The sequence below is a fragment of the Streptomyces sp. NPDC051018 genome (assembly GCF_044456085.1).
In the GTDB taxonomy this organism is placed as follows: domain Bacteria; phylum Actinomycetota; class Actinomycetes; order Streptomycetales; family Streptomycetaceae; genus Streptomyces.
The window spans coordinates 1-57,256 of sequence record NZ_JBITFN010000015.1 but is presented as its reverse complement, the minus strand read 5'-3'; the positions used below and the strand labels follow the sequence as shown (position 1 = coordinate 57,256).

Genomic DNA, 57,256 nt, shown 5'->3' with positions numbered 1-57,256 from the left:
CGTCGCCGGGTCGTGAAGACAATTCTCCGCGTCCGGCAGCCGGCCGCACGTCCGCCGGGGCCGTGCGGGTGCTGCGCACATTCATTCCTGAAGTGATCGCCGAGTATCTACTCTCGTTCCACGAGGTGCGGCACAAGGCATGGGGCGGGGCGTTGTGGCGGTATTCATCGAAGGGTCTCGGGGAGTCGCCGTACGCACGGACGAACCGTCCGGGTCCTATACGGCGACGGGAGCGCTTCGCCATCGCCGTCCGGCACCGTTCCCCACGGGCGGAACTCCTCTTCGTATGACGGTGGAAATCCGCCGCAATATGGGCGGAATGGTAGCGAGGGGGCTTCTGGGAGGGGGATTTGTCTCTGCCGTGGCCCCCGCAGCCCCCGCAGACCCCAGGGAGGCGGTCACCGTTCTTGAGGTCCCTCACCAAGGCTCCCTGCTGGAATTCCCGTCGTGTCCGAGCTGCCACAGCGAGTTGGGCCGGCCGCTGATCGCGGGGCTGCCGGATGATTTCGCGGGGGCTGTGCTCACCGGACTGGCGGATGAATCCGCGGGCGCCCTGTCCGCCGGAACCCTCAGGATCGACCGCGCCGGTTTCGACCCGGCAGGGTCGTCCGGGAACGTCTTCAGCGCTCTGGGCCGTCTGCTGCGCGGCGCGATCAGCGCTTCGCAGAACGGCCGCGAACCGGAGGAAGCCGTACAGGGGGCCATGCGGCGCTGGTGACCGGCTCATGGACTCGTGGACCGAGCGGGGCGGTGTTCCGGGGCGCCCCGGTGCCGGGGCGAGCGGTGTCCGGGGCGCCCCGTGCCGGAGAGTCTCCCGGCCGCCGGGTGCCCGGCCGGCAGTGGCCACCGATCCGGGCGTCGTGCCGCACGTATCCGTGTGTCTCCCGCGCCGGGCGCCCGCGGCGGACCGTTTCCGGGTCCCGCCGGACCTGGCCGGCAGGCGGGCATTCGTGCGGGTACGGGGGCAAGACAGCGATCGTCGTGGCACTCGGAGGTGCCGTGCTACTCTTACCCGAGTTGCAGTTGTGGTTCCCATACGCTTCAAGTGCCTGTGACGGATTCTCCGCCAGGCATTTTTTGTTGTTTTCGGTGCTTTTTCCGGACGGGGCAATCATCGCGGCGACACCGGGAATTTCGCATAGTGTGATCCCGGCTTACTGCCCCGAAGGAGAATAGATATGGCTACTGGCACCGTGAAGTGGTTCAACTCGGAAAAGGGTTTCGGCTTCATCGAGCAGGAGGGTGGCGGACCCGACGTCTTCGCCCACTACTCGAACATCGCCACCCAGGGCTTCCGTGAGCTTCAGGAGGGTCAGAAGGTGACCTTCGACGTCACTCAGGGCCAGAAGGGCCCGCAGGCCGAGAACATCGTTCCTGCCTGACGCTGAAGCACACGGCGTAGCACGACGTAGCCGGGACCGGCACCCTGGGGTGCCGGTCCCGGCTCGTTGACGTTCTCCGGTGGATTCCCGGCAGGCACTGCTGCCGGTGTCCCTTTTCCACCGCACCGGCGAGGCCGGTTCCGCTCAGTCTTTTTCGGCTCGTTTCTGCGATTCATCGGCTCTTCGCCGCCGAGAATTCCTCGATACGCGCCACACCGAGGAAGGGTTCTCCATGAGCCGCTCAGCACGCAGGAACAGCCGGTCCGCCGAGGTCCGTCAGGGCGCTTCCGCCGGGTCCGGCCGGGGCCGTACGAGGAGTCAGGGACGCCAGGGCGGCAGGCCCGGCGGCTCCGCGCGGCGTTCCTCCGCGCCCCAGGGCGAGTTCGCGCTGCCCGTCACCACCACGCCCGCCCTCCCACCGGTCGCGGCCTTCGGTGAACTGGATCTGCCCGCCCCGCTGCTCGACACGCTCACGGGCCTCGGAGTGACGGAGCCCTTCCCCATCCAGGCCGCCACGCTCCCGAACTCCCTCATCGGCCGCGACGTGCTCGGGCGGGCGCGCACCGGTTCGGGCAAGACGCTCGCCTTCGGCCTCCCGCTGCTCGCGCGCACCGCCGGGCGGCGTGCCGAGCCCCGGCAGCCGCTCGCCCTCGTCCTCGTCCCCACCCGGGAACTGGCACAGCAGGTCACCGACGCTCTCACGCCGTACGCCCGCGCCCTGAAGGTGCGGCTGGCGACCGTGGTCGGCGGTATGTCGATCGGCCGGCAGGCGGGGGCGCTCCGGGCCGGAGCCGAGGTCGTGATCGCGACCCCGGGCCGCCTCAAGGACCTTCTGGAGCGCAAGGACTGCCGTCTGGACCGCGTCGCCATCACGGTGCTGGACGAGGCCGACCAGATGGCGGACATGGGCTTTATGCCCCAGGTCACCGAACTGCTCGACCAGGTCCGCCCCGACGGTCAGCGGATGCTGTTCTCGGCGACTCTGGACCGCAATGTCGACCTGCTGGTCCGCCGCTATCTCACCGACCCGGTGGTCCACTCCGTGGACCCGTCGGCCGGGGCGGTCACCACGATGGAACACCACATCCTGCATGTGCAGGGGGCCGACAAGTACGCCACGACGACCGAGATCGCGGCCCGCGACGGCCGGGTGATCATGTTCCTCGACACCAAGCACGCCGTCGACAAGCTCACCAAGCACCTGCTCAACAGCGGGGTGGCCGCCGCCGCGCTGCACGGCGGCAAGTCGCAGCCCCGGCGGACGCGTACGCTCGACCAGTTCAAGACCGGACAGGTCACCGTGCTGGTGGCCACCAATGTCGCCGCCCGGGGGATCCATGTCGACGACCTCGATCTGGTGGTGAACGTCGACCCGCCCGGCGACTACAAGGACTATCTGCACCGCGGCGGCCGTACGGCCCGCGCCGGTGAGTCCGGCAAGGTCGTGACCCTGATCCTGCCCGAGCAGCGCCGGGAGATGGAGCGTCTCATGGCGCACGCGGGCATCACCCCGCAGGTCACCCGGGTCCGCTCCGGGGAGGAGGAGCTGAGCCGTATCACCGGGGCACGGACCCCCTCCGGCGTTCCGGTCGTCATCAGCACACCGGTCAGCGAGCCCGCCGCGCGCGGTGGGGCGCCCTTCCGCGGCCGGGGCACCCGGCGCGGCCGTCCCGGCCGCTCCGGCGATGCCCGCCGCACCGCCGAGAACCGTCAGATGACCGAGGCGCGCAAGTCCGCGCGGGTCCGTCGCAGCGGGCAGACCGAGCGGGGCTCCACGGCCTCGCGGTGAGCGGTGCTCCCGGGCGGCGCGCCGAGCGCCGCGCGGCCGGACGGCCCGCCCGCGTCATACGCCGGGCGGGCCCCCGTCGGAACCAGTGGCTCCACCCCGCCCGGCAGCAGCCGTGATCCGGGGCCGGGTGCTGACCCGGTCCCCGCCACCGGATCCTCGGAACCGTGCTTCAGCCCTGGTCGGCCGCAGCCGTGTCCGGCCCCGGAGCGGGTCCTCGGCAACAGACCACCGGGCGGCAGGGCCGCAGCCCGGTGCCGGAGCCCACGGGCGCCGGGGCGGCGGCCGTTCCCTGCGTACGGGAAGGGGCGGCGGCTCTGCGGACGCGGGGGCCGGTCACTCAGTCCAGGATCGTCACCGTGCCGCGTGAGCCGTCCAGTCTGATGCGCTGACCGGTTCTGATGAGGGCGGAAGCCGTGCCGGTGCCGGTGACGGCGGGCAGACTGTACTCCCGGCAGACCACCGCGGCGTGCGACATCATGCCGCCGATGTCGGTGACCACCCCGCGGATCTTCCCGAAGACCGGGCCCCAGCCCCGGGGCCGCGACCGGAGCGACGAGGATCTCGCCCGCCCGTACGCTCCCGAGCCGCTCGGCACCGGTGACCACCCGGGCGATGCCCTCGGCGACCCCGGGCGAGGCGGCCATCCCGGTCAGCGCCCCGGCGTTGCCCCGGGGACCGAGCCAGTCGGCGATCCGTTCCGGGGTGATGCCCCACAGCATGACGGTGAACGGCTCGGTGATCACCCGCGGCGGCTCATCGAGCGCCGGTTCGGGACGGACGGCTGCCAGCGCGTCGACCACGGCCCTGCGCCGGGCGACCTCCCGGGGCCAGTACGCCCTGCCCGCGGGCGGGGCGCCGACGGCCCAGCCGTTGACGTAGTCGAACAGCACCTGCCGTACCTCGTCACGGCCGAGGTAGAGCAGATCGTCCGGGCCGTCCCAGAACCCGGCGTCGCGGAGCATGCCGGACAGCTCGCGGACCTTGCGCCAGAACACCCCCATCGTCCAGTGCTCGATATAGAAGTTGTGGTTCTCCACATACGGGTACACCGTGCGCGCGAGAGCGGGCTTGGCGGTGAACTGCCGCTCCGCCTCCGGGGCGAGAAGCGCGCGGTACTCGTCCGTGACCCGGTCCCTCTCGGCGAGCAGCTCCGGCACCCGGCGGTCGATGTTCTCACCGCGCTCCAGCCGTGCGATGTAGTCGGCGATATGACCGAGAGGGATCGAGGGCCGGTCCAGCCAGTACTCGTCCGAGCCGTACAGACCGTTGCCCGGGGTGAAGTTGAACCAGGGCCGCCGCGCCGTCTCCCACGCCGTGAGCCACCGGTCGCCGCCCGGTGCGGCCGCGACCGCCGCCAGCCGCTGCTCCGGATCCCCCGGTCCGCACAGAGCCCCGTCGACACCGAGGACGCGGGCGAGCCTCGCCAGGGACTTGAGTTCCTCGTCGGGCCGGAACAGCTCCATGTCGACGCCCTGGACCACGGCGGCGATCCCCTGGTCGGGGATGCCCGGGAACTGCCCCCGGCAGAACTCGTAGAAGTCGAGAAAGGCCGAGTACCCGAGGTTGAGGAACTCCATGTGGTGCTGCCAGCCGCGCTGGCACAGCCGGATCAGCCTGTCGTAGGCATCGAACAGGGCCAGGCCCGGGTCCTGGCCGAGACCGGACTCCACCTCCGTGAACGGCACCCGCTCGGGCAATGCGGTGAAGTGGAGTTCCTCGATCTCGTCAATGGTGGCGAGGACCTTCCGTTTCCACTGCTCCAGCAACTCGTCCCAGTGGGCGTAGTAGTGGCCGGCGCGGCGCCGGAACTCCGGTACGCGGGCGGGGATCTCGTCGTCCGCGACCGGGAGCGGGCTCATATAGACGTAACCGTTGTGGATGCGGTACTCGATCCCGGCGGCGGTCGGGACGATGAAGTGCCTGCTGTTGCACTGGCCCAGACAGCGCATCGCGAACTCGACCAGGGAGACCTCGAACGGCTTGAGGACGTGGGGCCAGTGCTGGGTGTCGCAGAACCAGAACTTGCGCTCCTCGCTGTCCCGCAGTTCCGGGCGGAACACCAGGTAGTACGGGTAGAGCCGTTCCCAGCCCAGCCCTCCGCTCCGGGCGGCGCGGTCAGCTCGTACGGGCTGGGGAACCGCGTCCGTCGCGGTGCGGACGGCTCCGCCGGGCGGCCCGGCGGCCGCCGTCCCCGTATCGGCGGAGGCCCTTCCTCCGGTCCGCTGCCGCCGACGGCCCCGGCCCCGGCCCGGGAGTCGGGAGCAGGGCGAGGGACAGGCGCGGGTCCGGTGAGCGGCGGCTGTTCCAGCAGGGTCCGCACCACGGCGTCCGGACCGGCCGCCGGACCCGTGTCCCGGTCCGGTGCCCGCTCCGACATCCGGCCCGCCGGCGCCTTCCCGCCCGGTGCTGTGTCCGCTGCGCCGGACGGCGCCGACCGCGGTCCCCGGCTCCACACCGTCTCCGGACGGCTCTGCAGCAGCACCACACCCACAGGATCGGAAGGACCGGTGTCGATGGCCCACTCGACCTCCTGAGGAACGCCGTAGTGGCGCTCGGCCGCCTTGGCGAGCCGCGCCACGGCCACCACCTCGTCGGGCGTCAGACTGGGCCGTGTGCGCCGCGCGCCGTCCACCGGCCGCCGTATCAGCGCGCCGCCGGCCGGGTCGGGCACCAGCTCCTCGCGTTTGTCCGAGACGGTGGTACGCACCGGGGCCAGGACCACCTTGTCCACGACGAAGTTGTCCGGGGTCACCTCACCGGATGCCACCAGCTCCCCGATGCCCCAGCTCGCGTCGACGACGATCTTCGAGCGGTCGCCGTTGCCCGGATCGAGCGTCAGGGCCGCCCCGGCCACCCGGGACCGCACCATCCTCTGTACGGCCACCGCCATCGAGAGCCCCTCGGCCGGGATGCGGTGGCGTGCGCGGTAGACGACGGCCCGTGCGGTGAACAGACCGGCCCAGCACCGCCGTACCGCTGCGAGGACTGCATCGTTCCCGATCACCCACAGGGAGCTGTCCTGCTGTCCGGCGAATGCCGCGTCGGGCAGATCCTCGGCCGTCGCACTGGACCGTACGGCGACGGGTACGCCGTACCGCGTCCGTTCCGCCAGCTCCCGGTACGCCGCTCGCAGCTCCGCCGCCACCCGGCGGGGACCGGCTGGGCCTCGACGGCCCGGCGCACGGCCGCGCTCACCCGGATCACCTCGTCGGGGTCGGCCGGGTCGACTCCGCGCAGCGCACGGTCGACCCGGGCCCGCAGCCCGTCCTGGGCCAGGACGGCGTCGTACGCGTCGGTCGTGACGGCGAACCCGGGGGGAAACGGGTACTCCGGCGGCGGCCATCGCGGCGAGGCTCGCGCCCTTCCCGCCGAGGCGGGAGGGGTCTCTCTCGTCACCGGCACCGAGCTGGACGGTGTACTTCCCCATACCTCAACCCTCCCACTCGGACGGAGCCGCGCCCGGCCGGCGAACCCTTGCTCCGGGACCACGGCGGGCCCGGCTCGGGGAGCCCGGCTGCGGGAGCCCGGCCGGGGCAGTCCGGGCCGTGGCGGGGAGCGGCCCCTCAGCTCTCCGCCAGGGAGACATCGCCCCAGATGGTCTTGCCGCTCTGGGTGTAGCGCGTGCCCCAGCGCTCGGTGAGCTGGGCGACGAGCAGCAGCCCCCGCCCGCCCTCGTCGAAGACACGGGCCCGGCGCAGATGCGGGGAGGTGTAGCTCGCATCCGAGACCTCGCAGATCAGGGCGCGGTCGTGGATCAGCCGCAGCTGGATGGGGGGCCGTCCGTAGCGGATCGCGTTGGTGACCAGCTCACTGACCACCAGCTCGGCGGTGAAGGCGAACTCGTCCAGCCCCCAGGCCGCCAGCTGGTCGGTGGCGTGCGTACGGGCAGCGGCGACGGCCGCCGGCTCATAGGGCACGCTCCAGGTGGCGACCTTGCTGTCGCTCAGACACCGGGTCCGGGCCAGGAGCAGCACGCTGTCGTCGTCCGGACGTTCGGGCAGCAGGGCGCCGAGCACCGCGTCGCAGAGGGCGTCCAGGGACTCACCGGGGCGGGCGAGGATCCGCAGCAGCGTCTCGCGCGACGCGTCGGCGTCCTGGCCGCGGGCCTCCAGCAGACCGTCGGTGTAGAGGGCGAGCAGACTTCCCTCGGGAAGCTCGACGTCCGTGGTCTCGAAGGGCAGATTCCCCACTCCGAGCGGCGGGCCGGCGGGCACGTCGAGGAACTTCGCGCTGCCGTCGGGGAGCACCAGGGCCGGCAGCGGATGGCCCGCGCTGGCCAGGCAGAACTGCCGGGTGACCGGGTCGTACACCGCGTACAGACAGGTCGCTCCGAGGTCCCCGGCTGCGTCGGGATGGGCCACGGAGCCCTCGGTCCCGAGCCGGATGACCACATCGTCGAGATGGGTGATCAGCTCGTCGGGCGGCAGGTCGATGTCGGCCAGGGTGCGTACGGAACTCCGCAGCCGTCCCATCGTGCCGGACGCGTGGACGCCGTGGCCGACGACATCGCCCACGACCAGGGCCACCCGGGTGCCGGAGAGGGGGATCGCGTCGAACCAGTCGCCGCCCACCCCGGCCCGCCCGCCGGCGGGACGGTAGCGGTAGGCCAGTTCCATCGCCGGCTGGTCGGGCAGCTCCTGCGGCAGCAGGCTGCGCTGGAGGGCCATGGAGGTACGGCGCTCGCGCGCGTAGCGGCGGGCATTGTCGATGCAGACGGCGGCCCTGGCGGTGATCTCCTCGGCCAGCAGCACATCGTCCGGGGCGAACGGCACCGGGCGCTCGTTCCGGGCGAACAGCGCCACACCGAGGGTGACGCCCCGGGCACGCATCGGCACCACCATCACCGAATGGGCGCCGTAGTGCCGGATCCGGGCGGCGCGCTCGGGATCGTGCACCGCCCAAGCGGCGAGGGTCTCGTCGGACATCTCGTACACCGCCGGCCGACCGCTGTTCAGGCACTCGGCGGCGGGCGAGGACTGGGGGAAGGTCGTGGTGGTCCCCGGCTTGAGGACGTCGTCGGGGGGACCGCTCACGACGTAGCGCATGGCGGCGCGGCGCATGGTGATGGGGCCGGTCAGGGGGGCGGCGGGCGGCTCGTCGCCCTCGTGGATGAAGGTCAGCAGATCGACGGCCGCGTAATCGGCGAGCCGGGGCATGGCCACATCGACCAGTTCCTCGGCGGTACGGGTGATGTCCAGGGTGCTGCCGATGCGGCTGCCGGCCTCGTTGACCAGCAGCAGACGCTGCCGGGCGGCGTAGTACTCGGTGCGGTCGTGGGCCGCCAGGCACACCCCGTGCACCGTGCCGGCCTGGTCCCGCAGCGGTGAGAGGGCGACCGACCAGGCGTGCTCCCGGTTCTCGCCCGGCACCTGTACATAGGTCTCCACCTGCCGCTGCTTGCCGGTGGCCAGCACCTCCCGCATGGCCTGCTCGACGCGTTCACTGCTGGGATCCGTCACGATGTCGGGCAGGCGCAGCCCCCGCATCCGGTACTCGGTGAGCGCGGCCACGCGCTCCATGTCGGCGTTGGCGCGCACAGCCCGCAGATCCGTGTCGAAGAGGGCCACCGTGCAGGGCGCCTGCACGAACCCCCACTCGGTCATGGTCCGCTCACGGTCCGGCACCGGTCCGTGCGCGAAGCCGGGGGCGGAGGCCAGCAGCCATTCGGTGCCGCCCGAGCCGTTCTCCAGCCGGTGTGCCAGCAGCCAGACGTCCAGGAGACGGCCGTCGCGGTGCCGCAGCGAGGCCGTACCGCTCCAGCGCGTCCGTTCGTCGAGGGCGTGCCGGGCCGCGTCGGTGGGTTCGGTGCCGAGGACCTCGGCCGCCTGCCGTCCGAGGGTCTCCTCGGGGCGGTAGCCCAGCAGCAGTCCGGCACCGTCGCCCCACTCCGTCACGGTGCCGCGCTTGTCGGATGTGACGGTCGCGGTGTACGCCTGCGGCGGGCGACCGTGCCACCGCTCCGTACTTCTCAGGTATCGGGTCATATTCGCTCATTTCGCCCCTCTTGAATTGTTCCACGCACCGGGCCGCCGAACCCCGGCGGAGGCGGGTATGTGTCCGGGGCGTACGGGGCCTCGCCATGGGGCCGTCCGCTGACCCGTGCCCCGCCCGCATGGGTGCCCGGGTGGTGGTGCCGGGTGGCGGACGGAGTGACGGGGGTGCGGGGCGCATACCGGGCTGCCCCCGGCGGGCGGGGGAGGCCGGCCGGTGCGCGGTGAGGGTGGTCGCCGGGGCGGTGGTGCCCACGGGTGCCCCCGGCCGGTCGGTGGTGCTCACGGCACCCGAGGTGCCGCCGCCGGGCTCCGGACCGGCGGCGCCCTGCCGGCGCGGACTCCGCTCAGTACGCCATGACGGCCCCGCTCAGAACGGCTGCCGCTGGGCGAGGGAGGTCGGGGCCTCCTGGACGTACCAGCCGTTGCCGTCCGGGTCGGTGAAGTGGAAGAAGGAGCTCCAGTCCGCCTCGCGGTACCCCTCGGCCCAGCCGTCCGCGCCGAGATGGTGGATCGGGCCCACCTCGACACCGCGGTCCGCGAGGTCCTTGTGGGCCGCCCTGATGTCCAGGACGCACAGCTGGAGCCCCTGGAGCGAGCCGGGAGCCATCTCCCCGCGCCCCGGCATGGGCGGGATGCCGGTGCCGATGGCGATGGAGCAGCGCGATCCCGGCGGGGTGAGCTGGATGACCCGGACCCCCTCACCCATGGCGGAGTCGTGGTCGACGGTGAACCCGCACCGGTTGGCGTAGAAGTCCTTGGCGCGGTCGATGTCCGTGATGGGGACCACCACGAGTTCGAGAGTCCATTCCACGGGTCAGCTCCTGACGCTGGGGTGGTGTGTTTCCGGCCCGATAGCCCGAACAGGCATCGTGACACGCACCACTGACAGTGCCCCTCGGTCACCCAGCCGCGCTGTTTCCCGGGGCGCCCGCGACCCGCGGTCACGGGCCACGGGCGCCCCGGCGGGAGACTCACCAGGGAGCCGCGCGCGACTCCGGTCTGCCCGCGGTCTGCCCGCGGCCGCCGCCGTCGGGTCCGCGCGGGTCGGCGGGGAAGGCCGTTTCCGTCTGCCGGTAGACCCCTTCCCCGTACGGTGTTCCCTCCTGGTACGGCGGCTCCCGGCCCGGTCCGCCCGGACCGGGCAGCACCTCCTCCGCGGCCACGGCGAGACAGGCGGCGATCAGTACCACGTTCTTGATGATGTACTGCCCCTCCAGCGTGGGGGTGCCGGTCTCCTCGTTCCACATCTCGGCGGGCAGGACGAGCAGCGCCGAGAAGACGCCCACCATGTGTATGAAGAAGGCTGCGAGCGTCACCCGCAGCAGCACCCCGGAGACCAGCCCCAGGCCGATGACGGTCTCCAGGAGGGCCAGCAGTGGCCGGGTCGCCTCCGGGGGCACCAGACCGAAGGCCAGGACGTCCATGGTCCGGGTGGCCACGTCCTCGGCCGGGCTTGCCCCCGGCACGAACTTCATGACGCCGAACCCGAGGAAGACCAGGCCCACGGACACCCGCAGAACGGTGGTGCTGTGACGCCGGTAGCGTCCCAGGGCACCTCCGACGACGGGCACGCACTTGCGGTGCCTGCCGGGCCTGTTCACCGGCACGGTCTTCGCTCCGGTGGTGTGGGGGCGGCCGGTAACGCGGCCGGGTGAGCGGATACGACTGAGTGATGCGGCGCGGCGGACGCCGACAGGAATCCTGTCAACGCACAACTCCTTGTGGGGGGTTGATGGAGCTGCGGCATGCCCTCCATCCGGCAGCACGTTATAAGTTCGTATCCGTCCCGTAAAGGTCTGGACCATATTTCACGGGGTACGGGGCCGGGTTCCGCCGGTGCCCGGGGCCACTCCTGCTCGCGGGCCCGGGGCGCCCGGGAACCGGAAGGGGTGGCCGGGCGCCGTCGACCGGTCGGTACCGGCCCCGATGCGGTCCGTGCCGGATCCGGGCCGGCGCCATCGTCTTCATCGTCGGCGCGGTGGTCACCTGGTCACCGTGGCACCGCCGGCCGGTTCCGGCCCCGCGGATTTCCAAGGAATGCACCAGGCGCATCTGCCGTCACAGAATCAGGATCTGGTTCCTCGGTTCCGTGGGTTCCGTGGACGCGTGCCGCGCCGCCGCACTACGCTCGCCCCCGTGGCGCTGGTTCGCCAATCTGGGGGGAATGTGTTCAAGTCTCTTCTGTCGTTCGCGTGGTTATTCGAGGGTGTCTACGCGGAGAGGGAGGGTCCTCGTCATCTCCGGGCTCTCCGCAGCCTCCAGCCCAAGGAAGACGACGCGTTCGAGCACAACTATCTCTATGCCTGTCTCAGCATTCTGGACTCCAAGGCACAGGCGCTTCTCTCGTATGTCGGCATTCTGATAGCGTCGGCCTCGATCTCGCTGTCGATCTTTCCGCGCGACGTTACCGTGGGAAGTGTCCTGGTCTTCTCCTCGCTCGCGTGCAGCGGGCTGGCGGCCGCACTCTGCCTCACCGTGATCTGGGTGCACTGGACCGATACCTCCGATCTGGAACGGTCCGACGAACTGTTTCTGAAGCTCCTTTCCATTCGGAACAGGCGAACCGTCGGATATCGGCTGGCATGGACGATGGCGCAGGTCGCCACGGTGTTGCTTCTGCTCGGGATCATCCTTGAACGGAGGCTCTGACAGTCAGCCAGGCCGGGGCACCGGAAGTGCCGCGCCCCGGCGCCGACATGACCAGGACGGATGTATGACCCCCCTTGATGACGCGGATCAGGTGTGCTTCGAAGCGGCCCTGCGGGAGGCGCGGGAAGGCCTTGAGCAGGGTGGCGTGCCCGTGGGCGCGGCGCTTTCGCACCACGGCGCACTGCTCGCGGTCGGCCGGAACGAACGCGTACAGAAAGGCGATGCGATCGCACACGGCGAAATGTCGTGTCTGCGCAATGCCGGACGCCAGAGTTCCTACCGGGACATGACGCTCTACACCACCCTTTCCCCCTGTGAAATGTGCACCGGGGCGATCCTGCTGTTCGGGATCAAGAGGATTGTGGTGGGGGAGGCGGTCACCTTCGCCGGGGATCTCGGGGTATTCAAACGGCGGGGCATCGAGGTCGTTCTTCTCGATGACGGCCGCTGCCGGGATCTGATGGAGGAATTCCAGCGCCGCTATCCGCAGGTGTGGGCCGAGGACATCGGGGAGGGATGAGCACCCGGGACCGGCTCCCCGGGCCGCGTACGCCCGTCGGCGCAGTGGAGTCGTCAGACGGTTCGCCCGTCGGCGCTGGGCGTCACGGGTGCGGCCGGTAGCGCCGGCCCGTACCTCCGGGACGGACCGGCGCGGTCGGCGGAAACGGGGCCGCCCGGCGGCGTACCGCCCACTCCAGCCCGTGACGAGTGAGCGGTACGCCAGTCTGTCCGGCGACGCCGGGAGCCGTCAGCGTCCCTGGAGCGCCCTGACGTTGTCGCCGAAGGTCCAGCCCCGGGAGCCGTCCCAGTTCAGGGACCAGGTCATCAGGCCCTTGAGCGCGCCGTTGTAGCCGTTCCACGCCTGGGCGACCTGCCCCGGCGCCATATGGCCGCCCCCGGCGCCCGGCTGCGCCGGAAGGCCCGGGACCTGCTTGTCGTACGGGACCCTGATCGTGGTGCCCTGGATCACGAGGCCGCGGTCGAGGCAGTCGGTCTGCGCCCTGAAGCCCTCGACGGTTCCGGCCGAGTACGAGTCACCGGAGCATCCGTACATGCTGCCGTTGTAGTACTGCATGTTCAGCCACCAGAGGCGGCCGTTGTCCGCGTACTTCTTGATGATCGGCAGATACGCGCCCCAGATCGAGCCGTACACGACACTGCCGCCGGTGACATACGCCGTCTCGGGCGCCATCGTCAGGCCGAACTCCGGCGGCATCTGCGCCAGCACACCGTCGATGATGCGGATGAGGTTGGCCTGCGAGGGCGACAGCTGGTTGATGTTGCCGCTGCCGGTGAGTCCGGTCTCGATGTCGATGTCGATCCCGTCGAAGTTGTACTTCTTCAGGATCGGTACGACGGTCGCCACGAACCGGTCGGCGACCGTACTGGAGCTGAGGTCGATACCGGCCGTCGCGCCGCCGATGGACATCAGGATCGTGAGGCCGGCCGCCTTCGCCTCGCACATCTCGGCGGGGGTGGCGACCTTCACCGTGCTGTCCATGCCGTCTTCCCACAGGACCGTGCCGTCCGAGCGGATGACGGGAAACGCCGCGTTGATGACGTTGTAGCCGTGGGTACGGATACGGGAGTCGGTGATCGGGATCCAGCCGAGCGGCGGATGCACGCCGTTGGCGGCACCGTCCCAGTTCTCCCAGTACCCGTGGAGGACCTTGCCCGCGGGTTTGGACTTGACGGCACAGGTCTCCGCCGCCGGCGCGCTCGGGGCGCTCTTCGCACGGGGTGCCGTCGCGGGGCCCGGGCCGCCGGGGGCGGCGTTCGATGCGCCCGGGGCGACGGCGAGAAGCAGCTGGACGGCTAAGGCCGCCGCTGCGCCGATGCCCATCAGGCGGGACATCCGACCGGTCATGCTGTGTTCCCTTCTTGCCTGCGCAGACCGCCGCCGAGCCGGGGGACGGCGGCATGCGGACAGCGCGGGACACACCGGGGCCGGGTGGGGGGAGTCCTGCGGAACACGCTCACCTCCTGGGACTGTGGGGGGCCTGGAGACGTACGTGGGGGGTGGTGCGCTCAACGTAAGTTGGTCCAGACCTTTCGTCAAGAGGTCCCGGCCGAGGGGGAGTTCGGGATCTGACCATAAGTCAGGGGTTGTGGAATTTGACCTCCGGATACGCGGCGGCCGGGCCTGCCAGCAGCGGTTGCGGCACCCCCTTCGGATTCCGGTCGAAGAAGGCCGCCACATAGTCCCGGGTGATCGCGAGTGTGCGCCGTGCGGACAGAGGTGTCCGCGGCAGCCCGAAGTGCTCCGAGACGAGCGGGCTGTCGGAGAACGAGCCGTGCTCGGTTCCCGCCACGGTCAGCCAGCGCTTCCAGCCGTCCAGCGCGGGCCACACCGTGTCCCACGTACGGTCCCTCCCGCCCGGCCGGTGCACCTCGTCGTCGGTACCCAGCAGCATGAAGGGACGGCCGCCCAGCCCGGTGGCCGGCAGATCCTCCCAGAACGCGCCGTCCATGTTCACCCCGGCGCTCACACGCGGATCGCCCGCCATGGCGGTGGCCGCGCTCGCACCCCCGATGGAGTGCCCGGCCATCCCGGTCCGCCGCTTGTCGATCATGTCCGCGTGCCGCCACACGGGACGGCCGCCGATGAGCCGGTCCAGGACGAAGGACACATCCGCCGCCCGTGTCGTGGTGACGACATGCGCGGGTACGCCCTGCTCGTCCAGTGCCGCGCAGGCCACACAGGTCAGCGTCCGGCCGCCGGGAACCGAGATCCCGTACGACTCATAGGCGTGATCCACGGAGGCGACGACATAACCCCGGGAGGCGAGGTCCTCCGCGAGAGAGGTCAGTGTGTAGCGGGACACGCTGAAGCCGGGCGAGAGCACGATCAGCGGATAGCGCCCCCTCGCCGGGCGGGCGCCGGACCTGCTGTGGGTCCCGGTGGCGCTCAGCACCTCCGCCGGCACCAGGGCGCCGATGCCGAGCCCCTTCACCAGCAGCCGGGTCTCCTCGGTGGTGGCGTACGGGGCCGGGCCGCCGGATCCCGTACGCGCGGCCGGGTAGTGGACCGTCACCATCAGCTCCCGCGCTCCCGCCTCCGGCACCCAGGGGTCCGGGCGGGAGCGGTCGGCGAGCGGGATGACGGTCCTGCCGACGGCGTACTTCCCCGTGGGGCGGGGCAGCCGGAGCGGTCCCGCCCCACGGGGCGCCGGGACCGGGTCCGCGGCGGTGCGTTGCGGGGTGCGTACGACGGTGTCCGTCACGGCGCCGGTGCTGTCCGGCGCCATGACGGTGGCGGCGGCGCTGCCCGTCACGGCGGCGGGCAGCGCGAGAGCCAGGGCGAGTAAGGCGGCCAGGGCCGCCCGGGTGGGTCTGATCACAGGGACCTCGCTGGGGAGTCGACAGGGGCCGTGGTCGTCCGGCCGCTCTCCCGGTCTTCCCCTCCGTCTCCCCCTCCACCCACCGTCCGGCGCGTCCGGTGTGGGTCGGCCGACGGGGCCTGCCTGATCGCCCGGGGCCCTACGGCTTGCGGCCGACCCCGCAGTAGGCGTCGACGGCCTCGATACCGCCCTCGCCCTCCGGGCGCCACGCGGTGACCCGGGAGATCCCGGGCTCCACCAGTTCCAGCCCGTCGAAGAACCCGGCGATCTCGTCGATGCCGCGCACGTAGTAGGGGACCGCTCCGCTGGCGTTGTACGCCTCCGAGGCCGCGATCATGCCCTCGCTGGTGGCCGTGCTGTCGCTGATCACCAGATAGCTGCCCGACGGCAGACCGGCCATCAGCCCGGACACCAGCCGCTTCGCCTCCTCGTAGTCGGCGACATGACCGAGCACGTTCAGCAGCATCAGCGCGACCGGGCGGGAGAGGTCCAGGGTGTCCCCGGCCTGCTCCAGGATCGCCCCGGGCTCGTAGAGATTCGCGTCGATGTACGTGGTCTTCCCCTCGGGTGTGCTGGTGAGCAGCGCGCGGGCGTGCGCCAGCACCAGGGGGTCGTTGTCCACGTAGACGATGTGCGCGTCCGGCGCCACGCGCTGGGCGACCTCATGGGTGTTGTCGGCGGTCGGCAGCCCCGTACCCACGTCCAGGAAGTTGCGGATGCCCTGCTCACCGGCCAGATGACGCACGGCACGGCCCAGGAAGAGCCTGCTGGTGCGCGCCACATCCACCAGACCCGGGAATATGTCCTTGATGTGGTCCCCGATCTCCCGGTCGACCTCGTAGTTGTCCTTGCCGCCCACGAAGTAGTTCCAGAAGCGCGCGGAGTGCGGCTTGCCCGTGTCGATCCGGGCGCGGACGTCTTCGGCGGAAGCGAACCGGGGATCAGCGTCGGACATGAAGGCGCCTCCTGAAGCGAGCCAGAGCAGTACTTGATCAATGAACCTTCAACGTAGTCCACGGAACCGGCCAAGGTCACTTCTGAATACAACTAATTTGACCGGTGTTCCCCCGAAGGACTCCTCGGCAGGCTCCGCCATGAGCGGACAGGGTCCTGTCGAGCGGGGGTCGGACACGAGATATCTTGATGTCGAGCAATGTTGCAGACGTGGAGCGGAGCACCCGGTGACTGACTCGACCATCATCTACACGCACACCGACGAGGCCCCGGCCTTGGCGACGTACTCGTTCCTGCCCGTCGTGGAGGCGTACGCCTCGACCGCGGGGGTGTCCGTGGAGAGCCGCGACATCTCCCTGGCGGGGCGGATCATCGCCGGCTTCCCGGAGCGCCTGGAGGAGGGGCAGCGTATCGATGACGCCCTCGCCGAGCTGGGCGAGCTGGCCAGGACGCCCGGTGCGAACATCATCAAGCTGCCGAACATCTCGGCCTCCATCCCGCAGCTGAAGGCCGCCATCGCCGAGCTCCAGCAGCAGGGCTACGCGCTGCCGGACTACCCGGACGACCCCGGGACCGACGAGGAGCGCGACATCCGCGCCCGCTACGACAAGGTCAAGGGCAGCGCCGTCAACCCGGTCCTGCGCGAGGGCAACTCCGACCGCCGTGCCCCCGCGTCGGTCAAGAACTACGCCAAGGCCCACCCGCACCGCATGGGCGCCTGGACCGCCGACTCGAAGACCAACGTCGCGCACATGGACGCGGACGACTTCCGCTCCACCGAGAAGTCCGCGGTCGTCGCCGAGGCCGGATCCCTGCGCATCGAGCTGGCGGGCGACGACGGCACCACCACGGTGCTGCGCGAGTCGGTTCCCGTCCTCGCGGGCGAGGTCGTGGACGCGTCCGTCATGCGCGTCGGGGCGCTGCGCGAGTTCCTCACCGCCCAGGTCGCCCGTGCCAAGGCCGAGGGCGTGCTCTTCTCCGTACACCTCAAGGCCACGATGATGAAGGTCTCCGACCCGATCATCTTCGGCCATGTCGTCCGGGCGTTCTTCCCGAAGACCTTCGCCGAGCACGGCGGGGCGCTCGCCGCCGCCGGGCTGAGCCCCAACGACGGGCTCGGCGGCATCCTCAAGGGCCTGGAGTCCCTGCCCGGGGGTGACGCGATCAAGGCGTCCTTCGAGGCCGAGATCGCCGGGGGCCCGGCCCTGGCGATGGTCGACTCCGACCGCGGCATCACCAATCTGCACGTCCCGAGCGATGTCATCGTCGACGCCTCCATGCCCGCCATGATCCGCACCTCCGGCCATATGTGGGGCCCCGACGGCCAGGAGGCCGACACGCTCGCCGTCCTCCCGGACAGCAGCTACGCCGGTATCTACCAGGTCGTCATCGACGACTGCCGGGCCAACGGCGCGTACGACCCGGCCACGATGGGCTCCGTGCCCAACGTCGGGCTCATGGCGCAGAAGGCCGAGGAGTACGGCAGCCACGACAAGACCTTCGAGATCGCCACCACCGGCACCGTGCGCGTCCTCGACGCCTCCGGCAGCGCCGTGCTGGAGCAGACCGTGTCCGCGGGCGACATCTTCCGTATGTGCCAGACCAAGGACCTGCCGATCCAGGACTGGGTCAAGCTCGCCGTCACCCGCGCCCGCGCGACCGGGAACCCGGCCGTCTTCTGGCTCGACGAGAGCCGCGCCCATGACGCGCGCCTCATCGAGAAGGTCAAGGCGTACCTCCCGGAGCACGACACCGACGGCCTGACCATCGAGGTCATGGCCCCCGTCGACGCCATCCGGTACTCCCTGGAGCGTATCCGCCGCGGTGAGGACACCATCTCCGTCACCGGCAACGTCCTGCGCGACTACCTCACCGACCTGTTCCCGATCCTGGAACTGGGCACGAGCGCCAAGATGCTCTCGGTGGTCCCGCTGATGAACGGCGGCGGACTGTTCGAGACCGGTGCCGGCGGCTCCGCACCCAAGCACGTCCAGCAGCTGGTCAAGGAGAACTACCTGCGCTGGGACAGCCTGGGTGAGTTCCTCGCGCTCGCGGTCAGCTTCGAGCACCTCGCCAGCACCACGGGCAACGCGCGCGCCCAGGTGCTCGCCGACACCCTGGACCGCGCCACCGGCACCTTCCTCAACGAGGACAAGTCGCCGAGCCGCCGGCTGGGCGGCATCGACAACCGCGGCAGCCACTTCTATCTGGCCCTCTACTGGGCCCAGGAGCTGGCCGGACAGACCGAGGACACCCAGCTGGCCGAGGCGTTCGCCGCACTGGCCAAGACGCTGAGCGCGCAGGAGGAGGCCATCGTGGCGGAGCTGATCGCCGTGCAGGGCTCCCCGGTCGACATCGGCGGCTACTACCAGCCGGACCCGGCCAAGGCGGCGGCGGTCATGCGCCCGTCGGCGACCTTCAACCAGGCCATCGCGTCCCTCGGCTGAGACATCGGCGGGGGCTCACCCGGTGTGGTGACCGGGCGCCCTGCGGCACGCGTCCGTACGGATGCCGGCCGGGTCCGCACCGCCCCCACCGCCCCTTCCGGCACCGGCCGGGAGGGGCGGCGCCCGTTCCTGCCGTCAGCGCGTGGTATCGGGGGTGTCACCGCGCATCCGGCCGTCCTTGGTGAGCGGCGGATCGTCCAGCCGCGGCAGATAGCAGCGCCGGAACAGCTCACCGCTGAACTCACGGCGGCTGCGCACACCCGCCTTGTCGAACACCTTCCGCAGATGGTCCTGCACCGTGTACTCCGCGATGTGCAGCGCTGCGGAGACCTCGGCGGTCGATCGGCCGAGCAGGACGTGCTGGGCGACCTCGCGCTCGCGGGGGGTCAGCCCGTACGCGTCGAGGACGATGGCGGTCAGCTCCCGGGGAGTACTGGGTGCGAGCGAGACATAGGTGAGCGTCTCGGCGCCGGGTCCGCCGCTCTGTGCCTCGGCGCCGGGTCCGCCGGTCCGGGCCTCGGCGCCGGGTCCTTCGCTCCGTGCCTTGACGTCGGGTCCGCCGGTCCGTGCCTCGGCGCCCCCGGACCCGCAGCCCGCCGGTCCCTCGTTCCGGCCGCTCTCCCGCCAGGCGCTCAGCGTCACCCACTGCCCGGTGCGGCTGATCGCCCGGGACCGCACCTGTACGCCGGGACCGGCCGTACGGGCCTTGTTCACGAGCGCGGCCAGCGCGTACGGAACCCGGCGTCCCGGCGCCGGATGCGCTTCCTGGACGAGCCCCAGCCAGCGTTCCGCCGTGGCCGTGCACAGCCGCGTCCGCTGATCGTCGTCGATGATCAGCAGACCCGCCGCGTCCGGTACGTCGTCCCGGTCGATGCCCGACAACAGGAGCGAGCGCCGCAGCGCGGTCGCGGCCGGCGCCCTGACCGCGCCGGCCAGGGCGACCTCGGCGGGTGTGAACGGCCGGGAGTCCTCGGCCCGGCACAGGACGAAGAGCCCCCAGGTGCGGGCGCCGTCCCGCAGCAGGACCCGCAGTTCGTCGGCGAGCCCCGCGGGCCTGAGCACATCGCGGTAGTAGACGCTCTCCGCCATCCGGCCGCCCGTCGAACGGCTCAGCAGACTGACGGGATCGGCGCGGCGCGCCAGTGCGCGGAGGTTGTCGACACCGGTCTGGTCGGCGTGCTCGATCTCGAACAGCCGGGGCATCACACTGCGCGGAAAGGAGTGCTCGTGGAGCCCTCCGGTGTCGAGGAGGGTCGCCGGATCGAGCATCACGGCACACCACACGTCGGCCGACACGGCGTTCAGCAGGGTGTCGGCCGCGGCCTGGAGGACATCGAGAGCGCCACCGGGGCCCTGGGTGCGTAACCGGCGCTCCAGCGCGCTCAACAGCGCTTCCCGGGCGGCGGAACCGCCGGCGGACTCACGGGCGGGGGAGCGCTTGGACAAGGAGCGGGGGAGAGGTGCGTGGTTCACGCGAGCAGGCTAGGGCGCCCCCCAGACATCTGGGATGGGAACGGTACAGAAGCACGCTTAGTTTGGTACCCGAGGGGGCGGGAGCGCAGCGGCTGTTGACGGACCGCCTTCACCGGGCCCGTGCGCGTCGGGGGCGCGCGCGGGCCCCACCGCCCCGCCGTGGTTCTCGGTACGGGCTCCTGGCCGCCGGAGCGACCGCCGGGGCCCGTACGCGACCACGGATGCCCGCAGCCGGCCGCGGCCGGGGTCACCGCTTCCGGTGGGGTTCTCGTATCCGGCGGCTCGTCCCCGGGCTCTTCGGGGGATGTCCCTCAGACGCCCGCGGTCGCCCGGACCGCTCCGGAGGCGACGGCTTCGGTCAGGGCCGTGTGGTCGAGGGTGTTCTGATCGGCGTAGGCCAGGGAGAAGTCACCGATGGCACGGTCGAAGGCGTCCGAGCCGCCGAGGTAGGAGGCGATGGCGATACGGTCGCCCGAGCGGGCGTGGGCATGGGCGAGCGCGGTGCCGCACAGCCCCGCATAACGGCGCAGCATGTCCGGTGTCATGCTGTCGACGTCCGCGGCGCCCTTCATGTCCCGCAGCTGCCGCCAGTAGAAGTGGCGGCCGTAGGGTCCGGTGACCCAGCCGAGGAAGATGTCACTGGCGGACTGGAGCAGCTGCTGTCCGGCGACGACACGGTGACCCTGGTGGGTGTAGGCGCCGGCGGGCAGATCGCTCTCCAGTACGGAGTGCACGGCCTCCTTGACCTGGAGGAAGAGTGGATCCTCCGTGTCCCTGCCGGTGAGCAGTACGACGAAGCAGCGTGTTCCGACGCTGCCGACGCCCACGACCTTGCGGGCGACGTCGACGACCTGGAAGCGGTCCAGCAGCCGCCGGCGGTGCTCGGGGAGCGTGGAGCGGTAGTCGGCGAAGATCGCGCGGATCGTCGACTGGTCCATCGCGTCCATGTGTTCGAGCAGGGGCGGGTCGTCGATGATCCTGCGGCTGCCGTCCACGACCTCGGTGAGCTTGCCCAGCGCCTGGAGACTGGTGCGGTGCCGGGCGTGGGCGATCGTGGAGCCGACGCGCTTGCGGTACACGGGTTTGACCAGCGTGGCGGCGTCCTGGGTGTCGATCCGCGTGTACCAGACGTCCAGCTCCCGCTCACCGGACAGATCCCGCATCGTCCGCCGGTACGACTCGGCCGCCTCACAGGCCGCGCGGTGGGCCTGCGCCGGGCTGTGCCCGTGGTCCAGGGCGGCCACGGCCACACTCGCGGCCAGACGTTTGACATCCCACTCGAAGGGGCCGGGCAGGGTCTCGTCGAAGTCGTTGAGATCGAAGAGGAGGGCGCGTTCGGGTGAGGCGTACAGCCCGAAGTTCAGCAGATGGGCGTCCCCGCACAGCTGGACCGTCAGGCCCGTGTGCGGCTGGGCGGCCAGATCGGCGGTCATGACGGCCGCGGCACCGCGTAGAAAGGCGAACCGGGAGGCGGCCATCCGGCCGTTGCGGATGGGCACCAGCTCCGGTACCCGGTCCGCCGCCTGCCGTTCCAGTACGGCCACCGGGTCCTCCCGGTCCGGGGCGGGCGCCCAGGAGCCGTGCGCGGACCGGGGAACGGCCTTCCGCTCGTTCTTGCCGCGGCTCGCCCGCTCGGCCGATGTCGTCATGGGGGCCTCCCGTCGGACAGGTGAGGGTGGCTCCAGTGAACGCCGGGCGGCCGGACCGCGCATCTCGGCCCCGCCTCTCCCGTACGGTGGTCCGGCCCACCGTACGGGGGAGGGCATGACGGGCCCGGCCCGCGTGTACGGGACCTCCCGGCCGCGACGGGAGGGCTGCGTCCGTGCCCCCGGCGAGGTGCCGCCGTGGCGCCCGCCGTCAGGCACCCGGTCCGGGGTGCGACCGTGCGCCCGGTGGCCTGCCTCGGGCCGGCTCGGGTGCCGACAGACGATCGGCGCGTCCGGTGGCCCGTGGCGACGATGCGTCGGCGGTTGGCGGGTCGGCGGTCGGCGGGTCGGCCGGGCCACGCGCGTGTGGCCCGTGCCGTACGGCAACCGTGCAGAGGCGCCTTTGCGCGCCTGTGGCGCAGGGCGCACCGGGTACGACCCGGACGGGCGCCGTACGCTGCCGGTGGCCCGGTGGCCCGGTGGCCCGGTGGCCCGGTGGCCCGGTGGCCCGGTGGCCTCGGCTCCCCCGCGGCCGGCCGCCGTCAGTGGCCGCCGCCCGACGAGACGTCGAGGCGCTTGGTGAAGGTCTTGCCGGCGTCCACCGACTCGTACACCCCGTCCTGGGTCGCCGCGACCAGCCGCCCGGCGTCGACGGCCGTGAGCGCCTGCGGCTGGCCGCCCGGTACGGTGCCGACCTCCTTCCAGCTCTTGCCGCCGTCCGCGCTGAGGTTCAGCCGCCCGGCGGGGTCGATGCCGTAGAGGGCCTCGGGCGCGGTCCAGGAGACATGCGCCATGAGCGGCTCCGCGCCGGGTCCGAAGGTCTTGCCGCCGTCGGTGGAGCGGGCGAGCCCGGACTCGGTGGTGGCGAGGACGGTGTCGGGGTCGCCCGGGCTGACGGCGATGTCCAGCGCCCGCAGCTCGCCGCGCTTCTCCCAGGTCACGCCGTCCTTGCTGACGCGCAGGAGTCCGTTGGTGCTGTCGTAGCCGTAGATCGTGCCGTGCGCCTGGTCGATCGCGTGGAAGTCGACCTCACCGGACAGCGACCTGTCCTGCCAGGTCCTGCCCTTGTCGGTGCTCTCGATGAGACCGAGATTGGCGGGGGCGTCGCGGCCCGGCGCCGGGTGCCCGCTGGCCAGGAACTTCCCGTCCTCGCCGATGGCGAACCCCATGAAGTCGTCCTTGCGGTCGCCGACGAGCTGGGGGCGGCCGTCCTCGTCCGGGGTGTAGACGCCGTTGTGCGTGGCGACGTACAGCTTGCCGTCCGACGGGTGGATGCCGACGCCGTGGATATGGCTGATGGCGGGGCCGGACGGCGTTTTCGGGTCCGCCGCGCCGTCACCGGTGTCTCCGGAGCAGGCGCTCAGGGAGAGGACGAGCGCGGCGGCGGACGCGGACAGGGCGATGAGGCGCTTCTTCATGGGGTCCTGATCATGTCGGTGGGGTCCTGATCATGTCGGTGGGGTGCGGTGACCGGTGGGTGCGGTGACCGGGATGCGGGTGTGAACGGGGTGAGCGGGCCGACGGGGCGGGGCTCCGGGGCCCGAGGCGGGGTGGGGGGAAGCGGTGGCCGCGGACCGGCCGGCAGGGTTCCGGGGAGCCGGGCGGCCGGTCCGCGCGCGGTGCCCGGATCCACGCGATGCGGTGGATCCGGGCCGGGTGATCAGAGCCGCCCGAGGATCGCCGTGAACTCGTCGACCTCGGTCTGCTGGTTCTTGATCACATCGGCGGCGAGCTGCTTCGCCGTCGCGTTCCTGCCCTTCTTTTGCTCGTCCTCCGCCATGGTGATCGCGCCCTTGTGGTGCTCGATCATCATCTGCGCGAACTTCCTGTCGAAGTCCGCGCCCTTGGCGGCCTTCAGCTCCTCCATATCCTTTTCGGACATCATTCCGGACATACCGGAGTCGTCGGACGAGCCGGAGCCGTGGTCCATGCCGGGCATACCGCCCCCGGACTCGGGCTTCCCCCACGCCTTGAGCCAGGACTTCATCTTCTGGATCTCGGGGTCCTGGGCCCCGGCGATCCTGGCCGCGAGTGCCTTGATCTCCGTGCTCCCGGCGCGGCTCTCCGCCAGTTCGGACATCTGAAGGGCCTGCTCGTGGTGGGGGATCATCATCTGCGCGAACATCACGTCCGCGTCGTTGAACGCGCCGGGCGCCGGGTTGTCGCCGGCGGGCGCGCTCGCGGCGGTGGAGCTCTTCCTGCTCCCGTGGTCCATGCCGTCCATGTCGTCGTTGCCGCAGGCGGCGAGTACCAGCCCCGCGGCGGCCGCGGTCGCGGCGAGTGCGGTACGGCGGGCCCACGGGCGGCGCACGGTGATCCCGGCGCGCTTGATGGCTGTCATGTCGATTCCTCGTGCTGTCTGTTGCGCGGATCAGCGCACTGTTCCGCGAAGGGAAGGGTTGGGGGCGAGCGGGCACACGGGCGCACCGGGGCGGCCCGCGGCAGCGTCAGGCCCTATATCCGCAGGATCGACAGTCGGACGAGGTCGGGTCTGGGGGGTGGCGGTTCGGGGCGCAGGGCGACCACGGCGCCCGCGCGGAACAGCGCAAGCCACTCCGTACGGCGGCTGAGCGCGGCGCGAATGAGTCCGGCCAGCAGCCAGGTGCCGAGCACGGCGACACAGAGGGACACCATGTTCATGGACATGCCCGATGCCGGGGAGCCCGCGGTGTCGTGTCCGGCCGCCTGGTGTCCGGCCGCCGTCCGGTTGCCCGGGGAAGGTTCGGACACCGGGGAGGCGGCCATGGCCCCGGCCGTACGCGTACCGTCGTCGCCGTGGCGGTCGGCCTCCGCCCGTACGGCGGTGACGGGCGTGTGTGCCCCTGTCACGGCCGCCGTACCGGAGGGGCTGCCCGGATGGGCCGTCCCGGATCCGCTGTCGGGGTGACCCACCGTATGCATCGCGAAGACGCCTAGCGCGAGCACGACGAACAGCAGGTGCCACCAGGCACCGGCCGCTCGGATCCTCTTGCTCGCACTCACAACGCTGACCTCCGGGACCGACGATACCGAAGGACTCCGCCCGCTGGGCTCCCCTCCCCATATCTACTAAGCTCCTTGGCGTTGAGGGTAGAGGAGGATCCGGTGGGTATACGAGCATGGGGACTGCGGCAGTGGTTGACGGCTACGGTCGTCACCGTCGTCGCGGCCATCGCGATCGGGGTGCCGACGGGAGTCGTGCCCTCCTCCCTCTACTCCCGAATGACACCCGTGCTCTGGTGGAACTACCCGGTGTGGGCGCTCAGCTCCGTCCTGACGGGCCTGCTCGCCGCCACCTATGCGGGCGTCCCCCGGACACGCGCCACGGGCGGGCCGCGCGGCGCCCGCGCGCTGGCCGCCGGGATCCTCTCGGTCTTCGCCGTGGGCTGCCCCGTCTGCAACAAGCTCGTCGTCCTCGCGCTCGGTATGAGCGGCGCGATGTCGTACTGGGCCCCGGCCCAGCCCGTCATGGCGCTGGCCTCCCTCGCGCTTCTCGCCCATGCCCTCGTACGCCGTCTGCGCACGGCCGGCGCCTGCCCGGTGCCCGGCCCCGTCGCTCCGGCGGAGGCCGCTCCGGCGGAGGCTGCCCCGGCGGGGACGGAAGGCGAAACGGGGACGGCCGGAGCGCGGGACGGTTCCCCGGCGGGACGGCGGGCGCCGCACGGAGTGGACGCGTCCTCCACCGGAGCGGGGCCGACGACTACGATGAGCAGCCACTGAAGCCGGGGTCGTCGAGGCCGACGGCGAAGGGAGCGGACGTGCGACAGCTGGGTGATCTGGAGGCGGAGATCATGGACCGCCTCTGGAGCTGGGGGCGTCCCGCCACGGCGCGTGAGGTCCGCGACGACCTCAACAAGAAGCGCCCCATCGCGTACAGCACGGTCAAGACGGTCGCCGACATCCTCTACAACAAGGGCATGCTCACCCGGGAGAAGGACGGCCGGGCCTGGCTCTACCGTGCCACCTGCACACGGCAGCAGTACACGGCCGCCCGGATGCAGGACGCCCTGGAGGACAACCCCGACCCGGCCGGAGTGCTGCTGAGCTTCGTGGAGCAGATCTCCGCCGACGAGGTCCAGGCGCTGCGTTCGGCGCTGCGTGCCGCCAGGCGCCGGAGCGGTTCGTGATCCCGGCCCTCACGCTGGCCGTGTACGCCCTGATGGCCGGCGTGGCCGTTCCGTACGCCCTCGCGCGCTCCCGGTGGGCTCATCGCGCCCCCACCGTCGCGGTCCTGGCCTGGCAGGGTCTGACACTGACCTTCGTCGTCGCCGCGGCGCTCGCCGTCTACCACGTCGTCCTCGTGGAGCAGCATGTGCACGACGGCCTCGTGGGCCTGCTCAGTGCCTGCGGGCTGGCCGCGGACGCGCCTCCCGGGGGCTCCCCCGCGACGCTGAGCGACGTGGGTCTGCTGCTGGCGCCCGCCACCATCGTGCTGTTCCCGCTCGGCTGGCTCGCGCGGACCGCGTGGCAGGCCCGGGGCGAACGGCGCCGGCACGCGGCCCTGCTCACCGTGATCGGCACGGAGGCGTCGGAGTACGGCGCGACGGTCGTGGACCACGATGTGCCGGCCGTGTACTGCCTGCCGGGCCGGGCTCGGCGGATGGTCGTGACACGCGGCGCGCTGGAGCTGCTGACCGACGAACAGCTGTGGGCCGTCCTCGAACACGAGAAGGCCCACATCCGGGGCCGCCACCACCTCCTGCGGGCCGCCACGACGGCGTTCGCGCGCGCCTTCCCCGGTCTGCCGCTCGCCGCGCTCGCCAAGGAGCAGACAGCGCTGCTCCTGGAGATGATCGCCGACGACCGCGCCCTGCGGTTCCACTCCCGCGAGGCCCTCGCGACCGCCCTCTGCGAGGTCGCCGCCGGACGCGCGCCGCGGGCCGGCCTGGGGGCCGGCGGTCCCGGGGCCCTCATCAGGCTGCGGCGCATCCTGACTCCCGAGGACCGGCCGCACCGGGTGACCTGGCTGGGTGTCGTCGTCGCCTCGGTCGCGGCGCCCTTCCTGCCGCTGCTGGTGGCCTGCGGCCCGGTCTGACCGGGGAGCCCGTACCCGCGCGACCGCACCGGGTTCGTACCCCGCGCACCGCGCCGGGCCCGTACGCAGGCCGCACTCGGACGCCTCTGCCACGGGGCCGGACCTCGGAGTCCGGCCTGGCCCGTACCCGCTCGGCACCCGCACCTGTGCGCGCCGCACCCCCACGCCGTCCTCGCGCGGCCCGCCTCCGCACGCGCGGCTTCCCGGCACGCCCCTGGGGGCAAGAACGTGCCGGGGAGTCCGGGGGAGCCCTCCCGCTTCCTTGTGACCGGGCGCGGGGGGCGTACGGCCCGGGAGGGCTCCCATGGCGAGTTGCCGCACTGATCTTACCGCTAAGCTGCTTAGTGGTATAGCAGTAATAGATCCGGGGAGCCCGCCGTCAGATGAACTCCATCAGGGAAGCCGGGCCGTCCGCCCGGCCGGTCGCCGTGTCAGCGCCGGGCGAGATACGCGCGCAGCGCGCGGTGCAGCGTACGGTTCACGGCACCGTCCAGCGCGAGGTCCCACTCGCCCAGCGATTCCGCCACCTCGCCGCCGGTGCCCAGCTTCCAGCGCATCAGCCCGAAGGCCCGGTCGGAGGGATCCAGGGTGTCGGGCACCCCGCGCATGTCGTACACCCGGGCGCCCTGCGCCAGGGCGTCCCGCATCATGCGCCATTGCAGGGCGTGGCTCGGCCGTACCTCACGGCGGTGGTCGGCGGACGCTCCGGTCTGGTACCAGACCCGGTCCCCCGCCGTGATCATGGTGTGCGCGGCCAGGATCTCCTCCGCGTACCGTGCCACATAGAGCCGCATGCGTCCCGGCTCCTCCTCGTTGAGCACCCGGTACTGGCGCTGGAAGTACTCCAGCCCCCGGCCCAGCGTGAAACCGTCCCGAACTTCCGTGAGCTTCAGCAGCGCGTGGAAGTCCGGGAGCAGCCCGGCGTCCGCGACCTCCGCCGACACGCCCGCCCTGCCCGCCTTCTTGATGTTGCGGCGCCACTCCTGGTTGAACCCGGACCACACGTCGTCGAGGCTCCGGCCCCCGAGCGGTACCTCGAAGACATGGCGCGGCTGGGCGTCGGAGTCGCACCGCCGCCAGCCCGTCCCGCGCAGCCGCTCGGCGATCGTGGCCCCCAGGGGATCCACCCGGTCGGGCACCGCGTCACCGATCCGGCGGCCCGGTCCGACCACCGCCTTCAGCGTCCTCGCACCCCAGCGGCGCAGGCTCAGCGGCGGCCCCATCCGTACCGCGAACGCCCCGGCGAGCCGCAGATGGCGCAGCAAGGGCGCCAGCCAGGAGTCGAGTTCGGGCGACGCCCAGTCGATCACCGGCCCTTCGGGGATGTACGCAAACGAACGCGGCGACCCCGGAAACCGCCGGTACAGCACCAGCGCGGCACCGATCTGGTGCCCGGCGGCGCCGAACCAGCCCAGGCGCTCCGCCTCCCATCCCTGTTTCACCCCGGCCCACGAGCCGTGCTGGAGAAAACTCACCGTGCCGGGGCCGCCCGAGCGGGAGCGTTCCGCGAGGAAGGCGGCGTGCGGTCCGGGCGACATCGGTACGACGTCGAGCGTTCGCCGGGGGTTCGGGGTCTGTGTCGTCACGGTCACGTGTACGACCTCCTGGAGGCGAAGAATGACCCTCCGTGCGGAGGGGGCGGGTTCTGTCCGCTCATGGGGGACACGTCCCGGAGGGCGGCCCGGTGACAGGGGACTTCACCGGGGCACGGGCGAGGCCCGAGCGCGGCGGAACGCCGGGGCAGGGCGACGGCGAACGGGCGGGGGAGCGGACGCACCGGCCCGGCGGGGCCGCCCGGTCCGAGCCGGCCGCGATGCCCGGGGAGACCGCCCGGCCGGAGCCGGCCGCCGGGGCTGAGGGGACCGTCCGGCGCCCGCAGCGGACCGGGCGGACCCAGGAGGAGAGCCCCGCGGAAGACGTCCCGGCGGCTCGGCCGCAGAAGCGTTCCGGGGGAGCCCGGATGGTCCTCGGCTCGCTCGTCTCGCGCCTCACCGGCTTCGTGCGCGGCGCGGTCGTGGTCGCCGCGCTCGGCACGGGGCTGATCGGCGACGCCTTCACCGTCGCCAACACCGTGCCCAATATCGTCTACATCCTGCTGATCGGCGGAGCCCTCAACTCCGTCTTCGTACCGGAGCTGGTGAAGGCCGCCCGCGAGCACGCCGACGGCGGGGTCGCCTACACCGACAGACTGCTCACCGCATGCGCCCTCGCGCTGTTCGCGATCACGGCCGCCGCCGTCCTGGCGGCACCCTGGATCGTCACCGCGTACACCGACTACACCGGCTCCCAGCGCGAACTCGCCCTCGCGCTCAGCCGGTTCTGTCTGCCGCAGATCCTCTTCTACGGAGTGTTCACCCTGCTGGGCCAGGTACTGAATGCCCGCGACCGCTTCGGGGCCATGATGTGGACCCCCGTCCTCAACAACGTGGTCGTCATCGCCGTGTTCGGCCTCTATCTGGCCGTCGCCGCCGACGCACGCGACGCCTCGCAGGTAGGCGAGGGGCACATGCTGCTGCTGGGACTCGGGAGCACCGCCGGGATCGCCGTGCAGGCACTGGCGCTGGTCCCGTCGCTGCGTGCGTCCGGTTTCCGCTGGCGGCCCCGTTTCGACTGGCGGGGATCGGGCCTCACCCGTCCGATGCGCGCCGCCGGCTGGACGCTCGCGCTCGTCCTCGTCAACCAGATCGCGTACTGGGTCGTGACCAGGCTCGCCACCTCCGCCGGGCTCAGGGCGAGCGCCGGGGGAATCACGGCGGGCGTCGGCTACACCGCCTACACCCATGCCTATCAGCTCTGGGTGGTGCCGCAGGGAGTGATCACCGTGTCGCTGGTCACCGCGCTCCTCCCGGCGATGAGCCGCTCCGCCGTCGCCGGTGACACCCGCGGCATCGCCGCCGATCTGACCCGCGCACTGCGCGTCTCCGCGGTCGCCGTCGTGCCTGCCGCCGTCGTCTTCGTGGTGCTCGCACCCCAAGTCGTCGGTGTCGCCTATCAGTACGCCCGGGTCGACGAGGCCGACGCGCGGGCGATCGCGCTGGTCCTGGCGGCCTTCGCCCCCGGACTGCCCGCCTTCGCAGCCCAGTACGCGCTGGCCAGAGGCTTCTACGCGCTCTCCGACACCCGCACCCCGTTTCTGCTGACCCTGGTCATCGCGGGTCTCAACGCCGTCGGCACGGCCGCCGCGTACCGGTTTCTGCCCGCGCGCCTCGCCGTGGCCGGGATGGCGGGCGCGTATGCCGTCGCCTGTCTGGCCGGGGTGCTGTGCACGGCATGGGCACTGCACCGGCGGCTGCGCGCGCTGGACCTCCGGCGCCGGGGCAGGGGGCTGCGCGGCAGACGGGTGCTGATCACCCATGCGGCCCTGGTCGTGGCCAGTCTCCCGGGCGCGGTCATCGGGTACGCGGCGGCCGTAGGGGCCGGCCGGACGCTCGGGCCGGGTCCTCTGGGGGATCTGGCCGGGCTCGTGGCCGGAAGCCTCGCGGTCGCCGCGTCGGTACTGGTGCTGTCCGGGCCGCTGCGGATCACCGAAGTCGGTGTCCTGGCGGGACGGTTGTCCGGGAGATCCGGCCGGTCGCCGGGACGTACGGGCCGCTCCGGCCGTGGGCCCGGCTCCCGTGGACGGCACCGGCACACGGCGGGCGGGTGAGGCGGATGACCCGGCCGAGCGGCCTGGGCGCGGAACGGACGGTGGGCGCGGAACGGGCCGTGAGCGCGCCCCTGACCGAACGGGCCGCGGACGGCCGGAGAACCGTACGCGCGGAGTTCGACGCCTGCTATGCGGCCCGCGCGGGACAGCTGATCGCGTCCGTGTACGCGATGACCGGTGAGGTGGCCGAGGCCGAGGACGCCGTACAGGAGGCCTTCGCCCGCGCATGGCAGCGCTGGGACCGGCTGACCGCCGGCGGTCAGGACCCGACGCCGTGGATCCGAACGGTCGCCATGCGACTCGCCGTCAGCTCCTGGCGCAAATCCCGCAACCGCGTCCGCGCCCATGTCCGGCACGGGCCGCCCCCGGACCTGCCCGGTCTCGGCCCCGATCATGTGGTGCTGGTCGACGCGCTGCGCAGACTCCGTCCCGACCAGCGGCGCGCCGTCGTCCTCCACTATCTGCTGGATCTGCCGATCGCCGCCGTGGCCGAGGAGACGGGCGCGACTCCAGGGGCGGTCAAGACCCGGCTGCGGCGGGCCAGGACCGCGCTCGGCGCGCATCTGCGCGACCGGGGGGAGACGGGCACCCGTGTCTGAACGGCTCGTTGGGGGGCGTTCCGGATACGGGGACGGCGGACCGCGCGGGCCCGGCACCGGCCACGAGCGGACGACGGCCCCTGACGGAAGGGCGATCCGGGCCGTGCGGTGCCGTGTCGTGCCCCGGCGCGGCGCGGGGTGACGCCCGCCGGGGTGCTTCTGCCCCGAGCGGGAACCGAGGCGAAATGTCCCAGCGTCTACTAAGGTCTTTAACGGATTCCGTTCGGCGGAGGGCAGCTCATGAAATATGTTCCGGTGCGCCGACGCCGTTCCGGAAGGCCGGTCGGCCCGGGAGCGGCGACCCGCGGTGCCGCGCTGGCCGTGGCGGCCTCGTTCACCCTCGCCGCCTGCACCGGCGCCTCGGGTTCAGAGGGCGGCGGAGGGCGGGGCGACGGCGCCGAGGACGGCGCCGGGCCCGCGCGGATAGCCATCACGCCGGCGTCCGGCACCTCTGCGGTGCCGGTGGACGGCAGGGTGACGGTCCGCGCCGAGGCGGGAGCCTCACCTCGGTGAAGGTGACGGCGAACGGGCCCGGCGCGCTCGACGGTTCGTACTCCGCGGGCAGGGAATCCTGGACCTCCGCCGCGAAGCCGGCACCCGGAGTGACCTACACCGTGGAGGCCACCGCGGGGACCGGTGGCCGGCGGATCACCGAACGCAGCACGTTCACCACGGCCGAGCCGCCGAAGGCGCGGACCTTCGTCGGCGAGTACAACGTGGACCAGGGCTCGACGGTCGGCGTGGCTCTGCCCGTGTCGATCGTCTTCAACAAGCCGATCCACGACAAGGCCGCCGTCGAGCGCGGCCTGCGGGTGACGGCGTCTCCCGCCGTACCGGGCGCGTGGAGCTGGATGAAGGACCGCGACGGCAGGGACAGGATCGACTACCGGCCGCGGGAGTACTGGCAGCCGGGCACCAAGGTCTCCCTGAACATGGACCTCGACGGTGTCGACGCCGGTGGCGGTCTGTACGGCACACAGACCCGGAAGATCGACTTCACCATCGGCCGGGCGACCGTGAGCACGGTCGATGTGGTGAAGAAGACGGTCACCGTCTCCCGGAACGGCAGGGCCCTGCGCACGCTGCCCGTCTCCACGGGCAAGAAAGGTTTCGAGACCTGGAACGGCACCATGGTGGTGCTGAGCAAGGTCCCCACCATCCGGATGAACTCGGCGACGGTCGGCATCTTCGGGCCCGAGGCGTACGACCTCGGCGATGTGAAGTGGGACGTACAACTGACCCCTTCGGGTACGTACGCCCACGCGGCGCCCTGGAACGCGGGCAGGTTCGGTCGGGTCAACGGCAGTCACGGCTGCATCGGGATGAGTACGGCGAACGCCAAGTGGTTCTACGACCAGGTCCACTACGGAGACCCGGTCACCGTCGTCAACTCCATGGACGCCGTCGCCGTGAACAACGGATACGGCGCGTGGAACGTCGACTGGGCCGCGTGGCAGCGGGGCAGCGCCCTCGGCTGATCTCCCGGCTGATCCCTCAGCCGGGCGCGTACACCCTCCTGTCAGGCGCCCCCTCTCGTCAGGGCGTACGGAAGATCGCGGTGACGGCCGAGACGAGTCGCGCCGTCCGGTCGTCAGCCTCGGAACCAGAACCAGAACCGGGGGCGGCACCGGTATCGGAACCGCCGTCGGCGGCGGGAAGGCCCGCGGGTACTGACAGGTCGTCGAGCGCGCCGGTCTGATGGAGGGCCAGCAGACCCACCATGGTCCGGTAGCGGAAGACGACCTCCTCGCGGGGGAGCGCGGGCAGCGCGTCGACTAGCGCTTCCAGATAGCGGCCCTCGACCGGGCTGACCTCGTCCGCGAAGATCCGCCGCACGGCCGGATCGGGCTCGAACATCACCCGGCCCATGAAGCGGGCCACCTCCGCGCCGCGGGCGTCCTGCTCCCGGACGGACGCCAGAGTCGCACCGGTCTCGGCGAAGGCGCGCACCAGATCCTCCGCGGCCGGGGTGCCGCCCCGAGACACCAGCTGGTCGAGGATCCGCTCCCGCTCGGTGTTGACGGGGCCGATGGCCCGGTCGATCACCGCGCGCAGCAGGCCCTCTTTCGAACCGAAGTGGTAGTTGACGGCAGCGATGTTGGCGTCGGCGGCCTCGGTGACCGCGCGCAGTGACGTGGCCGCGTAGCCGCGCTCACCGAACAGCCCGATCGCCGCGTCGAGGATGCGCTCGCGGGTGTCGGTGCGCGCCGGGGCGGCCGTAGGGGTGGACGAGCGAGTCATGAACCCATTTAAAACGATCGCTTGAATTCCGGCAAGAGGTCTGCTCTACTGAAACGAGCGATTGAAGCGACCGTTTGAGAGGTGTGCGGTGTCCCGTCCGGAGGCTGGATTCCAGAAGAAGAGCGCGGCCGACCCGCGGGGTGCCGGGGCGCTCGGCGCGGGCCGGAGAAGAGCGGTCCTCGTCGTCATGTGCCTCGCCCTGGCCGTCGTGGTGGGCATGATGACCTCGCTGATGGTCGCGGTCCCCGACATGGCGCGTGACCTCGGCGCGGGTGAGTCGGACCTCCAGTGGGTGGTGAATGCCTACGGGGTTGTCTTCGCCGGGCTCCTCCTGCCCGGCGGCGCGCTCGGTGATCGTTACGGCCGCAAGGGCGTGCTCCTGGCCGGTCTGCTGATCTTCGGCCTTGCCTCGGCCGGCACCGCCGTCGTCGACGACGTGGGCTGGGTGATCCTGCTCCGGGCCGTCGCGGGTGTGGGCGCGGCGCTGGTCATGCCGATGACCCTGTCGATCATCACCCATGTCTTTCCGCCGGAGGACCGCGGCCGGGCGATCGGGGTGTGGTCCGGAGTGACCGTCGGCGGCGCGATGGGCGCCGTGCTGATCTCCGGGGGCCTGCTGGAGATGTACACGTGGCGCTCGGTGTTCGTGGTGAACGTCGTGCTGGCGGCGGCCGCGCTGATAGGTGTGCTGGTGGCGGCTCCGGCCTCGAAGGACTCCGGCGCCGCGCCGCTGGACATCGGCGGGGGCCTGCTCTCGGTGCTGGGCGTCGGTGCCCTGGTCTTCGCGATCGTGGAAGGACCGGAGCGGGGCTGGACATCCGCTCCGGTGTGGATCGCCTTCCTGCTGGGAGTGGCCGGGCTGATCGCCTTCGTACCGTGGGAGTTGCGCCGGCGGCACCCGCTGCTCGATCCCCGTATGTTCCGCCACCGCGGTCTGTCGGCCGGCGCGCTGGTCATCACCGCCGAGGCGCTGGCGATGTTCGGATTCTTCTTCCTCGGACTCCAGTACCTCCAGGAGATCCTCGGCTACTCACCGCTCAAGGCGGGGTTCGCGATCATGCCGCTGGCCGTCGGCGCGATGCTGTTCTCGCCCTCGGCGCCGAAGGTCGCCCGGCGCTTCGGGATGCGCCCGGTTGTGGGCCTCGGTATGGCGCTGATCGCGGCAGGACTGGCGATCATGGCCGTCCTTGACTCCGGATCCGGATACCTCCCGGTCCTCTGCGGTGCCCTGCTCATGGGGTCGGGTATCGCCTTCGCGGCGACCCCGGCCACCGAGGCGATCGTCACCGCGCTGCCTCCGGGGAAGCAGGGGGTGGCATCGGCTCTGAACGACATCACCCGTGAGCTGGGCGGAGTGCTCGGCATCGCGATCCTCGGAAGCGTCTTCAACTCGACCTATCGCCGTGAGGCCGCCGACGCGGCGGAAGGCCTGCCCGCCCCATCGTCCGAAGCGATACGCGACTCGCTGGTCTCCGCCCTGCGTATCGCCGGGGATCTCGGCGGCGCCCGGGGCGCCGAACTGGCCGAGGGGGCCCGGAGCGCGTTCACCTCGGGTATGGCGGACGCGGTGCTCGGCGGATTCGCCGTGGTCGTGCTGGGCGGCGCGGCGGCGGTATGGCTGATGCCGCGCCGCGCGCGGAAGCCGAAGACGGGTGCGGATACGGCCGATTGACGGCGGCCCGGGCCGGGCGACCGTTCCGTGCCGGACCGTGCGCTCCGTCCCGCGCGCCGATCGACGCATCCGTCCGCCGTACGCCGTGCCCCATCGGCACCTTCCGGTCCAGCAGGGGGCGCGTTCTGCCCCTGCGCGCCCCCGTGTTCCTCCGTAACGCGCCCCCTGCATGTCTTCGACCTGCGGTGCGACGGGCGGCTGGTTGGGCGAGCGGATCCTCCCGGGTGCGGAGGGTGTGGAGAGGCGTTCGCGGGGTAACCGCAGCGGATGCGCGGGGCCCCCGTCTACAGACACTTGGTCTAGACCGCTGCTACCGTCGGCCGGGGCACACACAGCGATCAGTGGGAGGCAGCGCCGTGGGCGACAAGAGCACGGGACGGGCGTTCATCGGTTCGTTCACCTCGGCCGGGGGACGGGGGATCATCGCCGCAGCCGTGGACGGCGAAACCGGTGCGCTGACCGAGACCGGAGCGAGTGACGCGGTCGCGGACCCCTCCTATCTCGCGCTCTCCGAGGCCGCGGGTACGCCCGTCCTCTACGCGGTCTCCGAGACGCCCGAAGGCGCCGTGGCGGCCTTCGACGTCCGGGGCGCCGTGCCTCGGCCGCTCGGCGTGCGGGTGCCGGTGTGCGGCGCCGGGCCCACCCATCTCGCCGTCTCCCACGGCCATCTGCTGACTGCCAACTACGGCTCCGGCAGCGTCAGCGTGCTCCCCGTCGGCGACGGCGGCCGCCCCGGCGCCGCGAGCGGAGTCCTCCAGCACGAGGGCGCCGGACCCGATCCCGACCGCCAGCGCGGCCCGCACGCGCACCAGGTGGTGCCCGACCCCAGCGGTCGCTGGGTGCTCGGCGTCGACCTCGGGACCGACTCCGTACGCGTCTGCGCCCTCGACCCCGGGGCCGGTGAGCTCAGGCAGCACGGCGAGACCGCGCTGCGGCCCGGCACCGGCCCGCGCCATCTGGCCTTCCACCCGGCCGGCACCCACGCCTATGTGCTGAACGAACTGGTGCCGACGCTCACCGTGTGCCGCTGGGACGCCGACGCGGGCGTTCTGGAACCGCTCGCCGAGACACCGGTCCTGCCCCGGGACGTGACGGGTCCCGTGTACCCGTCCGAGGTGGTCGTCTCCCACGACGGACGCCATCTGTGGGCGGCCAACCGCGGTCACGACAGCATCGCCGTCCTCTCGCTCGACAAGACGGGCGAGCGGGCGGAACTGGTCACCACCGTGGCCTGCGGCGGCCATTGGCCGCGCGATCTGGCCCTGGATCCGACCGGCCGCAGGCTCTACGCTGCCAATGAACGCTCGGGGGACGTCACCTGGTTCGACATCGACCCCGGGACAGGTGTGCCGCGGAGGGCGGGCTCCCTGGACGCCCCCGCGGCTTCCTGTGTCGTCTTCGCCTGAACTCCCGGCCCGCCGCACCGGCCCCGGCACACGACCCGGCCGGACCGCTTCACGGTCCGGCGGGGTCCACCCGGTATGGACCGGGGGCGTCGGCGGGCGGGCGGCTCCTCAGCGCAGGGGTGCCTGCGGCTTGATGCCCAGCGTGGTCGTGTACTGCGACAGCACCAGCTTGCCGATCGCCGGGTAGGCGCCCAGCGGCTCGGCTGCCCGGCAGCCCGCTTCCTCGACGGCCGCTTCCAGCAGCCCTTCGGGCAGTTCGGGGCCGACCAGATAGGGGGCCAGGGCGAGCTGCGACGATCCGGAGGCACGCAGCTGCCCGGCGACCGAGGCGACCGAGCCCTCCTTGTCGAGCGCCGCGGCCATCACCGGCACCGCCAGGCGCGCCGCCAGCAGCATGCCCGTGATCCCGGCGGCCTGTACGGCCTCGTCGCCGCCGCTCGTCGCCAGGATGATGCCGTCCGCGGCCGTGGCGACCGTGAACAGCCGGGCACGGTCGGCGCGCGCCAGACCGGCCTCGGAGAGCCGGACGTGAACGGCCTCGGCGAGCAGCGGATGCGGTCCGAGGACATCGGTCAGATCGACCGCCGAACGGCTGTCCATGACGGCCTGACGGATACGGCGCATCAGCACGTTGTCGGGTCCGGCGAGCAGTGGCACCACGACGGAGGCGGGCCCCTCGGGCTCGGCCACCTCCCGGCCGGCGGCCTTGGCGATCTCGTACCGCTCGGTCCGCAGTGCGGCGGTGCGCATCAGCACGCTTTCCAGCGTGGGGAACGCGGGGTCCTCGGCGTCCTCGCCGTCGAGGTAGCCGATACCGACGTCCAGGCCGGGCAGTTCGGAACGCGCGATGCTTATGACTTCCCGGGCCAGACCGCGGGTGGCGGCCGTCGGAGCGCCGGGTACGGCGAGAACCAGAGCGGGCGCGCCCTCGGGAGCCGCCACGGGCTCGGGGCGGCGATGGCGGCCGGATTGGCGGGGGCGCGGATTGCGTACGGGCAGGCCGGGTGCGGGCCCGGTGGGGGAGCTCATGGCGCCGCATGCTACTGGTTTTGCCGCCACGACTGTTCGGGTAGGGGGTGGCCAAGCGTTATCTGTCCGTATTTATCCGATGGCGTCGACTCCGGTCATCACCCCTGCTCCGGCGGTACATGGAGCAGGGCGGGGTCCCGCGGCAGCCGCAGCGAACCGGTGGCCAGCGCCGAGGCGATGACCAGCGCCCCCGTGAGCGGGTCACCGGACGAGGGCACCAGGTGTGCGTACGGCAGTTGTACGGCCAACTCCTCCCGCAGCGGTACGAGCAGCGGGTCCCCCGTCCTGAACAGGCCACCTGTCAGGGCGACCTGGGGCGGGGCGGCCTTCGCCCCCGGTGTGACGGGCGGGCAGACGGCCGCCGCCGCCTCCGCGATGTGCGCCGCCGCACGGGCGAGGATTCCCGCCGAGACCGGGTCCCCTCCGGCGGCCGAGCGGGCGACCTCCGGCGCGAACGAGGCCAGTACGGCGGGCCGGTCCGGGCGCGGATACAGCATCCCCGGCAGTTGCGGAGCCTGGCCGAACACCGCCTCCACGGCGGCCAGCAGCGCGGCCGAGCCACCGCGCCGCCCGTCGTGGGCACGGAGCGCGGCCTCCAGGCCGGCCCGGCCGATCCAGGCGCCACCGCCGCAGTCGCCCAGCAGATGGCCCCAGCCGTCCGCCCGCCGCCAGCCGGACAGATCCGTCCCCAGCGCGATCATGCCGGTGCCCGCCGCCACGACCGCCCCGGGGCGCTGGCCGAGCGCGCCCGCGTAGGCGGTGACGGCGTCCGCCGCGAGCGCGAGACGCCGTACGCCGAGCGACTCGGCCAGCGCCCCGGGGAGTTCGGCCCGCAACTGCCCGCCGAGCGTCGCCATCCCAGCCGCGCCGATCGCCACGGCCTCGACGGCCGGGTGCGCGCCGGAGGCACCGTTCCCGCCGGCGGTTCGGTCATGGCCCCCGGCGCGCTCCAGCAGGGTGCGGGCCATCGGGAGCAATTGCTCCAGCAGATGGCGGGCGTCGATGCCCTCGGGTCCGGTGCGCACCGGAACCCGCGACTCCAGGATCTCCGTACCCGTCTGCGCGCGAGGAGGACCGGAAACGGCCGCCGGGTCGCCGCCGCCCCCGGACGGGCCCGCCGCCCCGGCGCGGCCCGTGCCGCCGGGCAGGCCCGGGTCGGCGGGGAGGCCCGTGGCCCCGGCAGTTTCCGCGCCCCCGGAAAGCCCCGGGCCGGACGGAGGATCCGTGGCTCCGGGAAGACCCGATTCGCCGGGAAGACCGGGGCCGCCGGGAGGATCCGGGTCGGCGGGGAGGCCCGGGGGTACGGAGACCTCGGCGAGCGCCACCCGCAGGCCGGAGCCCCCCGAGTCCACGCCCAGGACCAGGCGTCGTGTCCGCCCGGTCACGGCAACCGCCAGTCGACCGGCTCTGCCCCCTGACGTTCGAGCAGTTCATTGGCCCGGCTGAACGGCCGGGACCCGAAGAAGCCGCGGTCCGCCGACATCGGGGACGGATGGGCCGACTCGATCGCCGGAAGATCCCCGAGCAGGGGACGCAGATTGCGGGCGTTGCGCCCCCACAGCACCGACACCAGCGGCCGTCCCCGGGCGGCCAGTGCCCGGATGGCCTGCTCGGTCACTTCCTCCCAGCCCTTGCCCTGGTGCGCGTTGGGCTTGCGGGGAGCGGTCGTGAGTGCCCTGTTGAGCAGGAGTACGCCCTGGCGGGTCCAGGGGGTCAGATCACCGTTCGACGGCCGGGGGTGTCCGAGATCCGTGTGCATCTCCCGGAAGATGTTGTCCAGGCTCCCCGGCACCGGCCGCACCTCGGGGGCCACGGAGAAGCTCAGCCCCACCGCGTGCCCCGGTGTGGGATAGGGGTCCTGACCGACGATCAGGACCCGCACATCGTGGAACGGCTGCTGGAAGGCACGCAGCACATGCGGTCCGGCCGGCAGATAAGTGCGTCCCGCGGCGATCTCCGCCCGCAGGAAGTCCCCCATCGCGGCGATGCGCCCGGCCACCGGTTCGAGGGCATCGGCCCACCCCGGCTCGACAATTTCTTTGAGAGGTCGTCGCGCTGTCACGGGGCGTCACTCTACTGGTCCAACGGCATCTTCTCCGACGCCTCCTTCCCGGGCCCCGGGGCCCGGCTCAGCCCAGGGCCGCGGCCCGCACACAGAGCACATCCGGCAGATGGGAGGCGAGCAGCCGCCAGCTGTCCCCGTCGTCCGCGCTCGCGTACAGTTCGCCGTTGCGATTGCCGAAATACACCCCGGCCGGATCGTTGTCGTCCGTACACAACGCGTCCCTGAGCACCGTCCCGAAGTGGTCCTCCCGGGGCAGCCCGGCCGACAGCGGCTCCCAGCCGGCGCCCGCGTCGGCCGTGCGGTAGACCCGGCAGCGGCGGTCGGCGGGCACCCGGTCGCTGTCCGCGGTGATCGGGAAGACATACGCGGTGTCCGGCCGGTGGGGATGGGCGGCGACGGCGAAGCCGAAGTCCGAGGGCAGCCCGGCGCCGATGTCGGTCCAGTGGGCGCCCGCGTCGTCGCTCCGGTACACACCCCAGTGGTTCTGGAGATAGAGGCGGTCGGGGTCGCCCGCGTCCTGCGCGATCTTGTGCACGCACTGCCCGAACTCCGGATGGGGGTCGGGAAGGAAGACGGCGGACACACCCTCGTTCGACGGCGCCCAGCTCTCCCCGCCGTCACGGGAGCGGAACACCCCCGCGGTCGACACCGCGACCGTCACCGCCCGGGGGTCCCGGGGATCGGTCACCACCGTGTGGACCGCCTCACCGCCACCGCCCGGCACCCACCGCGACCGGGTCGGATGCTCCCAGAGCGGACGCACCAGCTCGAAGCTCCGGCCGCCGTCGGCCGAGCGGAACAGCGCCGCCGGCTCCGTGCCCGCGTACACCACGTCCGGTTCCGAGGGCCCGGCCGGATGCAGCTGCCACACCCGCTCCAGGGACGCCCCGGTGTCCCCGGGGAACCGCACGGCGGGCCGGTCCGGCTCGGTCCAGGTCGCGCCGAGATCGTCGGAGCGGAACACCGAGGGTCCCCAGTGGGCGCTGTCGGCACCCACCAGCAGCCGGGGCACGGCCTCCCGGGTGTCGACGGCGATCGAGTAGACGGCCTGCGCGGGAAAACGGGGTCCGCCGAACTCCCAGGAACCGTCCCGCCGACGCCCGATGAACAGTCCCTTGCGGGTGCCCACGGTCAGAAGTACCTCGGTCATGGCCCTACCTCCAGGACGCCTTTGTCGCGGATACGAGCCAGTGTGCACCCGACCACCGACAGTGGCCCTTTCCTGGACGTCGTCGCAGCTCGGACGGTGTGTAGCGTCAGTGGCCCGCCGCGGTCAGCAGCCCCTCCCAGTCGGGGATCTTCACCGAACGCCGCCCCAGCGACAGCCCGAGAGCCGACTCGGCCGCCTCGATGGCACGCCAGCCCGGCCAGCACACCGGCCGGAGCCCCGCCGCCCGCATCGCCTCCAGCGGATCACCGGCAGGCGAGCGGTCGGCCAGGGCCGAAGCGTCGTCGAGCAGTGAGGCCACCGTCTCCTTGGCGCACGGCCGGTTGGTGCCGATCACCCCGGTCGGCCCCCGTTTGATCCACCCCGCGACATACTCACCGGGCGAGGGCACCCCGTCCCGCAGCACCCGCCCGGCCGCGTGCGGCACCGTCCCCCGCCCGTCGTCGAAGGGCAGTCCGGGCAGCGGCACGCCCCGGTAGCCGACCGCCCGGAGCACCAGCTGTGCCTCGATGTCCTCGTACGCCCCCGTGCCCCGCACCCCGCCCTCGCCGTCGGGCACGGTCCGCTCGAACCGCACGGCCCCGACCCGGCCGCCCTCCTCCAGCAGTTCCACGGGGCGCAGGAAGAACCGCAGACGGATCCGCCGCGGCCGCTCCCGGCGGTCCGCCGCGGGCCGGTCCGCCCAGTTCCGTACAACCTGGAGATTGCGCCGCCCGGCCGCGGGCAGCGCGGCCGCGGCCTCCGGGGAGGCGTACGCCGGGTCGAGAGAGAGGTCCGAGGGGTCGACGACCGCCTCGGCCGAGGGCAGCGAGCCCAGTTCCCGCAGTTCCTTGGTGGTGAACTTGGCCTGGGACGGCCCCCGGCGGCCCACCATGTGCACCTCGCGCACCCCGCTCAGCGCCAGTGCGCCCAGCGCGCCCTCCGGGACATCGGTGGGACGCAGTTCGTCCGCCGTCCGCGCCAGCACCCGGGCCACGTCGACGGCCACATTGCCGACGCCGATCACCACGGCCGAGCGGGCCGACAGGGCGAACGCGCCGTCCGCGGCGTCGGGGTGCGCGCTGTACCAGGAGACGAAGTCGGTGGCCGAATGGCTGCCCGGCAGATCCTCGCCGGGGATGCCCAGCCTGCGGTCCCGGGCCGCGCCGACGCAGTAGACGACGGCGTGGTAGAGCTCCAGCAGCCGCGCCGGTCCGAGGGCGCCCGCACCCACCTCGACATTGCCGATGAAGTCGACCCGCTCGTGCTCCAGCACGGTACGCAGCCCGTTCTGGAGCGACTTGATCTTCTCGTGGTCGGGCGCGACCCCGTAACGCACGAGTCCGTACGGGCAGGGAAGCCGGTCCAGGACGTGCACCCGGACATCGGGGACCAGGCTCTGCTGGACGAGGGACTGGGCGGTGTAGACCCCACTGGGTCCCGAACCGACGACGGCGACGCGAAGCACGGCTGCGCTCCTTCCCGCAGGGGACTCCAGCATCGCACCGGGGCGCGTACCTGGGGAGACGCTGCGGTACGCGTGCCGCGAACCGGGGCTGTCGCGGCCCTCGTCCGGGCGGGGGCGCGCGGTCCGGCGGCCAGGACCGGTGAGCCGGCGGGAGCGCCCCGGCGCGTGCGGCGCGCGCTCCCGCGCGGCCAGGAGCCGGTCCCGCACCCACAGCGGCCGGGAGAGCCCACACCGCCCCGGGACCCCTACCGGCCTCGGCGCCCGGCGCCGCCCAGGCCCGGACCGGCCGGGTGTCGCACGCGCCTCCGCGAGACCGTCTCGTGCCGCCCCTACGACCCGTACGGCAGGCTCCCGCACCGTCCTCCATGCCTGTACAGCCCGGACCCGTACGCGGCTTTGCGCCTGCAACCGGTTCCGGCCCGTACCCTCGTGCCTCCTCCGTGCCCTGACCGATCCGGTACGGGCCCGGCTTCGCGCCCGTACCGCCGCCGAGCGGCTGCCGACGGCGAACCCGGCCCCGACCCGGGGCCGCTCGCCGGCGACCGCCGACCCGCGCACCGCCGCCGGGAGCCGCCGGGAGCCGCCGGACCCCGGCCCCGTCCGCCGGGGAGCGCGGCCCCGGCCGCGCCCGTCGTCTCCGGCGCGCGGCCCGGCACCGCACCGCGTCCACCCCGCGCGTCACATCTTCCGCATGCGCCCGATCTCGCTCGTCTGCTGCGAGATCACATCGTTCGCCATCTCCTGGATCAGGATGTTGTTGCCGTCGGACACGGCGTCGGCCGCCATGGCGACCGCTCCCTCATGATGGGTGATCATCAGCTTCAGGAAGAGTTCGTCGAACGCCTTGCCCTTCGCCGCGCGCAGCTGCTTCAGCTGGGCGTCCGTGGCCATGCCCGGCATCGCCATCGAGCCGTGGTCGTGCCCGCCGCCCTTCCGCTTGTCCGCGCCGTTGTTCTTGAGCCAGCCCTCCATCGCGGTGATCTCCGGCCCCTGAGCCGCCGAGATCCGCGCCGCGACCCGCTTGACCTGCGTCGACGAAGCCCGGTCCGGTACCAGACCGGTCATGGTCAGCGCCTGGCCGTGATGTTCGATCATCATCTGCGCATAGGCGAAGTCCGCGTCGTTCGGGGTGTCCTCCGGTACGGCCTTGGCGGCCTGATCGGGCGTCAGTGTCTTGGCGGGCTCACCCGGTTTGCCCGGTGCGACTACGGACGCGCCGGAATTCGCCTTTTCCGCCTTGCTTTTGGAGTCATTGCCGGAATTCGACTCGCACGCACCCAGGGTGAGCGCGGCGGCGAGGGCCACGGAAGCGGCAATGGATCTGTGTGCGCCGGTCGAAAGACGGGTGTTCAACAACGGGACCTCCTGGGGCACTTCGGATGTTTGGGCACCGTACTCGCCAGTTCTCAGCCACATTGATCGAAAACTTTCATGACGTGTATGTAGCCATCTATTGAAATGCGCATGCAAGGGAAGATACTTCCGTGGTGCGTGAACCGTTCGACCCGAACGGATACGAGGGAGGAAGCAGTGACCCTGTTGCACACCACCCGAGTCCGGCGCAGACGTCTGGGCGTGGCTGCCGCCGCGGCCGGACTTCTGGCCACTTTGCTGACGGCCGGACCCGCGGCCGCCATCCCGGACCCCGGCGACACCCCCGTCCAGAAGAAGGAGATCTCCTCGGGCCAGGAGGCCCAGGCGCGCGCCGCCATCGAGAGCGGTGCGATACCCGGCGTGGACGAGATCGTCCACAGCTCCAACATCGAGCATCTCGCCAACGTTCCGAAGGACGCCCTCCAGGGCACCAACTCGGACATCGCCTTCCAGGGCAAGTACGCCTACGCGGGCAACTACGACGGCTTCCGGATCTTCGACATCAGCAACCCGAGGTCCCCGAAGACCGTTTCGCAGGTCCTGTGTCCCGGCAGCCAGAACGACATCTCGGTCAGCGGGAACCTGCTCTTCCTGTCCACGGACTCCTCCCGTAGCGACAACTCGTGCAACAGCACGTCGCAGTCCGCCACGGTGAAGAGCTCGTGGGAGGGCATGAAGGTCTTCGACATCAGCGACAAGCGCAACCCGAAGTACGTCGCCGCCGTCGAGACCGCCTGCGGTTCGCACACCCACACGCTGGTGCCCGACCGCAAGAACATCTACGTGTACGTGTCGTCGTACTCGCCCAACGCGGCGTACCCCGACTGCCTGCCGCCGCACGACGGCATCTCGGTCATCAAGGTGCCGAAGAAGGCTCCGCAGCAGGCCAAGGTCGTGGGCTTCCCGGTTCTCTTCCCCGGTGAGGGACCCGACGGCGGCGGCAATCCCGGCGGACCCGTCAACCCGGGCGTCTCCAAGACCACCGGCTGCCACGACATCACGGTGCTCCCCTCGAAGGACCTGGCCGCCGGCGCCTGTATGGGTGACGGCATCCTGTTCTCGATCAAGGACCCGGAGCGGCCGAAGGTCATCGACGTTGTCCAGGACAATGTGAACTTCGCGTTCTGGCACTCGGCCACCTTCAACCAGGGTGCCAACAAGGTCGTGTTCACCGACGAGCTGGGCGGCGGCGGTGCGCCCACCTGCAACGCGCAGATCGGTCCGAACCGCGGTGCCGACGGCATCTACGACCTCACCGGCAAGGGCGACAAGCGCAAGCTGGTCTTCCGCAGCTACTTCAAGATCGACCGGCACCAGGCGAACACCGAGAACTGCGTGGCGCACAACGGCTCGATCATCCCGGTCAAGGGCCGTGACCTGATGGTCCAGGCCTGGTACCAGGGCGGAATCTCGGTCTGGGACTTCACCAACTCGTCCCAGCCCAAGGAGATCGGGTTCTTCGAGCGCGGTCCCCTCTCCGTCGACCAGTCCATCGGTGGAGGTTCGTGGTCCGCGTACTACTACAACGGCTACATCTACTCCAACGACATGGCCAAGGGCCTCGACGTCCTGAAGATCAACGACAGGCGTACGGACCCGGCGAAGAAGGTGCGGCTGTCCGAGCTGAATGTGCAGACCCAGCCGGACTACTTCGACGACGATGACGACGACCACGGTGACGACGACGACTGAGGAGTCCGCACCGACTGAGCAGAGCTGACCCGGCAGCCGGCCGGGGTCAGGGCGTGTACCGCCGGGCGGTTTCTCCGTCCGGCGGCACACCGAGGTTCCAGTCCAGCCCGTAGCGCTGGAACAACTCCGCGCGCAGCGTCTCCGGGCGCATCGGGGCGCCCGGCAGCACGATCGCGAAGACGGCTCCCATCAGCTGGGACCGCAGCAGCGGATAGTCCGTGTCGACCTGCCGGGAGCCATAGCGCTCCAGGGTGTCCCGCAGCAGGGCGGCCAGCCGCTGCTGGTCCGGGCACTGCACGAACCCATGGGCCTGGAGCACTCCGGACATATGCGCCCGCATCAAGACGGGATGGTCGATCGCGAGCCCGAGGACGGCGTCGATCGCCCGCGCCAGCAGTTCCCGTCCGTCGTCGGTCCGGGGCTCGCGCTCCAGCGCCGCCGCCACGGTTCGGTGCATCAGCCGGTGCACGGCCGACTGAAGGAGCTGGCGCTTCCCGGGGAAGTAGTACGAGACCAGACCGCGTGCCGAGCCCGCCCGGTCCGCGATGTCGGCCAGGGTGGTCGTCTCGTACCCCCGCTCGCCGACGAGATCCACCGTCGCCTGGAGCAGCCGCTCGCGCGAACGCCGGCGCAGCTCTTCATTGACCGATGCGCTCCGCGGGGACATGCTGGACTCCTGCGTTGACTGGCTCTCGGCCAATATACTCAGCGCGTCCCGCCCGGCGGCCCCGAGGGCCCGTCGGCCGGGGGTGCTGCCCGGACCGGGCGACGCGGGGGATCGTCCGGTCCGGGCGGCGCGGTACCCGAATTCACCGGAACAGGCGCTACGGCGGGTCGCCCGCCTGTCCTGAATCCTTCCGACCCGTCTCCTTCGATTGTCCTCCGCCGCGTGGGTGTTCGGGAGCGCCCCCGCCGTCGTCGTGCGGGCGGCCCCAGGTCCGCTCGGCCCAGGGGTACAGGGCGACGGACAGCGCCACCCACCACGCCCCGAAGAGCCAGCCGCCGAGCACATCCGTCGGCCAGTGCACCCCGAGGTAGAGACGGGTGTACCCCACCCCGGCGACGGACACCGCGGCCACGGCCACGCTCCACCCCCAGACGGGGCCCCCGGTCCCGTGCCGCCTGAGCAGCCACAGCAGCAGACCGAGGGCGACCACGGCCGTCATGGCGTGACCGGAGGGGAAGGCCGCGAAATGGGCGGAGTCGACCGGATCCGGCCAGCTCGGCCGCTTCCGCCCCACCGCGGCCTTCATCGTCTGCTGTAGGACGGTGCCCAGCGCGACCGTCCCGGCGATCCAGCTCCCGAGCAGCCATTCCCGACGCCACCACAGCCACAGGACGACGACGGCGATCAGGGCGCGCATGGTCCAGGGGTCCCATACCCAGTCGGTGAGGATTCGGTTGACGTGGACGAGCCCCGGCTCCTCGACGGCCCGGCGGTGCAGGGCCTCGGCCACGGAGCGGTCGAAGGACATCAGCGGCGCCCAGGAGACGGCCACCAGGACCAGCAGGACGGCCCCGAGGAGCCCGAGGACCACGGCCGCTCGGGCGGCCGCGCCGGGGCGCGGGCGTCGCTGGTGGGGCGCGGGCGGGGAGGGAGGCTTCGTTCCGGGCGCATGCATGGGGAAGATCTTCCCCGTTCGCCGGGGCGTACCGCCAACCCGGTACGCGAGCACGGCGTCAGCGGCGGACGACGGCGGCCGGTCTCCGGGCGCGGACCGGCCCGGTCCGGGTCAGCCGAGCGCGCGGAGCGCGGGCACGAACGCCACCAGCAGCGGGACGACGGGCACCAGCGCCGCGGCGGCCGTCAGCCGGAGCCTGCGGACCGGGGTGAGCCGGGGGGTCGCCGACAGCAGCCGGTTGACACGCTGCGGAAGGTGCGTATCGGGAGGCGGGCAGGGCCCGAACACCCCGCGCTCCTCGTTGAGTTCGACGAGTGCCAGCGCGATCGTGAGCCGTCCGAAGCGCTTGGAGGCGACGTCGTCGGCGGCCAGCTCCACCAGCCGGTGCATCTCGTCGCGGAAAGCGGCGAACACCGGGACCTGGGGAAACCCGTTGGCCAGCGCGGCCGAACAGTGCAGCAGCCAGTCGTGTCTGGCCTGCGCGTGTCCCTGCTCGTGCGCCAGTACGGCATCGAGTTGACGGCCCTTCAGCCGACGCAGCGCGGCCGTGGTGATGACCAGTTGGGGAGCCGTGCCGGGCAGCCACCAGGCGTGCGGGCGGTCGCCCTCCAGCACCACCAGCCGGTCGCCGCCGTCCGACTCGCCCGGCAGCAGCGGCGCACGCACCCGCAGCTCCTGGCGGCGCCTTCTGCGCTGGGCCCGCGCGGCGCGGATCTCCTGGGTCAGCATCGCCGCCGACCACAGTCCGCCGCAGGCCAGGACCACGGCGAGGACGCCGGCCCAGGGGCCGTCCGTACCGAGCGCGTACGCCTCGACCACTCCCTGCGGCGCGGGCGCGAAGACCTGTCCCCGCACCAGCTGCCAGGCCGCCGCCGCGCTGAAGGTCATGGAGAGCGCGAACGACAGCAGCACCGCCGCCACCACGCACTGCCACACCCACAGGGCCACGATCGGCTCGCGCTCCGACCAGTCGGCGCGCGGCACCAGCCGTGGGGCGACGACGGCGGCCAGTGCACCGAGCAACAGCAGCACGAGGGAGACGAGCATGGCTTCAGCGTAGGAGCGTCGGCCCACCCGCGGATATGACCTCGCCCCTCAAGTGATGTACGCCACGGGACGCCCCTTTTGCCCGCGGCGCCGTACGGAGCCCGGCTCAGAGGTGAGCCGTGCCCGTGCGGGCCCGGATCAGAGCGTGATCAGCATCGCCACCATCGCCAGGCCCATCACCAGCCTGCAGGCCGGGAGCAGGCCCGGCAGCGGGTCGGCGGACGGCCCGGCCGGGGCGCCCGCCGCCGACGGCACGGGCACCAGCCGGACGCCCGAGCGCAGCACGTACATCACGTAATACCCGAGCAGCACCCCCGTCAGCAGGGGCGTCCCGGCCGCCGTGTGCCCGCCGTGCCCACTGCCGGGCGCCATGGCCAGGGCCATGTACACCATCGCGAGCGAGCCGATGAGATGGTGCAGATGACGGGCGCCCCGGCGGGCCGCCCACAGCGCGGCGAACGCGGTGGCGCCGAAGACCACGGTGTACACGGTCCAGGTCCAGCGCGGGAACGCGACCACGGCCGCGGGGACCGCCATCACCGCCATCCCGAACCCCATCAGGGCCTCGCCGCCCGCCGTCCGGCGGGCCTCACCCGAGCGGCCCCGGACCCGTACCAGACAGTAGGCACCGGTCGCGGCGCACAGCGCGACGAGCAGCCAGCAGGACAGCACCGGTCCGTGCACGGCACATCTCCCCCCTCACGGCGGTGTCCCCTCCGCCGAGACATCGATGCCCGGCGGCCCGGGGGCACACGCGAGCGCACGGAGGTGTACGGGGAGCACGGCGCGCCCGCCCGCCGTCGCCCGGCGCTCCACGGCGGCACGGGCGGAAGCCCGGGCGGCGCTCGGGGGAGCACCCCGGACCCGTGCCCGCGGGGCTCCCCGGAGCCCCGACAGCCCGGCGGGGCCGTACACGTAGTCTTCAGGGCGTCCGGGGCGGCGCGACCACCCCGGGCGCCCCGCCGCATCCGCCCGAGAACGGAGAGCCGCCCCGATGGACACCGACACCGACACCGGCACCCACACCGCGCCGCCCCGGCTCTCCGGCGACCTCACCTACCGGGACGCCATCGGCGCCGATGTGCCGGGGCTGCTCGCCCTGATCCACTCCGCCTACCGGGGGGAGAGCAGCCGGGCCGGATGGACCACCGAGGCCGATCTCATCGGCGGCCCGCGCATCGACGCCGAAGGAGTCCTGGAGGTCATCGAGACGCCCGGCAGCCGGCTGGTGGCGGTGGAGCGCGACGAGGAGACGATTGCCTGCTTCCAGCTCGAACACCGGGGTGAGGCGGCCTACTTCGGCATGTTCGCCGTCCGGCCGGGGCTCCAGGGCGGCGGGCTGGGGCGGCTGGTCATCGCGGAGGCCGAGCGCCTGGCGCGCGCGGCGTGGGGCGTGCGCGAGATGCAGATGACCGTGATCTCGGTACGGGACGAGCTCATAGCCTGGTACGAGCGGCGCGGCTACCGCCGTACGGGAGAGCTGACCCCCTTCCCGTACGGCGATGAGCGCCTCGGCATTCCGCTGCGGGACGACCTCACCTTCGAACTGCTGGTGAAGGATGTGTCCTGACGGCCGGTGGTGGGGGAGCTTCGTACCTGAGGTGACCGGGCGCCGCCGGGCGGTCGGCGGGCCGGCGGGGTACCGCGACGCGACTACGCGGTGAAGCGGCCCGTGCGCCTGATCTCGGGGAAGTCCGTGGTCGCGCCGTCGAGTTCGAGGGCGCGCACCAGCCGCAGATGTTCCTGGGTGTTCACCAGCCAGCCGATCACCCGCAGACCCTCGGCACGGGCGTGCTCGGTGGTCTCCAGGGTCAGCCGCCGGATGTTCAGTGCGAGGCTGTTCGCGCCGGCTGCCTTCGCGCGGTCCACGATGTCGCCGCCCCAGCGGCTGGCGATGAGTACGGTGCGTACGCCCGGCACGAGTGCGGAGATCTCCGCGACCGCCTCGTCGTGGAAGGACGACACCGTGACCCGCCGGACCAGATCGCGGCGCCGTATCACCTCGGCGAGCGCCCGGGCGGCGCTCACGTCCTTGATCTCGGCCTGGAGCGGGGCGCCGACGGCGTCGAGCACCTCCTCGAAGACCGGGACCCGCTCGCCCTCGCCCGCGTCGAGTGCCCGCAGCTCGGCGAGTGTCTTCTCGGCGACGGGACCCGTTCCGTCGGTCGTGCGGTCCACGTCGGCGTCGTGCATGACGACGAGCGCGCCGTCCTTGCTCAGATGCAGATCCAGTTCGATGGCGTCCATACCGCAGCGCTCGGCCCGGATGAAGGAGCGCAGGGTGTTCTCCGGCTCGACACCCATGACCCCGCGATGACCGATGGTGAGGAAAGTCAAGATTCTCTCGCTTTCGTCGACAGCGGCTCCCGCGCGGCGTGGCCTGACGACGCCGCCCGGCAAGGAGGCAGCCTAATGGCCCGGTGCCCGGAGGGAACCCGTCGCGCACAGCGGAGTGGAGTAGACCGCTGCCGGGTTCCGCATCTCCTGCCCGGGGCCTCCTCCCGCCCCTGTTTCACCCGTGCGCGGGCGTGTCGCCCACGGGGTTGACGGCGGGCCGGGTCAGGGGAGTGCCGGCCTGGGAAGCGGGCACCGGAGAGAGCGGCGGGCGCCGGAGGAAGGGGCGGTCCTCCGATTGCCGGACGCTTTCGCGGATGCACCGGGCCGCCGTAAACCTTCCGGCGATCATGGGGGTGGTGCAGGATAATTTGCACAAGGCCCACTTGTCCGGAGGAACACCGCATGGATACGGTGTCTTGATGCGAGGTTCTCCCGTGGAGGAAGTGACATGACGGAAATTCTTGTGCAGGACGCTGCTTCCGCAGCCATATCCACCGCCGACCGGGTGATCGAACACCCGGCCTGGCCGAGGCTCAAGAATGCCGTCGAGGAGATCCGCCCCTGGCAGTCCAAGGACGGATCGATCGACTTCGACGCCGACGGTGCCCCCACCAGAGCCGCCGCCGAGGCCACGCTCGACCGTGTGATCGACGCCGTCGAGGAGCTGTCCCCGCTGCTGCCGCACGACGCCGCGTACCACCGCGCGCTCGCCACGGACCTGCGCACCTGGGCCGACGGCGCCTTCGGCGTCCCCGACTTCCTGGACTCGCTGCTCGCCTTCCAGCCCGCCACCGGGCGCGCCGACGGCCTCCAGCATCTGGTCGTTTTCCCCATGTACACGCAGAACGGCAATCCTGACCGCAATCTGGAGGCCGTCGCCCTGCGCATGGTGTGGCCCGACTGGCTCGCCGAGCTGGAGCGCACCCGTTACGACAACCCCCTGTTCTGCGGCATCACCTTCGAGGACTTCACCTCGGGGTACGACACCCACTCGGCCGTCCTCTTCCCCGAGACCATCGCCGTGCGCGAGGCCCCCGAGCGCTTCACCTGGGGCGGCATCTTCTGCGACCGCGAGGCCGCCCGCTTCCGTGCCGTGACCACCGAGGCCGTGGGCGTGCTCGGCCTGGAACTGCCCGAGGACATCCGCGCGCTGGTCGGCGACCAGAAGCGCTGCCAGAAGGCGTTCGTCCTCTGGGACATGGTCCACGACCGCACCCACAGCCACGGTGACCTGCCGTTCGACCCCTTTATGATCAAGCAGCGCCAGCCGTTCTGGATGTACGGACTGGAGGAGCTGCGCTGCGATCTGACCGCCTTCAAGGAGGCCGTACGCCTGGAGGCCGACGGCTTCCCCCAGGGCCGCGATGTGCAGTACGCCGTGCTCTTCGACCGGATGTTCCGCTTCCCGGTCACCGGCGAGCGCGTGCGCAACTACGACGGTCTCGGCGGCCAGCTGCTCTTCGCCTACCTCCACCAGCACGACGTGGTGCGCTGGACCGACAACACCCTGAAGATCGACTGGGAGCGTGCGCCGCAGGTCACCAACCAGCTCTGCGCCGAGATCGAGAAGCTGTACCGCGACGGCATCGACCGGCCCAAGCTCGTGCACTGGTTCGCCGCGTACGAACTGGTCTCCTCCTATCTGTCGCCGCACCCCGGCTCCCGCTGGGCCAAGGGCCCCGACGCCCTCGACCTGACCCAGCCGCCCCGGAAACTGGTCGACGACGTGCTTCCCGACGAGTTTCCGCTCAGCATGTTCTATGAGGCCCTGTCCAAGAAGCTGAAGAATGTGATCGCCTCGACCAAGGGGATCAGGGCGTCGGACCAGGTGGCCGTCGGCGCCGCTTCCGGGGCCGCCGCGTGACCATCCGTACCAAGGAGGCGACCACCATGAAGAACTCCAACGGTCCGCTGGAGGGAGCCGTGGTCGCGGTCGCCGGGGCGGCGGGCCCGGCCGGGCGTGCCGCGCTGCTGCGGCTCGCGGAGGCCGGGGCGACCGTCGTGGGATCGGACTCGGACCCCGAGCGCCTGGCCTCGGCGGTCGACGCCGCCCGCTACGCCCACGGCGGGGCGACCGTCACCGGCGACACCGTCGACCTGCTCGATCTCGACGCCACACGGTCGTGGGCGGACAAGACCGAGAAGGAGTTCGGCCGTATCGACGGGCTGGTCCATCTGGTCGGGGGCTGGCGCGGCGGCGCCACCTTCGCCGAGACGAAGATCTCCGACTGGGACTATCTGGAGCGGCTGCTCATCCGGACCGTGCAGCACACCTCGCTCGCCTTCCACGACGGGCTGGTGCGCAGCGACCGCGGACGCTATGTGCTGATCAGCGCCGCGGGCGCCGAGAAGCCCACCGCGGGCAACGCCGCCTACGCCGCCTCCAAGGCCGCGGCCGAGGCATGGACCCTCGCGCTCGCCGACGCCTTCCGCAAACAGGGGGGCGAGGACGGCCCCCGGGCCGCGGCTGCGATCCTGGTGGTGAAGGCTCTGGTGCACGACGCCATGCGCGCCGAGCGCCCGAACGCGAAGTTCGCGGGCTTCACGGACGTCACGGAACTGGCCGACGCCATCGCCGGTGTCTGGGACCGGCCCGCCAGGGAAGCGAATGGACAGCGCCTGTGGCTGACGCCTCACACGTGAAGAACGCCCCCACCGCGGCCCGGCGCCATCACGACCCCGGAGTACGGGGCTTCGCCAGCGACAACTACGCGGGAGCGCACCCCGAGATCCTCGCGGCCCTCGCCCTCGCCAATGGCGGCCACCAGGTCGCCTACGGCGAGGACGAGTACACGGGGCACCTCCAGCGCGTGATGCACAGCCACTTCGGACCGACGGCGGAGGCGTTCCCGGTCTTCAACGGCACCGGTGCCAATGTCACGGCCCTCCAGGCGCTCACCGACCGCTGGGGCGCGGTGATCTGCGCCGAGACCGCGCACATCAACGTCGACGAGGGCGGTGCACCGGAGCGGATGGGCGGGCTGAAGCTGCTCACCGTGCCCACGCCGGACGGAAAGCTCACACCCGAGCTGATCGACCGGCAGGCCTGGGGATGGGAGGACGAGCACCGCGCGATGCCGCAGGTCGTCTCGATCACCCAGAACACCGAGCTGGGCACGGTCTACACCCCCGCCGAGATCCGCGCGATCGTCGACCACGCCCATGAGCGCGGGATGAAGGTGCATCTCGACGGGGCCCGGATAGCCAACGCCGCGGCGTCGCTGGACGTCCCCATGCGGACGTTCACCAACGCGGTCGGCGTCGATGTGATCACCTTCGGCGGAACGAAGAACGGCATGCTCTTCGGCGAGGCGATCGTGGTCCTCAACCCGGACGCCGTGAGTCATATGAAGCATCTGCGCAAGCTGTCGATGCAGCTCGCCTCCAAGATGCGTTTTGTCTCCGTGCAGCTGGAGGCCCTGCTCGCCCGCGATCTGTGGCTGCGCAACGCCCGCCACTCCAATGCCATGGCCCGCCGGCTCGCCGACGGCGTCCGGGGGGTCGACGGGGTGGAGATCCTCCACGCCGTCCAGGCCAACGCCGTCTTCGCCCGGCTCCCGCACGAGGTCAGCGTCCGGCTCCAGCGGCGCTTCCGCTTCTACTTCTGGGACGAGGCGGCCGGTGACGTCCGCTGGATGTGCTCCTTCGACACCACCGAGGACGATGTCGACTCCTTCGTCCAGGCGCTGAAGGAGGAAATGGCGGCGGAGAGGTGATCAGCGCCGTCGATTCTGCATGAGTGTGCGGCTCTGCATGAGTATACGATTGACCGGAAAGACATTGACTCCGGTCGGTCGTCTGCCTAGGGTCGTCGTGCATGGAGCTGATGCAGCAGATCCCGGATCTGTCCGCCTATCTCGCCGCGGACGAGGTCATCGACCATGAACACCCGCTGGTGCGGGAGACCGCGGCCGGTCTGCCCGGCCGGGGCGAGAACGCATACGTATACGCCGAAGCGGCCTTCCTCTTCGTCCGGGACTCCATTGCGCACTCCCAGGACGCGGGGGATCCGCGTGTCACCTGGCGCGCATCGGACGTTCTGCGGCTGCGTACCGGGATCTGCTACGCCAAGTCGCACGCCCTGGCGGCACTGCTGCGTGCGGAAGGCATCCCGGCCGCCCTCTGCTACCAGAATCTGGGCGTCGTCCACGGGCTGATCGCCCTGAAGCTCCCCGGGCGCTCGGCCTGGGCGCGGCAGGATCCACGCGGCAACCGGCCGGGAGTGGACGCGCGGTTCTCGCTCGACGAGGAGCGGCTCGCCTTCACCGTGCGTCCTGAGTGTAACGAAGTGGACTACCCAGTCCTGTATGCTGCACCGCATCCCCTGGTGCTCGGTGCTCTGCGAGGCGTGGCCGACCGGGAGACCCTCTGGACGCAACTTCCCACCGAACTGTGAGGCACTTCCGGCATGGCGCTCACGCTCACCGTCTCCGACGAGGTCAAGGCTCTGGCTCCCGGCTTCACCCATCTCACCGTTGAGGCGTACGGGCTGGTCAACGGGCCCAGCACCGACGACAGTTCGGCCCTCCTCGACGACGCGGCCCGCCGGCTCGCCGAACGCCTGGGCGGACGGGCACCGCACGAGGACCCGCACATGGCCGCCTGGCGCGAGATCTACACGGCGTTCGGCGCCAAACCCTCCCGTACGCGCAACTCCGCCGAGGCACTGGCGAAGAGGGCCCTCGCGGAGGGGGGACTGCCCCGTATCAACGCCCTCGTCGACGCCTACAACGCGATCAGCGTGGCCCACTTGATCCCCGTCGGCGGCGAGGACCTCGACCGCATCGCGGGCGGGATGCGCCTCGTACGGGCGACGGGCGACGAGCCGTTCGTCACCGTCTCGGCGGGGGAGGAGAGGACCGAGCACCCCGACGCCGGGGAGGTCGTCTGGCGGGACGACGAGGGTGTCACCTGCCGCCGCTGGAACTGGCGGCAGGGCCCGCGCACCCGGCTCACCGAGGAGTCCGTGAACGCGGTCTTCCTGCTGGAGGCGCTCGGCCCGATGACGTCCGGTGAGCTGGAGGCCGCGGGCGCCGAACTGGCCGAGTCGCTGGAGAAGCTCAGCCCCGGCGCCCGGATCACGGTCCACGCGCCACGCCGGGCCGTGCCGTCGGCGTAGTGCCGTCCGCCCGGAAGCCGGCACCGGCCTCCGGTGCGGGCGTTATCCCGGCGGAGGTTCCCTCCCGTACGCGGCCTGCTCGGGCGCCCCCGCACCCGGCCGCGCGGATGCGTGCGGGACCGCCGGGCAGGACGGTGGGACGGTCCCCGGGACCTGAGCCGGCCCCTGGCCCGCCGGCGCCCGCGCCGCGGAGGATCAGCGCGCCTCGCGGACCTCGGCCGGCGTCGGGGCCGTACCGCCGAGATGCGCGGGGACCCACCAGGTGTCGGACGCGCCCTTGGGACGTACGGGATAGGCGCGCTGAGCGGCCTCCAGTAGCTCCTGCACCCGCTCCCGCAGCCGCCGGGTGATCGCCCCCGCGTACTGGTCGGCGGGTGCCTCGATCGGCTCGCCCACCCGGATCGTCACCGGGATGTGGCTGCGCCTGAAGTTGCGCGGCCGACCCTTGGTCCACACCCGCTGGGTACCCCAGAGCGCCATCGGGATCAGCGGCACACCGGCCTCCTGCGCCAGGCGCGCGGCACCGGACTTGAACGACTTCAGCGTGAACGACTGCGAGATGGTCGCCTCGGGGAAGACGCCGACGATCTCACCGGACCGCAGCGAGTCCAGCGCGTGCCGATAGGCGGACTCGCCCTGGGTGCGGTCCACCGGAATGTGCTTCATCCCGCGCATCAGCGGACCCGACACCTTGTGCCGGAAGACCGACTCCTTCGCCATGAAACGCACCAGGCGCTTCTGCGGGAGTGCCGCGAGACCGGTGAAGATGAAGTCCAGATAGCTGATGTGGTTGCTGACCAGCACTGCACCGCCCGAACGGGGGATGTTCTGCGCCCCCTGTGTGTCGATCCTCAGGTCCAGCGCCTTGAACATCGTGAGTGCGGCGCCGATGACCGGCCGATAGACGAGCTCTGCCATCTGGGGAGGACCCTTCTGTCGTGCCCGGGGAGGGTTCTCCCGGTAGAAGTTACGCAGCCGTAGGTTTTCGGCACTGCGCAGATCGTGCCCCATGTGCGGCGCCCTGACCAGTCCTGGCGGCCCCGGGGGGCGAGATTCTCGTCACGTCATGGCCGGCACCCGCCGGAGGCGGGGACAGGACCGGATGTACGGACCCCTAAGACCCGGCGCCGGATCCCTGGAGCGCGTCACGGACCGCGAGGTGTGGCGCACCTGCCCCAGCGTACTTGACTGCATGTGCCAACTATCGCCACCCTGGCGCTGCGTCCGAAGATCGAAAACTCTCCCTGGGCAGGCTCCATCTCCATGACGGCTCCGTCCGAACTGCGCCCCCGGGGGCCCGTCTCTCCCGAACTGCTCCGTTCCGTCTTCCGCCGGCACGCCGCCGGAGTCGCGGTGATCACGGCGCGGGGCGAGGGGCCCGCCGGCTTCACGGCCACCTCGCTGACCTCGGTGGCCGCCGAACCCCCGCTGATCTCGTTCGGAGTCGGTACGGCCTCCTTCAGCTGGGGGGTCATCGCCCGTACGGAGCATGTGGGCGTGCATATCCTCGGCGAGCACCAGAGTGAGCTGGCCGCGAGATTCGCCACCAGGGGATCCGACCGTTTCGGCCCGTCCACACGCTGGCGCGGCGGCCCCCAGGGGGTTCCGGTGCTCGACGGAGTCCTCGCCTGGATGGTGGGCCGGGTGGTCTCCCGGATACCCGCCGGTGACCACCATCTGGTGATCGCCGAGGTCGTCGAGGGGGACTCCAGTGGGCCCGGGCGGCCGCTCGTCCACCATCAGGGGCGGTTCGGCGGACTGCGCGACTGATCCGGCGCCGCTACCGCGCTGGGGCCGCGCGGGTGGTCGGCGGTTACACAGCGTTGGCAACATCACAGTTCCAAGCGCTTGCTCAGTGGGTAGGCTGAGGGGAAGCTACTGGTGAGTAACGGCCGTGGGAAATGGCGGTCGCCCCGACCGGAAACCCCGTCTGCGGGCACATATGCTGCCTGGCAGGGCAGCCCCCGGCCCTCGGGTACGGGGACACCACGGAAATGGTCACTGCAAGGAGGAGAGCCGTCGTGAGCTTGAGGATCGTTGTCTGTGTGAAGTATGTGCCCGACGCTTCTGGTGAGCGGCGTTTCGCGGATGATCTGACGGTGGA

The 57,256-nt window shown here is 71.8% G+C and carries 49 protein-coding genes and 3 pseudogenes; 24 read left to right on the top strand and 28 right to left on the bottom strand.

Features of this window, described 5'->3' with window-relative positions:
- Positions 1–361: 361 nt before the first annotated feature.
- The 3 genes from ACIBCM_RS24285 (at position 362) to ACIBCM_RS24275 (ending at position 3,171) form a co-directional block, all read left to right on the top strand.
- Positions 362–718 (top strand): hypothetical protein, encoded by a 357-nt coding sequence (locus tag ACIBCM_RS24285; protein ID WP_399246508.1) that lies wholly within the window; start codon positions 362–364, stop codon positions 716–718.
- Between the two features lie 460 nt (positions 719–1,178).
- The gene (locus tag ACIBCM_RS24280; RefSeq protein WP_356349206.1) at positions 1,179–1,382 is read left to right on the top strand and encodes a cold-shock protein; all 204 of its coding nucleotides are present in this window, start codon (positions 1,179–1,181) and stop codon (positions 1,380–1,382) included.
- Between the two features lie 232 nt (positions 1,383–1,614).
- Positions 1,615–3,171: a DEAD/DEAH box helicase gene (locus ACIBCM_RS24275; RefSeq protein ID WP_399246506.1), complete on the top strand. Its 1,557-nt coding sequence runs from the start codon at positions 1,615–1,617 to the stop codon at positions 3,169–3,171.
- Positions 3,172–3,508: 337 nt separating this feature from the next.
- Here the strand turns inward: ACIBCM_RS24275 and ACIBCM_RS24270 are convergent, their stop codons facing one another.
- From ACIBCM_RS24270 to ACIBCM_RS24245, 6 genes and pseudogenes are all read right to left on the bottom strand, one after another.
- Positions 3,509–3,646, bottom strand: a complete 138-nt coding sequence (locus tag ACIBCM_RS24270; protein WP_399246740.1) for a PEP-utilizing enzyme — start codon at positions 3,644–3,646, stop codon at positions 3,509–3,511.
- A 58-nt stretch (positions 3,647–3,704) separates the two neighbouring features.
- Positions 3,705–5,624 (bottom strand): annotated as a pseudogene (locus tag ACIBCM_RS24265) (hypothetical protein); the annotation flags it as partial.
- A gap of 41 nt (positions 5,625–5,665) precedes the next feature.
- Positions 5,666–6,567: pseudogene (locus ACIBCM_RS24260) on the bottom strand (PEP/pyruvate-binding domain-containing protein); the annotation flags it as partial.
- 167 nt (positions 6,568–6,734) lie between these two features.
- Complete coding sequence (locus ACIBCM_RS24255; RefSeq protein WP_399246504.1) at positions 6,735–9,155, bottom strand: SpoIIE family protein phosphatase; 2,421 nt, start codon at positions 9,153–9,155, stop codon at positions 6,735–6,737.
- Positions 9,156–9,531: 376 nt separating this feature from the next.
- On the bottom strand, positions 9,532–9,975 hold the full coding sequence (locus tag ACIBCM_RS24250) for a VOC family protein (protein WP_399246502.1): 444 nt from the start codon (positions 9,973–9,975) through the stop codon (positions 9,532–9,534).
- A 160-nt stretch (positions 9,976–10,135) separates the two neighbouring features.
- Positions 10,136–10,735 carry a DoxX family protein gene (locus tag ACIBCM_RS24245; protein ID WP_399246500.1) on the bottom strand — a complete coding sequence of 200 codons (600 nt, stop codon included), beginning with the start codon at positions 10,733–10,735 and terminating at the stop codon, positions 10,136–10,138.
- A gap of 565 nt (positions 10,736–11,300) precedes the next feature.
- Between ACIBCM_RS24245 and ACIBCM_RS24240 the strand changes: the two genes are divergently transcribed.
- Together ACIBCM_RS24240 and ACIBCM_RS24235 are read left to right on the top strand one after the other, a co-directional pair.
- On the top strand, positions 11,301–11,813 hold the full coding sequence (locus tag ACIBCM_RS24240) for a hypothetical protein (RefSeq protein ID WP_399246498.1): 513 nt from the start codon (positions 11,301–11,303) through the stop codon (positions 11,811–11,813).
- A 64-nt stretch (positions 11,814–11,877) separates the two neighbouring features.
- A complete protein-coding gene (locus ACIBCM_RS24235) occupies positions 11,878–12,333 on the top strand; it encodes a nucleoside deaminase (protein ID WP_399246496.1) in 456 nt (151 codons plus the stop codon).
- 228 nt (positions 12,334–12,561) lie between these two features.
- On the opposite strand, the gene ACIBCM_RS24230 is transcribed toward ACIBCM_RS24235, so the two are convergent.
- The 3 genes from ACIBCM_RS24230 to ACIBCM_RS24220 all read right to left on the bottom strand — a co-directional run bounded on the left by ACIBCM_RS24230 (position 12,562) and on the right by ACIBCM_RS24220 (position 16,109).
- Positions 12,562–13,680: a chitinase gene (locus ACIBCM_RS24230; RefSeq protein ID WP_399246494.1), complete on the bottom strand. Its 1,119-nt coding sequence runs from the start codon at positions 13,678–13,680 to the stop codon at positions 12,562–12,564.
- Positions 13,681–13,912: 232 nt separating this feature from the next.
- The gene (locus ACIBCM_RS24225) at positions 13,913–15,151 is read right to left on the bottom strand and encodes an alpha/beta hydrolase family protein (protein WP_399246739.1); all 1,239 of its coding nucleotides are present in this window, start codon (positions 15,149–15,151) and stop codon (positions 13,913–13,915) included.
- A gap of 142 nt (positions 15,152–15,293) precedes the next feature.
- A complete protein-coding gene (locus tag ACIBCM_RS24220; protein ID WP_399246492.1) occupies positions 15,294–16,109 on the bottom strand; it encodes an SAM-dependent methyltransferase in 816 nt (271 codons plus the stop codon).
- 226 nt (positions 16,110–16,335) lie between these two features.
- On the opposite strand from ACIBCM_RS24220, the gene ACIBCM_RS24215 reads away from it, so the two are divergent.
- Positions 16,336–18,555 carry an NADP-dependent isocitrate dehydrogenase gene (locus tag ACIBCM_RS24215; RefSeq protein WP_399246490.1) on the top strand — a complete coding sequence of 740 codons (2,220 nt, stop codon included), beginning with the start codon at positions 16,336–16,338 and terminating at the stop codon, positions 18,553–18,555.
- A gap of 135 nt (positions 18,556–18,690) precedes the next feature.
- On the opposite strand, the gene ACIBCM_RS24210 is transcribed toward ACIBCM_RS24215, so the two are convergent.
- The 5 genes from ACIBCM_RS24210 to ACIBCM_RS24190 form a co-directional block, all read right to left on the bottom strand.
- Complete coding sequence (locus tag ACIBCM_RS24210) at positions 18,691–20,028, bottom strand: LuxR C-terminal-related transcriptional regulator (RefSeq protein ID WP_399246488.1); 1,338 nt, start codon at positions 20,026–20,028, stop codon at positions 18,691–18,693.
- Between the two features lie 311 nt (positions 20,029–20,339).
- Positions 20,340–21,677 carry a DUF2252 domain-containing protein gene (locus tag ACIBCM_RS24205; RefSeq protein ID WP_399246486.1) on the bottom strand — a complete coding sequence of 446 codons (1,338 nt, stop codon included), beginning with the start codon at positions 21,675–21,677 and terminating at the stop codon, positions 20,340–20,342.
- A gap of 539 nt (positions 21,678–22,216) precedes the next feature.
- Positions 22,217–23,092, bottom strand: a complete 876-nt coding sequence (locus ACIBCM_RS24200) for a F510_1955 family glycosylhydrolase (RefSeq protein ID WP_399246484.1) — start codon at positions 23,090–23,092, stop codon at positions 22,217–22,219.
- Between the two features lie 242 nt (positions 23,093–23,334).
- Positions 23,335–24,015 (bottom strand): DUF305 domain-containing protein, encoded by a 681-nt coding sequence (locus ACIBCM_RS24195; protein ID WP_399246482.1) that lies wholly within the window; start codon positions 24,013–24,015, stop codon positions 23,335–23,337.
- A gap of 113 nt (positions 24,016–24,128) precedes the next feature.
- Entirely contained in the window at positions 24,129–24,656 is a 528-nt protein-coding gene (locus ACIBCM_RS24190; protein ID WP_399246480.1) for a hypothetical protein, read from the bottom strand.
- A gap of 102 nt (positions 24,657–24,758) precedes the next feature.
- Between ACIBCM_RS24190 and ACIBCM_RS24185 the strand changes: the two genes are divergently transcribed.
- The 3 genes from ACIBCM_RS24185 to ACIBCM_RS24175 are packed head-to-tail and all read left to right on the top strand — an operon-like array spanning position 24,759 to position 26,688.
- Complete coding sequence (locus tag ACIBCM_RS24185) at positions 24,759–25,373, top strand: hypothetical protein (protein WP_399246478.1); 615 nt, start codon at positions 24,759–24,761, stop codon at positions 25,371–25,373.
- A gap of 38 nt (positions 25,374–25,411) precedes the next feature.
- On the top strand, positions 25,412–25,780 hold the full coding sequence (locus ACIBCM_RS24180; RefSeq protein WP_399246476.1) for a BlaI/MecI/CopY family transcriptional regulator: 369 nt from the start codon (positions 25,412–25,414) through the stop codon (positions 25,778–25,780).
- Positions 25,777–26,688 (top strand): M56 family metallopeptidase, encoded by a 912-nt coding sequence (locus ACIBCM_RS24175; protein WP_399246474.1) that lies wholly within the window; start codon positions 25,777–25,779, stop codon positions 26,686–26,688. The genes ACIBCM_RS24180 and ACIBCM_RS24175 overlap by 4 nt, the downstream gene beginning before the upstream one ends.
- A gap of 431 nt (positions 26,689–27,119) precedes the next feature.
- Here the strand turns inward: ACIBCM_RS24175 and ACIBCM_RS24170 are convergent, their stop codons facing one another.
- Positions 27,120–28,226 (bottom strand): lipid II:glycine glycyltransferase FemX, encoded by a 1,107-nt coding sequence (locus tag ACIBCM_RS24170; protein ID WP_399246737.1) that lies wholly within the window; start codon positions 28,224–28,226, stop codon positions 27,120–27,122.
- Positions 28,227–28,648: 422 nt separating this feature from the next.
- Between ACIBCM_RS24170 and murJ the strand changes: the two genes are divergently transcribed.
- The 4 genes from murJ to ACIBCM_RS24150 all read left to right on the top strand — a co-directional run bounded on the left by murJ (position 28,649) and on the right by ACIBCM_RS24150 (position 32,411).
- Positions 28,649–30,334, top strand: a complete 1,686-nt coding sequence (murJ, locus tag ACIBCM_RS24165; RefSeq protein WP_399246472.1) for a murein biosynthesis integral membrane protein MurJ — start codon at positions 28,649–28,651, stop codon at positions 30,332–30,334.
- Positions 30,335–30,339: 5 nt separating this feature from the next.
- Positions 30,340–30,933: a SigE family RNA polymerase sigma factor gene (locus ACIBCM_RS24160; protein WP_399246470.1), complete on the top strand. Its 594-nt coding sequence runs from the start codon at positions 30,340–30,342 to the stop codon at positions 30,931–30,933.
- Positions 30,934–31,173: 240 nt separating this feature from the next.
- Positions 31,174–31,446, top strand: coding sequence for a hypothetical protein (locus ACIBCM_RS24155; RefSeq protein ID WP_399246468.1), 273 nt, complete (start codon positions 31,174–31,176; stop codon positions 31,444–31,446).
- The gene (locus ACIBCM_RS24150) at positions 31,443–32,411 is read left to right on the top strand and encodes an Ig-like domain-containing protein (protein WP_399246466.1); all 969 of its coding nucleotides are present in this window, start codon (positions 31,443–31,445) and stop codon (positions 32,409–32,411) included. Before ACIBCM_RS24155 ends, ACIBCM_RS24150 begins: the two co-directional genes overlap by 4 nt.
- A 58-nt stretch (positions 32,412–32,469) precedes the next feature.
- Here the strand turns inward: ACIBCM_RS24150 and ACIBCM_RS24145 are convergent, their stop codons facing one another.
- Positions 32,470–33,174, bottom strand: coding sequence for a TetR/AcrR family transcriptional regulator (locus tag ACIBCM_RS24145; protein ID WP_399246464.1), 705 nt, complete (start codon positions 33,172–33,174; stop codon positions 32,470–32,472).
- 88 nt (positions 33,175–33,262) lie between these two features.
- Here ACIBCM_RS24145 and ACIBCM_RS24140 point away from each other — a divergent pair, with 88 nt between their 5' ends.
- Both ACIBCM_RS24140 and ACIBCM_RS24135 read left to right on the top strand, forming a co-directional pair.
- Positions 33,263–34,846 (top strand): DHA2 family efflux MFS transporter permease subunit, encoded by a 1,584-nt coding sequence (locus ACIBCM_RS24140; RefSeq protein WP_399246462.1) that lies wholly within the window; start codon positions 33,263–33,265, stop codon positions 34,844–34,846.
- 356 nt (positions 34,847–35,202) lie between these two features.
- On the top strand, positions 35,203–36,252 hold the full coding sequence (locus tag ACIBCM_RS24135) for a lactonase family protein (RefSeq protein ID WP_399246460.1): 1,050 nt from the start codon (positions 35,203–35,205) through the stop codon (positions 36,250–36,252).
- 108 nt (positions 36,253–36,360) lie between these two features.
- Here the strand turns inward: ACIBCM_RS24135 and ACIBCM_RS24130 are convergent, their stop codons facing one another.
- The 6 genes from ACIBCM_RS24130 to ACIBCM_RS24105 form a co-directional block, all read right to left on the bottom strand.
- Complete coding sequence (locus ACIBCM_RS24130; RefSeq protein ID WP_399246458.1) at positions 36,361–37,281, bottom strand: sirohydrochlorin chelatase; 921 nt, start codon at positions 37,279–37,281, stop codon at positions 36,361–36,363.
- Positions 37,282–37,379: 98 nt separating this feature from the next.
- Positions 37,380–38,429 carry an N-acetylglucosamine kinase gene (locus ACIBCM_RS24125; RefSeq protein WP_399246735.1) on the bottom strand — a complete coding sequence of 350 codons (1,050 nt, stop codon included), beginning with the start codon at positions 38,427–38,429 and terminating at the stop codon, positions 37,380–37,382.
- Between the two features lie 233 nt (positions 38,430–38,662).
- Positions 38,663–39,343: a uracil-DNA glycosylase gene (locus ACIBCM_RS24120; RefSeq protein ID WP_399246456.1), complete on the bottom strand. Its 681-nt coding sequence runs from the start codon at positions 39,341–39,343 to the stop codon at positions 38,663–38,665.
- 67 nt (positions 39,344–39,410) lie between these two features.
- Complete coding sequence (locus tag ACIBCM_RS24115) at positions 39,411–40,496, bottom strand: WD40/YVTN/BNR-like repeat-containing protein (protein WP_399246454.1); 1,086 nt, start codon at positions 40,494–40,496, stop codon at positions 39,411–39,413.
- A gap of 106 nt (positions 40,497–40,602) precedes the next feature.
- Positions 40,603–41,961, bottom strand: a complete 1,359-nt coding sequence (locus tag ACIBCM_RS24110) for an FAD-dependent oxidoreductase (RefSeq protein ID WP_399246452.1) — start codon at positions 41,959–41,961, stop codon at positions 40,603–40,605.
- 678 nt (positions 41,962–42,639) lie between these two features.
- Positions 42,640–43,335 carry a DUF305 domain-containing protein gene (locus tag ACIBCM_RS24105; RefSeq protein ID WP_399246450.1) on the bottom strand — a complete coding sequence of 232 codons (696 nt, stop codon included), beginning with the start codon at positions 43,333–43,335 and terminating at the stop codon, positions 42,640–42,642.
- 156 nt (positions 43,336–43,491) lie between these two features.
- On the opposite strand from ACIBCM_RS24105, the gene ACIBCM_RS24100 reads away from it, so the two are divergent.
- Positions 43,492–45,027, top strand: coding sequence for an LVIVD repeat-containing protein (locus ACIBCM_RS24100; RefSeq protein ID WP_399246448.1), 1,536 nt, complete (start codon positions 43,492–43,494; stop codon positions 45,025–45,027).
- A 46-nt stretch (positions 45,028–45,073) separates the two neighbouring features.
- Here ACIBCM_RS24100 and ACIBCM_RS24095 read toward each other — a convergent pair whose 3' ends face one another.
- The 4 genes from ACIBCM_RS24095 to ACIBCM_RS24080 all read right to left on the bottom strand — a co-directional run bounded on the left by ACIBCM_RS24095 (position 45,074) and on the right by ACIBCM_RS24080 (position 48,380).
- Complete coding sequence (locus tag ACIBCM_RS24095) at positions 45,074–45,694, bottom strand: TetR/AcrR family transcriptional regulator (RefSeq protein ID WP_399246446.1); 621 nt, start codon at positions 45,692–45,694, stop codon at positions 45,074–45,076.
- Between the two features lie 157 nt (positions 45,695–45,851).
- Complete coding sequence (locus tag ACIBCM_RS24090; RefSeq protein WP_399246444.1) at positions 45,852–46,649, bottom strand: phosphatase PAP2 family protein; 798 nt, start codon at positions 46,647–46,649, stop codon at positions 45,852–45,854.
- A 111-nt stretch (positions 46,650–46,760) separates the two neighbouring features.
- Positions 46,761–47,696: a M56 family metallopeptidase gene (locus ACIBCM_RS24085; protein ID WP_399246442.1), complete on the bottom strand. Its 936-nt coding sequence runs from the start codon at positions 47,694–47,696 to the stop codon at positions 46,761–46,763.
- A 138-nt stretch (positions 47,697–47,834) separates the two neighbouring features.
- The gene (locus tag ACIBCM_RS24080; RefSeq protein WP_399246440.1) at positions 47,835–48,380 is read right to left on the bottom strand and encodes a DUF5134 domain-containing protein; all 546 of its coding nucleotides are present in this window, start codon (positions 48,378–48,380) and stop codon (positions 47,835–47,837) included.
- Positions 48,381–48,690: 310 nt separating this feature from the next.
- Between ACIBCM_RS24080 and ACIBCM_RS24075 the strand changes: the two genes are divergently transcribed.
- On the top strand, positions 48,691–49,266 hold the full coding sequence (locus ACIBCM_RS24075) for a GNAT family N-acetyltransferase (RefSeq protein ID WP_399246438.1): 576 nt from the start codon (positions 48,691–48,693) through the stop codon (positions 49,264–49,266).
- Between the two features lie 83 nt (positions 49,267–49,349).
- Here the strand turns inward: ACIBCM_RS24075 and ACIBCM_RS24070 are convergent, their stop codons facing one another.
- Positions 49,350–50,033 carry a glycerophosphodiester phosphodiesterase gene (locus ACIBCM_RS24070; RefSeq protein ID WP_399246436.1) on the bottom strand — a complete coding sequence of 228 codons (684 nt, stop codon included), beginning with the start codon at positions 50,031–50,033 and terminating at the stop codon, positions 49,350–49,352.
- Between the two features lie 448 nt (positions 50,034–50,481).
- Between ACIBCM_RS24070 and ACIBCM_RS24065 the strand changes: the two genes are divergently transcribed.
- The 5 genes from ACIBCM_RS24065 (at position 50,482) to ACIBCM_RS24045 (ending at position 55,152) form a co-directional block, all read left to right on the top strand.
- A complete protein-coding gene (locus ACIBCM_RS24065) occupies positions 50,482–51,897 on the top strand; it encodes a DUF6421 family protein (protein WP_399246434.1) in 1,416 nt (471 codons plus the stop codon).
- A 26-nt stretch (positions 51,898–51,923) separates the two neighbouring features.
- Positions 51,924–52,676, top strand: coding sequence for an SDR family NAD(P)-dependent oxidoreductase (locus ACIBCM_RS24060; protein ID WP_399246432.1), 753 nt, complete (start codon positions 51,924–51,926; stop codon positions 52,674–52,676).
- Positions 52,655–53,749, top strand: coding sequence for a threonine aldolase family protein (locus tag ACIBCM_RS24055; protein ID WP_399246430.1), 1,095 nt, complete (start codon positions 52,655–52,657; stop codon positions 53,747–53,749). Before ACIBCM_RS24060 ends, ACIBCM_RS24055 begins: the two co-directional genes overlap by 22 nt.
- 101 nt (positions 53,750–53,850) lie before the next feature.
- The gene (locus ACIBCM_RS24050) at positions 53,851–54,429 is read left to right on the top strand and encodes a transglutaminase family protein (protein ID WP_399246428.1); all 579 of its coding nucleotides are present in this window, start codon (positions 53,851–53,853) and stop codon (positions 54,427–54,429) included.
- A gap of 12 nt (positions 54,430–54,441) precedes the next feature.
- On the top strand, positions 54,442–55,152 hold the full coding sequence (locus tag ACIBCM_RS24045; protein WP_399246426.1) for a B3/4 domain-containing protein: 711 nt from the start codon (positions 54,442–54,444) through the stop codon (positions 55,150–55,152).
- A gap of 195 nt (positions 55,153–55,347) precedes the next feature.
- On the opposite strand, the gene ACIBCM_RS24040 is transcribed toward ACIBCM_RS24045, so the two are convergent.
- Complete coding sequence (locus ACIBCM_RS24040) at positions 55,348–56,070, bottom strand: lysophospholipid acyltransferase family protein (protein ID WP_399246424.1); 723 nt, start codon at positions 56,068–56,070, stop codon at positions 55,348–55,350.
- A gap of 345 nt (positions 56,071–56,415) precedes the next feature.
- Here ACIBCM_RS24040 and ACIBCM_RS24035 point away from each other — a divergent pair, with 345 nt between their 5' ends.
- Together ACIBCM_RS24035 and ACIBCM_RS24030 are read left to right on the top strand one after the other, a co-directional pair.
- Entirely contained in the window at positions 56,416–56,922 is a 507-nt protein-coding gene (locus ACIBCM_RS24035) for a flavin reductase family protein (RefSeq protein WP_399246733.1), read from the top strand.
- A 251-nt stretch (positions 56,923–57,173) separates the two neighbouring features.
- Positions 57,174–57,256: pseudogene (locus ACIBCM_RS24030) on the top strand (electron transfer flavoprotein subunit beta); the annotation flags it as partial.

Coding starts and splice junctions, on each gene's coding strand:
- ACIBCM_RS24280 (WP_356349206.1), top strand. CDS start 1,179: ATGGCTACTGGCACCGTGAAGTGGTTCAACTCGGAAAAGGGTTTCGGC.
- ACIBCM_RS24275 (WP_399246506.1), top strand. CDS start 1,615: ATGAGCCGCTCAGCACGCAGGAACAGCCGGTCCGCCGAGGTCCGTCAG.
- ACIBCM_RS24270 (WP_399246740.1), bottom strand. CDS start 3,646: ATGTCGCACGCCGCGGTGGTCTGCCGGGAGTACAGTCTGCCCGCCGTC.
- ACIBCM_RS24255 (WP_399246504.1), bottom strand. CDS start 9,155: ATGACCCGATACCTGAGAAGTACGGAGCGGTGGCACGGTCGCCCGCCG.
- ACIBCM_RS24235 (WP_399246496.1), top strand. CDS start 11,878: ATGACCCCCCTTGATGACGCGGATCAGGTGTGCTTCGAAGCGGCCCTG.
- ACIBCM_RS24230 (WP_399246494.1), bottom strand. CDS start 13,680: ATGACCGGTCGGATGTCCCGCCTGATGGGCATCGGCGCAGCGGCGGCC.
- ACIBCM_RS24220 (WP_399246492.1), bottom strand. CDS start 16,109: ATGTCCGACGCTGATCCCCGGTTCGCTTCCGCCGAAGACGTCCGCGCC.
- ACIBCM_RS24205 (WP_399246486.1), bottom strand. CDS start 21,677: ATGACGACATCGGCCGAGCGGGCGAGCCGCGGCAAGAACGAGCGGAAG.
- ACIBCM_RS24200 (WP_399246484.1), bottom strand. CDS start 23,092: ATGAAGAAGCGCCTCATCGCCCTGTCCGCGTCCGCCGCCGCGCTCGTC.
- ACIBCM_RS24195 (WP_399246482.1), bottom strand. CDS start 24,015: ATGACAGCCATCAAGCGCGCCGGGATCACCGTGCGCCGCCCGTGGGCC.
- ACIBCM_RS24170 (WP_399246737.1), bottom strand. CDS start 28,226: ATGTCGCCCGGACCGCACGCCGCCTTCCTCGCGGAACGCTCCCGCTCG.
- murJ (WP_399246472.1), top strand. CDS start 28,649: ATGGTCCTCGGCTCGCTCGTCTCGCGCCTCACCGGCTTCGTGCGCGGC.
- ACIBCM_RS24160 (WP_399246470.1), top strand. CDS start 30,340: ATGACCCGGCCGAGCGGCCTGGGCGCGGAACGGACGGTGGGCGCGGAA.
- ACIBCM_RS24155 (WP_399246468.1), top strand. CDS start 31,174: ATGAAATATGTTCCGGTGCGCCGACGCCGTTCCGGAAGGCCGGTCGGC.
- ACIBCM_RS24145 (WP_399246464.1), bottom strand. CDS start 33,174: ATGACTCGCTCGTCCACCCCTACGGCCGCCCCGGCGCGCACCGACACC.
- ACIBCM_RS24130 (WP_399246458.1), bottom strand. CDS start 37,281: ATGAGCTCCCCCACCGGGCCCGCACCCGGCCTGCCCGTACGCAATCCG.
- ACIBCM_RS24115 (WP_399246454.1), bottom strand. CDS start 40,496: ATGACCGAGGTACTTCTGACCGTGGGCACCCGCAAGGGACTGTTCATC.
- ACIBCM_RS24095 (WP_399246446.1), bottom strand. CDS start 45,694: ATGTCCCCGCGGAGCGCATCGGTCAATGAAGAGCTGCGCCGGCGTTCG.
- ACIBCM_RS24090 (WP_399246444.1), bottom strand. CDS start 46,649: ATGCATGCGCCCGGAACGAAGCCTCCCTCCCCGCCCGCGCCCCACCAG.
- ACIBCM_RS24085 (WP_399246442.1), bottom strand. CDS start 47,696: ATGCTCGTCTCCCTCGTGCTGCTGTTGCTCGGTGCACTGGCCGCCGTC.
- ACIBCM_RS24075 (WP_399246438.1), top strand. CDS start 48,691: ATGGACACCGACACCGACACCGGCACCCACACCGCGCCGCCCCGGCTC.
- ACIBCM_RS24065 (WP_399246434.1), top strand. CDS start 50,482: ATGACGGAAATTCTTGTGCAGGACGCTGCTTCCGCAGCCATATCCACC.
- ACIBCM_RS24060 (WP_399246432.1), top strand. CDS start 51,924: ATGAAGAACTCCAACGGTCCGCTGGAGGGAGCCGTGGTCGCGGTCGCC.
- ACIBCM_RS24050 (WP_399246428.1), top strand. CDS start 53,851: ATGGAGCTGATGCAGCAGATCCCGGATCTGTCCGCCTATCTCGCCGCG.
- ACIBCM_RS24045 (WP_399246426.1), top strand. CDS start 54,442: ATGGCGCTCACGCTCACCGTCTCCGACGAGGTCAAGGCTCTGGCTCCC.
- ACIBCM_RS24040 (WP_399246424.1), bottom strand. CDS start 56,070: ATGGCAGAGCTCGTCTATCGGCCGGTCATCGGCGCCGCACTCACGATG.
- ACIBCM_RS24035 (WP_399246733.1), top strand. CDS start 56,416: ATGACGGCTCCGTCCGAACTGCGCCCCCGGGGGCCCGTCTCTCCCGAA.